The organism is Rhizobium leucaenae USDA 9039, assembly GCF_000426285.1.
Taxonomy (GTDB): domain Bacteria; phylum Pseudomonadota; class Alphaproteobacteria; order Rhizobiales; family Rhizobiaceae; genus Rhizobium; species Rhizobium leucaenae.
Genome location: NZ_AUFB01000030.1, coordinates 1 through 45,737, shown reverse-complemented (window position 1 = coordinate 45,737; position 45,737 = coordinate 1). Strand labels below are relative to the sequence as shown.

General features: G+C 56.7%; 40 protein-coding genes and 4 pseudogenes. 25 read left to right on the top strand and 19 right to left on the bottom strand.

Features of this window, described 5'->3' with window-relative positions:
• The 6 genes and pseudogenes from K290_RS35230 to K290_RS0128250 all read left to right on the top strand — a co-directional run.
• Positions 1 to 2,850, top strand: a 2,850-nt coding sequence (locus tag K290_RS35230; RefSeq protein ID WP_154668690.1) for a beta strand repeat-containing protein, incomplete at its 5' end; no start/stop codon positions are given.
• Between the two features lie 292 nt (positions 2,851 to 3,142).
• A pseudogene (locus K290_RS35225) lies at positions 3,143 to 3,670 on the top strand (amino acid ABC transporter permease); the annotation flags it as partial.
• 1,128 nt (positions 3,671 to 4,798) lie between these two features.
• Positions 4,799 to 5,812, top strand: a complete 1,014-nt coding sequence (locus tag K290_RS0128265) for a substrate-binding domain-containing protein (RefSeq protein WP_028754924.1) — start codon at positions 4,799 to 4,801, stop codon at positions 5,810 to 5,812.
• A gap of 53 nt (positions 5,813 to 5,865) precedes the next feature.
• On the top strand, positions 5,866 to 7,338 hold the full coding sequence (locus tag K290_RS0128260; protein WP_037136484.1) for an ATP-binding cassette domain-containing protein: 1,473 nt from the start codon (positions 5,866 to 5,868) through the stop codon (positions 7,336 to 7,338).
• A gap of 1 nt (position 7,339) precedes the next feature.
• On the top strand, positions 7,340 to 8,317 hold the full coding sequence (locus K290_RS0128255; protein WP_028754922.1) for an ABC transporter permease: 978 nt from the start codon (positions 7,340 to 7,342) through the stop codon (positions 8,315 to 8,317).
• 5 nt (positions 8,318 to 8,322) lie between these two features.
• A complete protein-coding gene (locus K290_RS0128250; protein WP_028754921.1) occupies positions 8,323 to 9,270 on the top strand; it encodes an ABC transporter permease in 948 nt (315 codons plus the stop codon).
• 141 nt (positions 9,271 to 9,411) lie between these two features.
• Here K290_RS0128250 and K290_RS0128245 read toward each other — a convergent pair whose 3' ends face one another.
• The 3 genes from K290_RS0128245 to K290_RS0128235 all read right to left on the bottom strand — a co-directional run bounded on the left by K290_RS0128245 (position 9,412) and on the right by K290_RS0128235 (position 12,624).
• On the bottom strand, positions 9,412 to 10,617 hold the full coding sequence (locus K290_RS0128245; RefSeq protein ID WP_028754920.1) for an MFS transporter: 1,206 nt from the start codon (positions 10,615 to 10,617) through the stop codon (positions 9,412 to 9,414).
• A gap of 192 nt (positions 10,618 to 10,809) precedes the next feature.
• Positions 10,810 to 11,808, bottom strand: coding sequence for an ABC transporter permease (locus K290_RS0128240; RefSeq protein ID WP_028754919.1), 999 nt, complete (start codon positions 11,806 to 11,808; stop codon positions 10,810 to 10,812).
• A 36-nt stretch (positions 11,809 to 11,844) separates the two neighbouring features.
• Positions 11,845 to 12,624: an ATP-binding cassette domain-containing protein gene (locus K290_RS0128235; RefSeq protein WP_425337613.1), complete on the bottom strand. Its 780-nt coding sequence runs from the start codon at positions 12,622 to 12,624 to the stop codon at positions 11,845 to 11,847.
• Between the two features lie 197 nt (positions 12,625 to 12,821).
• Between K290_RS0128235 and K290_RS0128230 the strand changes: the two genes are divergently transcribed.
• Both K290_RS0128230 and K290_RS0128225 read left to right on the top strand, forming a co-directional pair.
• Entirely contained in the window at positions 12,822 to 13,802 is a 981-nt protein-coding gene (locus tag K290_RS0128230) for an NAD-dependent epimerase/dehydratase family protein (protein ID WP_028754917.1), read from the top strand.
• Positions 13,803 to 13,850: 48 nt separating this feature from the next.
• Positions 13,851 to 14,837, top strand: a complete 987-nt coding sequence (locus K290_RS0128225; RefSeq protein ID WP_028754916.1) for a substrate-binding domain-containing protein — start codon at positions 13,851 to 13,853, stop codon at positions 14,835 to 14,837.
• 182 nt (positions 14,838 to 15,019) lie between these two features.
• Here K290_RS0128225 and K290_RS38800 read toward each other — a convergent pair whose 3' ends face one another.
• Together K290_RS38800 and dinB are read right to left on the bottom strand one after the other, a co-directional pair.
• Positions 15,020 to 15,187, bottom strand: a complete 168-nt coding sequence (locus tag K290_RS38800) for a DinB family protein (RefSeq protein WP_280750679.1) — start codon at positions 15,185 to 15,187, stop codon at positions 15,020 to 15,022.
• A gap of 1,015 nt (positions 15,188 to 16,202) precedes the next feature.
• Complete coding sequence (gene dinB / locus K290_RS0128215) at positions 16,203 to 17,294, bottom strand: DNA polymerase IV (RefSeq protein WP_028754915.1); 1,092 nt, start codon at positions 17,292 to 17,294, stop codon at positions 16,203 to 16,205.
• Between the two features lie 164 nt (positions 17,295 to 17,458).
• Here dinB and K290_RS39010 point away from each other — a divergent pair.
• Positions 17,459 to 17,536: pseudogene (locus K290_RS39010) on the top strand (DNA polymerase ligase N-terminal domain-containing protein); the annotation flags it as partial.
• A gap of 53 nt (positions 17,537 to 17,589) precedes the next feature.
• On the opposite strand, the pseudogene K290_RS35215 reads toward K290_RS39010, so the two are convergent.
• The 4 genes and pseudogenes from K290_RS35215 to K290_RS0128190 all read right to left on the bottom strand — a co-directional run bounded on the left by K290_RS35215 (position 17,590) and on the right by K290_RS0128190 (position 20,568).
• Positions 17,590 to 18,395, bottom strand: a pseudogene (locus tag K290_RS35215) (ABC transporter ATP-binding protein).
• An 11-nt stretch (positions 18,396 to 18,406) separates the two neighbouring features.
• Positions 18,407 to 19,111 carry an ABC transporter permease gene (locus tag K290_RS0128200; protein ID WP_028754913.1) on the bottom strand — a complete coding sequence of 235 codons (705 nt, stop codon included), beginning with the start codon at positions 19,109 to 19,111 and terminating at the stop codon, positions 18,407 to 18,409.
• A complete protein-coding gene (locus K290_RS0128195; protein ID WP_028754912.1) occupies positions 19,111 to 19,836 on the bottom strand; it encodes an ABC transporter permease in 726 nt (241 codons plus the stop codon). Before K290_RS0128195 ends, K290_RS0128200 begins: the two co-directional genes overlap by 1 nt.
• 33 nt (positions 19,837 to 19,869) lie before the next feature.
• Positions 19,870 to 20,568: an FCD domain-containing protein gene (locus K290_RS0128190; RefSeq protein WP_028754911.1), complete on the bottom strand. Its 699-nt coding sequence runs from the start codon at positions 20,566 to 20,568 to the stop codon at positions 19,870 to 19,872.
• Between the two features lie 183 nt (positions 20,569 to 20,751).
• On the opposite strand from K290_RS0128190, the gene speB reads away from it, so the two are divergent.
• From speB to K290_RS38875, 7 genes and pseudogenes are all read left to right on the top strand, one after another.
• Entirely contained in the window at positions 20,752 to 21,798 is a 1,047-nt protein-coding gene (speB, locus tag K290_RS0128185; RefSeq protein WP_028754910.1) for an agmatinase, read from the top strand.
• 78 nt (positions 21,799 to 21,876) lie between these two features.
• A complete protein-coding gene (locus K290_RS0128180) occupies positions 21,877 to 22,719 on the top strand; it encodes a lysine/arginine/ornithine ABC transporter substrate-binding protein (protein WP_028754909.1) in 843 nt (280 codons plus the stop codon).
• A 122-nt stretch (positions 22,720 to 22,841) separates the two neighbouring features.
• Complete coding sequence (locus tag K290_RS0128175; RefSeq protein WP_028754908.1) at positions 22,842 to 24,224, top strand: aspartate aminotransferase family protein; 1,383 nt, start codon at positions 22,842 to 22,844, stop codon at positions 24,222 to 24,224.
• Between the two features lie 13 nt (positions 24,225 to 24,237).
• Positions 24,238 to 25,830, top strand: coding sequence for a gamma-glutamyltransferase family protein (locus tag K290_RS0128170; RefSeq protein WP_028754907.1), 1,593 nt, complete (start codon positions 24,238 to 24,240; stop codon positions 25,828 to 25,830).
• Positions 25,831 to 25,850: 20 nt separating this feature from the next.
• Positions 25,851 to 27,284 (top strand): NAD-dependent succinate-semialdehyde dehydrogenase, encoded by a 1,434-nt coding sequence (locus K290_RS0128165; RefSeq protein ID WP_028754906.1) that lies wholly within the window; start codon positions 25,851 to 25,853, stop codon positions 27,282 to 27,284.
• A 93-nt stretch (positions 27,285 to 27,377) separates the two neighbouring features.
• Positions 27,378 to 27,721: pseudogene (locus K290_RS36595) on the top strand (DUF1612 domain-containing protein); the annotation flags it as partial.
• Positions 27,712 to 27,990, top strand: coding sequence for an AMP-binding protein (locus tag K290_RS38875; protein WP_028754904.1), 279 nt, complete (start codon positions 27,712 to 27,714; stop codon positions 27,988 to 27,990). The pseudogene K290_RS36595 and the gene K290_RS38875, both read left to right, overlap by 10 nt.
• Positions 27,991 to 28,143: 153 nt before the next feature.
• Here K290_RS38875 and rctB read toward each other — a convergent pair whose 3' ends face one another.
• The 3 genes from rctB to K290_RS35205 all read right to left on the bottom strand — a co-directional run bounded on the left by rctB (position 28,144) and on the right by K290_RS35205 (position 30,773).
• Positions 28,144 to 28,440, bottom strand: coding sequence for an SMa0974 family conjugal transfer regulator (gene rctB, locus K290_RS39005; protein WP_028754903.1), 297 nt, complete (start codon positions 28,438 to 28,440; stop codon positions 28,144 to 28,146).
• A gap of 113 nt (positions 28,441 to 28,553) precedes the next feature.
• Positions 28,554 to 29,810, bottom strand: coding sequence for an 8-amino-7-oxononanoate synthase family protein (locus tag K290_RS0128145; protein WP_028754902.1), 1,257 nt, complete (start codon positions 29,808 to 29,810; stop codon positions 28,554 to 28,556).
• Between the two features lie 249 nt (positions 29,811 to 30,059).
• Positions 30,060 to 30,773, bottom strand: coding sequence for a winged helix-turn-helix transcriptional regulator (locus tag K290_RS35205; protein WP_037136472.1), 714 nt, complete (start codon positions 30,771 to 30,773; stop codon positions 30,060 to 30,062).
• 409 nt (positions 30,774 to 31,182) lie between these two features.
• Here K290_RS35205 and K290_RS37510 point away from each other — a divergent pair, with 409 nt between their 5' ends.
• Positions 31,183 to 31,476: a hypothetical protein gene (locus tag K290_RS37510; RefSeq protein WP_154668689.1), complete on the top strand. Its 294-nt coding sequence runs from the start codon at positions 31,183 to 31,185 to the stop codon at positions 31,474 to 31,476.
• 418 nt (positions 31,477 to 31,894) lie between these two features.
• Here the strand turns inward: K290_RS37510 and K290_RS0128135 are convergent, their stop codons facing one another.
• From K290_RS0128135 to K290_RS0128115, 5 genes are all read right to left on the bottom strand, one after another.
• Complete coding sequence (locus K290_RS0128135) at positions 31,895 to 33,373, bottom strand: NAD-dependent succinate-semialdehyde dehydrogenase (protein ID WP_028754901.1); 1,479 nt, start codon at positions 33,371 to 33,373, stop codon at positions 31,895 to 31,897.
• Positions 33,374 to 33,631: 258 nt separating this feature from the next.
• Complete coding sequence (locus tag K290_RS0128130) at positions 33,632 to 34,666, bottom strand: extracellular solute-binding protein (RefSeq protein WP_051264245.1); 1,035 nt, start codon at positions 34,664 to 34,666, stop codon at positions 33,632 to 33,634.
• Between the two features lie 86 nt (positions 34,667 to 34,752).
• Positions 34,753 to 35,529 (bottom strand): ABC transporter permease, encoded by a 777-nt coding sequence (locus tag K290_RS0128125; protein ID WP_028754899.1) that lies wholly within the window; start codon positions 35,527 to 35,529, stop codon positions 34,753 to 34,755.
• A gap of 73 nt (positions 35,530 to 35,602) precedes the next feature.
• Positions 35,603 to 36,502 (bottom strand): ABC transporter permease, encoded by a 900-nt coding sequence (locus tag K290_RS0128120; RefSeq protein WP_028754898.1) that lies wholly within the window; start codon positions 36,500 to 36,502, stop codon positions 35,603 to 35,605.
• Positions 36,503 to 36,505: 3 nt separating this feature from the next.
• Positions 36,506 to 37,612 carry an ABC transporter ATP-binding protein gene (locus tag K290_RS0128115; protein ID WP_028754897.1) on the bottom strand — a complete coding sequence of 369 codons (1,107 nt, stop codon included), beginning with the start codon at positions 37,610 to 37,612 and terminating at the stop codon, positions 36,506 to 36,508.
• 235 nt (positions 37,613 to 37,847) lie between these two features.
• On the opposite strand from K290_RS0128115, the gene K290_RS0128110 reads away from it, so the two are divergent.
• From K290_RS0128110 to K290_RS0128090, 5 genes are all read left to right on the top strand, one after another.
• Positions 37,848 to 38,531, top strand: coding sequence for a GntR family transcriptional regulator (locus tag K290_RS0128110; RefSeq protein WP_037136469.1), 684 nt, complete (start codon positions 37,848 to 37,850; stop codon positions 38,529 to 38,531).
• Positions 38,532 to 38,646: 115 nt separating this feature from the next.
• Entirely contained in the window at positions 38,647 to 40,008 is a 1,362-nt protein-coding gene (locus K290_RS0128105; protein WP_028754895.1) for an aspartate aminotransferase family protein, read from the top strand.
• Complete coding sequence (locus tag K290_RS0128100; protein WP_028754894.1) at positions 40,005 to 41,717, top strand: acetolactate synthase catalytic subunit; 1,713 nt, start codon at positions 40,005 to 40,007, stop codon at positions 41,715 to 41,717. The genes K290_RS0128105 and K290_RS0128100 overlap by 4 nt, the downstream gene beginning before the upstream one ends.
• Complete coding sequence (locus K290_RS0128095) at positions 41,717 to 42,487, top strand: SDR family oxidoreductase (protein ID WP_028754893.1); 771 nt, start codon at positions 41,717 to 41,719, stop codon at positions 42,485 to 42,487. Before K290_RS0128100 ends, K290_RS0128095 begins: the two co-directional genes overlap by 1 nt.
• A 51-nt stretch (positions 42,488 to 42,538) precedes the next feature.
• On the top strand, positions 42,539 to 43,264 hold the full coding sequence (locus K290_RS0128090) for a response regulator transcription factor (RefSeq protein ID WP_028754892.1): 726 nt from the start codon (positions 42,539 to 42,541) through the stop codon (positions 43,262 to 43,264).
• Positions 43,265 to 43,462: 198 nt separating this feature from the next.
• Here K290_RS0128090 and K290_RS0128085 read toward each other — a convergent pair whose 3' ends face one another.
• Entirely contained in the window at positions 43,463 to 43,816 is a 354-nt protein-coding gene (locus K290_RS0128085) for a MarR family transcriptional regulator (protein WP_028754891.1), read from the bottom strand.
• A 99-nt stretch (positions 43,817 to 43,915) separates the two neighbouring features.
• Here K290_RS0128085 and K290_RS0128080 point away from each other — a divergent pair, with 99 nt between their 5' ends.
• Genes K290_RS0128080 through K290_RS0128070 form a run of 3 tightly spaced genes read left to right on the top strand, consistent with a single transcriptional unit; the run spans position 43,916 to position 45,426 of the window.
• Positions 43,916 to 44,455 (top strand): hypothetical protein, encoded by a 540-nt coding sequence (locus tag K290_RS0128080; protein WP_028754890.1) that lies wholly within the window; start codon positions 43,916 to 43,918, stop codon positions 44,453 to 44,455.
• A 3-nt stretch (positions 44,456 to 44,458) separates the two neighbouring features.
• Positions 44,459 to 45,127 carry a lysozyme family protein gene (locus K290_RS0128075; protein WP_028754889.1) on the top strand — a complete coding sequence of 223 codons (669 nt, stop codon included), beginning with the start codon at positions 44,459 to 44,461 and terminating at the stop codon, positions 45,125 to 45,127.
• Positions 45,124 to 45,426: a TrbC/VirB2 family protein gene (locus K290_RS0128070; protein ID WP_028754888.1), complete on the top strand. Its 303-nt coding sequence runs from the start codon at positions 45,124 to 45,126 to the stop codon at positions 45,424 to 45,426. Before K290_RS0128075 ends, K290_RS0128070 begins: the two co-directional genes overlap by 4 nt.
• A 164-nt stretch (positions 45,427 to 45,590) precedes the next feature.
• Here the strand turns inward: K290_RS0128070 and K290_RS36590 are convergent.
• Positions 45,591 to 45,737, bottom strand: a 147-nt coding sequence (locus tag K290_RS36590; protein ID WP_161631257.1) for an ATP-binding protein, incomplete at its 5' end; no start/stop codon positions are given.

Genomic DNA, 45,737 nt, shown 5'->3' with positions numbered 1-45,737 from the left:
GAAAGCTTCACGGTTCAGGTGAGCGACGGCCAGGGCGGTATCACCACCCAGACGGTCGTGGTGACAGTCAACGGCACGAACGATGCCGCCTCGATCTCGGGCTCGGCGACCGGCTCGGTCACCGAGGATGGCCAGTTGACGGCCAATGGTGTGCTGACGGTTGCAGACGTGGACAATGGCCAGAGCCATTTCCAGATACCAGCATCGCTGACTGGCACCTACGGCACGTTCACGTTTAACGCCACGACCGGTGTTTGGGGCTACACGCTCAACAACTCTGCCTCGAATGTGCAGGCATTGAACGGGGGGGCGACGGTTACGGATAAGCTGACCGTAGCGTCCGCAGACGGAACAGCTTCACAGGATATTGTTGTAACCATCCACGGCACCAACGAGGCGGTATTGGCACCGAGCATCAGCCGTGTCACCGACAATGTTGGGCCGATCCAAGGCAACCTGGCTGACGGTGCGGTTACGGATGACACCAATCTTGGTATTCGCGTAAGCCTGACTGGAACCGGTGCTGTCAGCGGTGATACGGTGCAGCTCTATAACGGCACGAGCGCACTCGGCACGGCCGTCATGCTAACGTCGACCAATATCAGCAATGGGTATGTCGATATTACCACCCCGACGCTGACGAACGGATCGACTTATAACTTCCGGGCCTCGCTCACGGATGCGGGCACCACCAGCCCGCTATCGCCGAGCGGCGCCTATGATATCAAGATCGATACGACGGCGCCGACACTTGTCATTACGCAGAACAGCGGCGTGATGACCTTCACCTTCAGCGAGGCAGTGTCTGGGTTCAACATCAATGACGTTACGCAGGATAGCAATTACTTACTCTACAACTTCAAGCATGTTGGCGTGAATGCCTCCGGCCAGGACATCTACACGGCGAATATTCTCAACTGGAACAACGGCTGGAAGTCTGCCTCAGTCTCGGGGAGTAGCTATACCGATCTTGCCGGCAACGCCGGGACAAACAGCAACCTGTTGACATTCAAGCCGGCCGGTGTCTCCGGCGAGGCCATCAACCTCGCCCTTGCCGATCCGTCAAATCACGTCGGTGCGGTGACCATGAGCATTGCGGGAGTGCCGGTAGGCTGGGTGCTCAGCGAAGGCACGCATAATGCCGATGGTACCTGGTCTGTGTGGACGAACGATCCGTCGTCGCTGACGGTCACCTCGCCCGATGGCGCCACCGGTGCGCTTGTTCTGCAGGTCACCGAGACCTGGACCAATGCGGACGGCTCGACTGGCATCGCGACTGTGGCCGACAACGTCGAAGCCTATACCAAGGGTTCGCCGATCTTCGCCTGGTCGGGCGACGATACGCTGACCGCATCAAGCGGCAACGACACGCTAGTCTTTGCAAACACTATCGGCGCCGATGTCGTGCATAACTTCGATACGGCGCATGACAAGATCGATCTGATAGGCTTCGCGGGCTTCAATAGCTTCGCGGACGTTCAGGCCCATTTGTCGACCGACGCGTCGGGCAATGCCGTCATCACGCTCGGCGATGGCGAGACCATCACCTTGGCGGGCGTCAGCGCCGCGGCTCTTACCGCGGACGACTTCCTGTTCAGCGAGGCCGTGGTGACGCATAATACCGGCGACATGGTGCTCAACGACGGCGCGTTGATGCCGTTCAGCGGCACGCTCGACAACACCGGCAGCATCCATCTCGGCTCCACCGGCAGCGAGACGGCCTTCGAAATCGTGCAGCACAGCCTCACCCTGACCGGCGGCGGCACGGTGACGCTGTCCGACGATGCGGCCAACGTCATCTTCGGAAGCGGTGACAATGTCACGCTGACCAACGTTGACAACACCATCTCCGGTGCAGGCCAGCTCGGCGACGGTCACCTGACGCTGGTCAACGAAGGCACAATCATTGCCGACGGCAGCCACGCGCTCGTCATCGACACCGGTGTCAACGCGGTGAACAACACCGGCACGCTGGAGGCGACCGGGACCGGCGGCCTCGACATACACAGCAGCGTCGTCAATGACGGCCTACTGTGGGCGAACGGCGGCAACATCAATCTCGAGGGCAGTGTCAGCGGCAGCGGCACAGCGCTGTTGTCGGGTCATGCCAGCCTCGAAATCGGCGGCTCGTTCAGCGAGGGGATCACGCTGAGCACGGACGCCCAGGCCACCATCACCATCGACCACGCGGCGGCCTTCACGGGTACGATCGCCGGCCTTGACGCCAATGATGCGCTGCGGTTCGGCGATATCTCTGCCGCGACCGCCAGCTTCTCCTTTGCGGAAAATGCGGCCAAGACTGGTGGCGTGCTGACCGTCACCGACGGTACCCACACCGCTACCATCGGTCTCACCGGCGACTACTCGGCCAGCGACTTCTCGCTCGGTCATGATGGTGACTATGCCGAGATCAACTTCAGCGGTGTCGGCCACCTCTACGGCACCGACGGCAACGACACGCTGACGAGCGGTGGCGGCTACACCATGACCGGCGGCGCGGGCGCGGATACCTTCGTGCTCGATGCCCAGGCTCTGCACAACCTCAACATGGCTGACGTCATCACCGACTTCAGCCCGAAGGGAGAGGGCGACAAGCTGGATGTTTCGAACCTGCTGAACGCGCTGGTCGGCGAACATCCGGGCATGACCGAGGCAAGTGCTGTCGCGTCGATGACGGCAGCGGTCGATACCGCAACCAATTCGACGAAGATCAGCATCAACACCGGCTCGGAAACCCATGTGGTCGCCACGCTGCAGAACTACGCGCCGACAGGCCACGATACCGTCCACGTGCTGTTCAACAACCACGAAGAGCAACTTGCAACGCATACGCAAACCGCTGGCGCCTGATGCCATTCCGTCGGCTCCCAATCTCGAAGCGGCGCGTCTCGGGCGCGCCGCGACGCCATAGCGATGTTTCAATCGGGAAAGTGTCGAGACTTTCCCGCTGAGATCATTGTGGCACGCCGCGTAGCGTCGTTCCGCCTCCTCGAAGCAGCACCATTACTGGCCTGCCGGAGCGACGGTCGCGATCCTCAGCGCGATTCTTAGCTTCAGTGCCTTTATCCGCGCGTTCTCACGCCGTTCCATGTGCTGCTCTAGCGAAACTTGACCTAGCGGCCTCCCAGCGCCCCGATCGCTACGGACGATCTGCACAATCTACATTGAGACGATACGCGGCGTGCCTCTCATTACGGTCCTGTTCATGTCGTCAATCATGCTTCCGTTGTTTTTGCCAGCCGGCATGGTAATCGGCGGCCTCGAAAGGGCAATGATCGCGATCGTTTTGTTTACCGCCGCTTATATTGCCGAGGTCTTTCGAGGCGGACTCCAGCTCGTTCCAAGAGGCCAGTTTGAGGCAGCATCTTCCCTGGGTCTGGGATACTGGAAGACGACGTTTCTCATCGTGCTTCCTCAGGCCTTTCGGATTGTCATCCCGCCCTTGGTCAATACCTTTATCGAGGTCTTCAAAGATACTACGCTTGTTATCATCGTCGGGCTCTTCGATCTTCTGAATACGACGCGAACTGCGGTCCTCGATATCACTTGGCGCCCCTACTACGCCGAAGCATACTTATTTGCTGGGCTGATTTACTTCTTCTTCTGTTTCTACATGTCCCACATCAGCTTGCTGATAGAGCGCCGGCTTGCGAAGTCTACGCGGCATTAAATTGGCCTTAGCCGACTTTGGTGGTACCAGGTAGCCATATTTTAAAGGAATTGCCTACCTCCAGTAATGTCGGGGTGCCGGTTCGGATCCGTTCAACTGCACCCGTCACCACCTGTCCATACCGAAGACATAAAAAACGTAGCGCGGGTGACGATGAGCTTCCAGCGACTGGCAAGGTTGATTTCGCCCGCTTGTTCTCACCTCATCCTGCTATGTTTCACTGATACTCTGCCAAACACGGTTGTGACTGCGTATGGGGCGGACTTCGGCTTTTCGGATCGGCCTGATAATTGGACATCTTCATCGCAAATTTCCGGCTGTTGTCGGATGATCCGCCGCCTTAGTGAACTTTTCCGAGTGACTGGGTAGTGAAAAGTTTATTCCCCATTATAGTAGCGCTTGGGTACTGGAGGTAGCCGGAGGAGAATCCCCATGAGTGATAGAGCTATTGGCTTTTTGTTGGCCGCCGAAATGTCTGCTCTTTTCTGGGCCGCCATATTCGCGGTCGTGTTCTCAACCTCATAAACAGTGCTAGTTCCCTGGCGATAGCCATTCAAAAGGCAGGTGGTCACGAAGCCGATAATGCGCAGGACTGTGATCGTCGCGAGCGGTGCGCCCAAAACGTAACTCGGAGCATTCGCATCCATGGCGACGAGGCGAGATGAGGGAGCCGATGAGTACTGTCGCGAAGGCGATGACGCGGGAGATTAAAATTGGGACCTTCTGCCGGTGATCACATGCGTAGTGCGGTGTTCTGATTGAGGCGGGGTCGCGCTGCATGGCGAGCTGTCAGAGCCGGAGAGTAGAACTATTGCTGCGGTCCTGACGGCATTCACGTCTCAAGTCCTATGAGCAACGTCCTCGACGTGTTCCACGCGCCGCAACTTTACGTGATTTCGCATTCGGTGACGACGACCTGAAGAGCCTGTATATTACCGTTGAGTTCTCAATCTCGGCTGAGATGCGCGTATCGGGTTTGAGACGGTTCTGAGCAGGAAAACCGGCGAATGGGTGTACCAATTGATCCGGGACGAGGGTGCCTTTAGCATCGCTGATCGCGAAAAATCGGAAGAGGAGCCGATGGCTGAAGGAAATTGAGAGAAGTCAATTACTCAAGGGAGGATCGAAATGGGTAAATTATTCATTCTTGGTGTGCTTGCCGCTACGCTTGCTTCCGGCACGGCTCTTGCCGATACCAGCGGCAAGAAGATCGCCTTTTCCAATAACTATGCTGGCAACTCCTGGCGGCAGGCGATGCTGAAGAGCTACGACATCGTCACCAAGAAGGCCGTTGCCGACAAGGTCGTCGCTGCCGCCGATGTCTTCACTACTGCGGACCAGGAAGTGCCGACGCAAGCAGCCCAGATCCAGAACCTCATCCTGCAAGGCTATGACGCCATCGTCATAGACGCGGCCTCGCCCGATGCCTTGAATGGCGCAATCAAGCAGGCCTGTGACGCTGGCATCGTGGTGGTATCGTTCGACGGCATCGTGACCGAACCCTGCGCCTATAGGGTGGTCGTCGACTTCGAGGACATGGGCAAACAAGAAATCGTGCAGATGAAGGCGATTCATCCGGATGGCGGCAATCTGCTTGAGATCCGCGGCCTTGCCGGCACCTCGATCGACGCCGCCATCCACAAGGGCTTGGAAGAGGGCGTCAAGGCCAATCCGCAATTCAAGATCGTCAACTCGGTGACAGGCAACTGGGATCAGACCACGGCGCAGAAGGCGGTCGCAACTGTACTGCCGTCATTGCCAGATATTGTCGGCGTCGTCACTCAGGGCGGCGACGGCTATGGCGCTGCGCAGGCCTTTGCTGCCGCCGGCAAGCCGCGCCCGACGATCATCATGGGTAATCGCCAGGACGAGCTGGAATACTGGAAGGAGCAGAAAGCGAAGGACGGCTATAGGACATGGTCCGCGTCGATTGCCCCTGGCGTATCGACATTGGCTTTCTGGGTGGCCCAACAGGTCCTCGATGGCCGCAAGGATATACCGCACGACCTACTCGTTCCCTATCTCGCCTTTACCCAGGATGACTTTGAAAAGTATCTTCCAGACATCCCGGTCGGCGGCGTCGCTAGCAAGGAATATTCACAGGAAGATGCCATCAAAGCGATCAAGGCGAACATCAAGTGATGGAGCAGTTTTGATCTTTGCCATCTATTATGAGGCCTTCGGATATCCCGGTGCTGGCTGACAATCGCAACACCTTCATCAAGCTGCACGACGCCGAAAAGCATTTCGGCGCCGTTCGCGCTTTGGATGGAGTAGACTTTGCCGTTGGACGAGGCGAATGCGTCGGGCTTGTCGGCCATAATGGTGCCGGAAAGTCGACCTTGGTGCACATGGTCGTCGGAACGATGCAACTGGATCGAGGTGGAATAGTAATCTCCGATATCGCGGAGGATAACTATACCGTCGGCCGCGGCAAGAACCTTGGAATACGCTGTGTGTTTCAGGAGTTGTCGCTGTGCCCTAATCTTTCCGTGGCGGAAAATACCCGCATCAATCACCCGTCGCTGCGGGGATTTGGCTGGCATCGTCGCGCCGCCGCACTGATCGGTGCCAAACTGGACGAGATTTTTCCCGATCACGGCATCGACGCATCGGATATCGTCTCGGATCTTTCCCTCGGCCGGCGACAGATGGTGGAAGTCGCGCGCGCTTTTACCGTTTCCGAGAATCCGCTTAACCTCGTCATTCTGGATGAACCGACGTCCTCGCTCGATGCGCACACTGCCGGACAACTGCTTGCCTTCGTCCGCCGTTTCGTAGCCGGCGGCGGTAGCTGCATCTTAATTTCCCACGTGCTCGGCGAAGTGTTGCAGAATGCCGATCGCATCGTGGTTATGCGCGACGGCAAGGTCGTTGCTGCGGATAGTGCGAAAGCCTTTGACCGCGACAGGCTGGTCGCGACTATGGGCGGCGCGGAGCGCCGCGAGAAGGTTACAGCCGAAGTTCAAGCCGACGAAATGGCGGTTGGCGCGCTTCGGGTGAGAGCTCGGGCGGCGCGGCAACGTGATGGCACAGAGCTCATAGCGCATGCGGGGGAAATCATCGGTCTTGCAGGCCTTGCAGGACACGGTCAGACCGATCTCCTGCTTGACATCTATAGGGCGGCGAGCCGGCGTCGGAAGACGAGAGTCGAAGTGACGGCGCCAGTCGCCCTTGTAGCAGGCGACAGGCAGTCGGATGGCATTTTTCCACAATGGTCGATTGCTAAAAATATTGGCATTCGCTCGCTTTCGCGGCTGCGCAAGGGATTGCTGATTTCAGCCAAGAAGGAAGCGGAACTCGCGCAAGTGTGGCAAAAGAGGATCAACATCCGCACACCCGATCTCAACAACAATATTCTCTCCCTTTCCGGCGGCAACCAGCAAAAGGCGCTCTTTGCACGCGCGCTCGGTTCGGACGCAGACATCATCCTGATGGATGATCCCATGCGCGGCGTCGACATTGGTACGAAACTCGAGGTCTATGAGTTGATTCGGCAAGAAGCGCGCAAGGGCAGGACCTTCGTCTGGTACACGACAGAAACGGAGGAGCTCGACAATTGCGATCACATCTATGTTTTCAAGGGGGGACATATCGTCGCCAATCTGCGGCGCGAGGAGTTAACTGAAGAGAAGATCATCCAGTCCTCCTTCGAGGAGGCTCGATGACATGACGACTGTAAATCCGGAGACCGCGTTCAGAACCGCAGCTAGAGGGTCTGCCAGCCGAGCGCGCATGTTGCGAGCGCTTCTGCCGGCGCTTTCGCTGGCGCTGGTGCTGATCGCTATAGCCTGGCTTAATCCGCGCGCCATTTCCTATTTTGGTTTCAGCCTGATGCTGAACCTTGCAATTCCCATTGCACTTGCGACAATTGCGCAAATGTTCGTCATTGCCGGCAATGAGCTGGACCTGTCCATCGGGACCTTCGTCGGCTTTGTCGGTTGTGTCACGGCAACATGGTTGCGAGATGCCCCGCTTCTCGGCGCGGCCGTTCTGTTGGGATCCATTGCGATATACGCGTTGCTTGGTGCGTTGATCCATCTGCGTAATCTGCCTTCGATCGTCGTCACGCTGGGAATGAGTTTCATCTGGCAAGGGCTTGCGATTCTGGTTCTGCCAAAGCCGGGCGGCAAAGCGCCGGAATGGCTGCAGGCGATCACCTCCTTCAAGCCACCCTTCATACCTTTCCCGATCGTCGCAGCCGTTGTTATCGCGGTTGTGGTGCATTTCGGATTGATGCGCACGTCCTATGGGGTCATTCTGCGGGGCTCTGGCGGTAACCCCGCTGCGCTCAGTCGCGCCGGTTGGTCGCTGCTGCGGACCAAGGTCACTCTGTTTGCCTTGGCCGGGCTCTTCGGAGTTCTTTCCGGCATGACGTTGATCGGCATCACCTCTTCGGGAGATGCAAACATCGGCAACGGCTACACACTGCTGGCGATTGCAGGCGTCATCCTTGGCGGAGGCGAATTTATGGGCGGGCGGGTTTCGCCGATCGGTGCGGTCATAGGCGCACTGACGCTCGCGCTTGCAGCCTCTTCGCTGCTGACCTTTATGCATATCCCACCTGATTGGCAGGTCGCGGCGAATGGCGCGATCCTGATCATCGTCCTTGCTGCGCGCGTGCTCATCAGCCGGAAGGAGGCATAAACGCCATGCAGCAGATCAAGGCATTAACAGCACAGCCGTGGATATGGTCCTTTATCGGCGCATTGCTAGTATGGCTTGTCACGATCATTTTCACCGGCGGCTACGGCGCTGGAGGTATGATAACAGCAGCATTGTCGCTCGCAGTCTTCATGGTGATTGCAGGCATCGGTCAAATGTTCGTCATCACCCTGGGACCCGGTAATGTCGATTTGTCACTGCCGGCCAATATCGGTCTTGCCAGCGCGATCGCGATGAAAGTCATGGATGGGCAGGACAATATGATTGCGATCGGGCTTCTGGCAGCGCTCGCCAGCGGTGCGGCAATCGGGGTTGCCAACTATCTATTGATCTGGGCATTGCGCATTCCGCCGATCATCGCCACTCTGTCGGCGAGCTTCATCATCCAGTCGATCGATATCAGCTTTGGTCGCGGATTGCAGATCAAGCCACCACCGGGCTTTGCTGCCTTTACCAATGTGCAAATCCTTGGCATTCCGCTGCTCGCGATTCTGACCGCGGCCTTTACGCTCGGCGCAGCCGTCGCTCTGCGACAAATGATCTATGGTCGCTCCGTCCTCGCGATCGGCCAAAACATTCGGGCTGCCTGGTTGGCGGGGGTTCATGTCGGGTGGGTTCGGTTCCTGACCTACACGCTATCGGGCACATTGGCAGGTTTGAACGGCGCCTTGCTTGCGGGCTATTTTCGCGGCGCCAATGTCGATATCGGCGACGAGTATTTGCTGGCATCGATCGCGGTGGTGGTGATTGGGGGAACCTCCGTTGCGGGCGGGAAGGCGAACGTTCCGGGTGTCTGGGGTGCGGCGCTCTTCATTGTACTGCTTTTGACCATGCTCAACACGTTCGGGGTCAGTGCCGGCATCCGCCTGCTGCTAACCGGCCTAATCATCGTCGGAGTGATCACCGTCGCCGGAGGCCAGAAATCTCCGACGTGAAGCCTGCGATATGGGGAGGTTTGGCGGACAAATATTGCGAGTTAAAGCCGGCTAGCTGCCAGCAGCTATTTGCTGCGACAGAATAATTCTAAGCTTATCGCGTGGAAACCGATGAACTATCCACTGAGGCGAGGGTTACGCTCAGGATTCCTCAGGTGGCTTGAGGTGCCGGAATTGGACTAACAGTAGCAGGTCGTATGTGATCTTCAATATGGCGCAGATGAGAAGCGGCCAAGCGCGAAAGGATGCAGCGAAGAGGACGCCGGCGAGCGCGGGACTCGCCGCTGCGGCAAGGCTTCGCGGTACCGATGTGAAGCTCGCCGCCGCTGCACGCTCCGCCTCCGACACGACCGCCATCACATAGGAAGAGCGGGTCGGCACATCCATCTGCGACAGCGCGGCTCGAATGAGCAGCAAAGCGAGCGCCAACGGCAAAGTGGGCGCGAATGCAGCGAGAGCTAAGGCGATACTGGACGGAATATGGGTAAACACCATGGTTTTGATGAGCCCAATCCGACTCGATAGCCATGCAGCGACTGGAAATGAGAACGCCGAGAGCACACCGGTCCAGAAGAAAAACACGCCAGCCTCGGAAACCGAAAGATTGAATCGCCCAAACAGCCACAGGGCGAGCAGCGACTGGACCACGAAACCTCCAGCGAAGGCATCAAGACTGAAGAGAGCTGCTAGCTTTAAGACGATGGCGCGCGAAGGTCCAAGTGCCGCCGGTTTGGTTGGTGCGGGCCCCGCCGGACCAGGGGGGATGCGAGTATAAAGAACGCCGCCCAGGACGCCAACGACGGCATAGAGAAGGAACATCAGCTTGATGGCGGTCAGCTGCGCCAGCCCAAATCCGGCCATAAGTTCCGGTACTGCAGCGGCCAGCGCCCCAACGGCGCTTGCTAGCGCCCCGACGAGGCTGTAGCGCGCGAACATTCGTGTTCGATCGAGACTGGCCACTTCGCCAGCGAGCACGGCATGCTCAAGTGGCACGAAGATGCTCACGCTGCCCGCCGACGGATTGATCGTTCCGGCAAGCGCGATCACCAGGAGCAGTGCATAATTATTGACCATCGACATGAGGAGACCAGTCACGACCATCAGGCTGGCGGCGGCCAGCAGCAAGCCACGACGATCTTGATGTGCACCAAGAAATCCAATGACGATCGTCAGGAGTGCAGAGCCAAAGAGAGACGCCGCGGCGATGACGCCGACTTGCTGAGGTGAGAAGCCCAGAGCAAGGAGATAGACCGGCAACAGGATAGCAACGAAGGCGTCGCCGAAGTCGCGCAAAGAGCGCGCAGCGAGAAGCCATGTAGCCGGGTGAATGCCTTGCATCTCTCTCATTGCTCGCGATTGCGTTCTCTACACCGACCCCATGCATAGGCCAGCCCAAGGATTGAGCAGGCGGCGAGGACTGTCAGAATACCGGCCTTGCAGCGGAACACCGCGACAATCGCGCCTGGGGTCAGGATCAGGGACGGCACGTAATCAATTCCGAAGATCAATCTTCCGGTGATGGGCTCCGTCAATCTCCGGCTATTCGCTCTGTCGGAAATTGCGGATCCGATCGAAGAGGACGGCAAGCACGATCGCTCCGCCGATGAAGGTCCCTTGCCAGAAGGCATTGATGCCGAGCAGGCCGAGGCTGTTGCGGATCACCTCGATCAAGGCAGCCCCGATCAGCGCGCCGAAGGCGGTGCCGACGCCTCCGGCGAGATTGGCGCCTCCGATGACGGCGGCGGCAATGACCTGGAGTTCCATGCCGGCACCGATATTGGTGGTGACGGCGCCAAGCCAGCCCGTTTGAATGATGCCGGCGAGCCCTGCTGAAAGGGCGGATATCATGTAGACGGCAACTTTGATCTTCCTGACCGGCACGCCCGTGAGCGTTGCCGCGTGCTCATTGCCGCCGATCGCGAAGATATAGCGACCGAACCTGGTCCAGCGCAGCAGGAAGCCGGTGATTAGCGCCAGTACGATCATGTAGATCACGGGATTGGCAATGCCCAAAAGCCAGGCACCGCCGCCGAGCGCCAGCAGCTTGTCGTGATCCGGTCCAAACTGGAAAACCACGGTGTTGTTGGAGGCGACCATGGCAATGCTGCGCGCGATCGACAGCATGCCCAGCGTGACGACAAAGGGCGGAAAGCCGAGATAGGCGATCAGTAGGCCGTTAAAGACGCCGATCAGAAGCGCCGTGCCGATCGAAGCCGCGATGCCGACCTCGATGCTGTAGCCGGCATGCATGACCACCGCGAGCACCATGCTGCACAGGCAGAGCACGGATCCGACCGACAGGTCGATACCGCCGGTGATGATGACCATCGTCATTCCGAGAGCGATGATGGCAACGAAGGTAACATTTCGGGTGATATTATAGAGGTTCTTGGCCGTCGCGAAGGAATCCGTCGCAAAGGACAGGAAAAGACAGGCGAGAATGACGGCGATCAGCACCCAAAAGGTCTGGCTCGCCAAAATGGCAGCCAGCCAGCTATGCTGCTTCTGCTCGATTGTCCGGTCCAAGGTGATTGCCATTGTCGACCTTCTTTTCTTCGCAAAACGCTTACCGTCTCAGACCTGTTCGATAGCCCCTGTGATGAGCCCGGTAACTTCTTCGGGGGAACTTGTTGCAATTGGCTTGTCGGCGACTTTTCGGCCCCGTCGCATGACGATGACCCTATCGGCCACGTCGAAGACGTCCGGCATGCGATGGCTGATCAGGATAACAGCGATGCCGCGGTCGCGCAGATGGCGGATCAGGTTCAGAACTTCGGCCACCTGCCGGACCGAAATTGCCGCCGTGGGCTCGTCCATCAACACGATCTTCGCCTCAGATAGCATGGTGCGGGCGATCGCCACCGCCTGCCGTTGGCCGCCGGACATCTGCTTGACGAGATCGCGTGGCCGGGTCTCCGACTTGAGCTCCTTGAAGATTTGCCCGGCCCGCTTATACATCGCCTTATAATCGAGCACTCGCAGAGGACCGACGCCATACCGCAGCTCGCGCCCGAGAAAGACGTTCGCCGCCGCCGACAGATTGTTGCAGAGCGCGAGGTCCTGATAGACGATCTCGATGCCATGCTGCCGTGCTTCCACCGGACGATGGAGAACAAGTTCGGCACCCTCTAGCCGCATCATTCCGTGGCTTGGGCGGAAGTTGCCGGCGATCATCTTGACCAATGTCGACTTGCCGGCGCCGTTGTCGCCCATTAGGCCGACGACCTGTCCTGCCTCCAGCGAAAACGAAACGTCGTTGACCGCCTGGATTGCACCAAAATGCTTGGAAATGTTTGTAAGCTCGAGAACCGTCACCAGCCTTTTAGCCTCCCGAATCCTGCCGGCCTGGAACAACTGCCTTGTCGGACCACGGTTTCGCTTCTCCGATCTCCTCCTGGAAAAGCGATAGCTTATATTTACGCAAAACCTGGCGAGAGCGTCAATCAATCGCCCGATGAATTGGATCAGCTAGCTCAAAAATTGTTTAGCAAAGACAAATACTCGTTGACGAGTGAACCGGCAGAATATTAGCTGTTTGTGGAGGAAGGGGTATGCTGATCCTTGTCACCGGAGCGACGGGCAAGGTCGGGCAGCATTTCATCGCCGGGCTGCTTGACGACCCGCGGTTTTCAAAAGCGCGCATTCGCGCGCTTTGCCATAATCGCCTGTGCCCTGAAAGCGACCGCGTTGAGGTGACACGCGGATCCATCGCGGATCGGAACGTGGTGGTTGCGGCTCTTTCCGAAGTGACCCATGTCCTGCATCTTGCCACCTGCAAGGAAACTCCCGACGACGTCATGGACGTGACGGTCAAGGGTCTGTTCTGGCTGCTTGAGGAATTCCGCACAAGCGCGACCGCGCGCCAGCTCATCCTCATCGGCGGCGACGCCGGTATCGGCCATTTCTATTATCGCCATGACGGTCCGGTGACCGAACATGCGCCGCATCGAGCCTATCCAGGGTGCTACGCGCTGTCAAAGGTGCTGGAAGAGGTGACGCTGGAGCAGTTTACAATCCAATATGGCATCAATGGCTGCTGCCTTCGTGCGCCCTGGATCATGGAAAAGGACGACTTCAAATACAGCTTGTCCTTCGGCGACGATGTATTCGGCGGTCCAGACTGGAAAACGCTGGTTCCTATGGCCGACGCCGAGCGCTATGCAAGAATGGGGACCGTGCCTCTGCTGCGCGATTCCGACGGGCGCCCGCTGAAACGCAATTTCGTGCATGTCGATGATCTCGTCTCGGCGATTCTTTCGGCGATCGACAACCCGCGTGCCAAGGGAGAGCTTTTCAACATCTGCATGGATCGACCCGTCGACTATGCGGAGGTCGCCGCTTACCTTGCCCGCACGCAAGGCCTCGACGCCGTCGACATACCAAGCCGGTATCATTCGAACTGGATGGACAACAGCAAGGCCAAGTACCTGCTGAACTGGCAGCCCAAATACGATCTGGAAATGCTCATTGACTCGGCTTGGCGTTACGAACGGCCACGCAATGATCCGCGCGTCGTCTGGTATCCGGGTTGATCGCATGACGGACGCGCAGTGTCCGTCTGTTTCAAGTGGGAGGAACCAATGAGGAAAGCATTATTGATTACCGCCGCAGTGCTGGCGCTTGCTTCGGGGGATGCACTTGCCAAAAAGCAGCTCGTCATCGTGGTGAAAGGCCTAGACAACCCGTTCTTCGAGGCAATCAACCAGGGTTGCCAGAAGTGGAACAAGGAAAATGCCAGCTCGGAATATGAGTGCTTTTACACCGGTCCGGCATCGACCTCCGACGAGGCCGGAGAGGCGCAGATCGTCCAAGACATGCTCGGGAAGGCCGACACGGCTGCAATCGCGATTTCGCCGTCAAACGCAAAGCTTATCGCCCAGACCATTAAGACGTCCAATCCGTCGGTCCCGGTAATGACCATCGACGCTGACCTTGCCGCCGAAGATTCGGCTCTCCGCAAGACCTATCTCGGAACGGACAACTACCTGATGGGTGTTCGTATCGGCGAATACATCAAGAAGGCCAAGCCCAATGGCGGGAAAATATGCCTGATCGAAGGTAATCCCGGCGCCGACAACATTCTGCGTCGGGCTCAGGGTACGCGCGACACTCTGACCGGCAAGAAGGGGCTAACGGAGTTGAAGGGCGAAGGCGGCTGGACCGAAGTCGCGGGCTGCCCGGTCTTCACCAATGATGACGGTGCCAAGGGCGTTCAGGCGATGACCGACATTCTCGCCGCCAATCGGGATCTCGATGCCTTCGCGATCGAAGGCGGCTGGCCACTGTTCGGTGCGCCGCAGCCTTACCGGGATTTGTTCAAGCCCATGGCCAAGCGCCTCGCCAGCAACGATTTCGTCATCGGCGCCGCCGACACCATCGGCGACGAAGTGGCAATCGCACGCGAAGGTTTGGTTACTGCGCTCGTCGGCCAGCGGCCATTCGAGATGGGCTACAAGGCACCTTCCGTGATGATGGATCTGATTGCCGGCAAGAAGGTCGATGATCCGGTCTTCACCGGCCTTGACGAATGCACCAAGGATACGGTGGATACCTGTATTCAGAAGTAGTTTTCGCGTTTTGGGGTGTCCGCCTTGCGGGCACTCCCAGGCGGGCAAGGCCATTACTCAAGCGCTGCCGGTCTACGAACGCCAACCGCTTAGATATGACTGACGTTCAATAGTCTCGCCGCTGCGCGCGCAGCCGCATTGTTTTTGGTTTGGAACGTGCCCAGATCAGGAAAGCAGGCAATCTACTCCAACATTTGAAGATCAGTCGGTTGTGGTTCTGCGCCCGCTGCCGTGAGCATGCCGTGGACCTGGCCCCGATGGTGTGTCTGATGGTTGAAAAGCTGCATGACACAGAGCGCCTGTGGCTTCTCGATTTGAGTGCAGCCATCCCCCGGATACCAGACAAGCATCCCGTCCAGATCCGCGTCCAGCAATCCCGCGGGCCACTCTTCGATTTCTCGGTTCCTTTGCAAACGCGGCAGCTTGAACTCGTCCCGATCCGATGGAGTTGTAAGGGAGTGCTTAATCGTTTCCTCAGGGCGCCCGTTTGCGTTTCAATGATCCAGTGAAGCAGGTGAAATTACAGAAAACTACTTCTAAATCCGGTTGTCCTCACGGGCGTTGAAATAGGCAGCGCGGCTGTCGTTAGGGAGTGGGAGGAGTTTTGATGATCCCTCGCATAAGAGAAAGAATGGCTGCCGAAGTTCAGGCAACCCTTACCGGAAATCCACCTCCCATTTACAAGACGGCATGAGGTTCGACCGTATCGAGGCATGGCTTTGTTGATCACACTTTTGCTGTGACAAATGGGGACATGATTTCAGTCTTTGAAAGCGTCGTATCGACGCTGCTTTGATCGCAAAATCTTAGACCACTCTATCAACGACGGAGGTTGCAGACGGCGCGGTGTCGTCATCAAGTCAAGCCCTTATAAATTCGGTCCGGAAATTAAGGCCCGCATTGGCGGAATGGGCGGCAAAATATCGGATTCAGTAAACTGGTGTCTTGGACCGGTGATTTTCAGATTATTGGCCGTTTTGGCAAAAACTCGATGTGAGGCAAGCAAATAACGACACGATCGGTCCGCCGGAGCGACCGAATAACGCCGCTCGAAGCGACCGGTATTCGCCCCTTGCAGAGGAGCCGCGCGAATCTATTCATTTATTAGGCACTGCTGATCGCCTAAATATATCTCGTTCAATACTAAAGGAACAAGATGTCTGAACATTCGCACTCGCTGGAGTCGACAAGGCATTGCCTGTCGGACCGAAAGCCCAAAGGCACCATTATTTACATCGTGGTTGCAGCAGTTGTGGTTCTCACTGGACTTACTTCAGGGCGGCACGAGAGCTCAGCGACACCGCAGCAGCACATCGAGAAGATGCTTCAGTAGACGGATTGATTGGCCGGACGATCATCTGAAATCTAATAAAGCGCCAATCGCAACTGCGGCTCCGCGGCCGGGACGCGACGCTCCAGCGAAGACAAGGTGACGCCGAGCAGGCGAATGCCCTTGCGCGGCGGGAAGACTGGCGCCAGCAGCAGTCCGACGATGTCCTCCAGATCGCTGATCGCCGGCAGGGCTGCTGCAAACGTCTTGCTGCGGGTGATCTGGTGGAAGTCAGCATATTTGACCTTGAGCGTCACGGTCTTCGCGCCGATCCCATTGGCCTCGCAATAACCCCAGACCTTTTCGATCAGCGGCTGCAGCCATTCGCGGGCCGGCTCATAGGCATGCAGGTCCTGCGAAAACGTATCCTCGGCCCCGACGGATTTGCGCACCCGGTTCGGCTTGACCTGCCGCTCGTCGATGCCGCGGGCAATGCCGTAGAAATACGGTCCCGACTTCGCGAAATGCTCCACCAGGAACTCGAGCGTCTTATCCTTGAGGTCCGCGCCGGTGTCGATCCCCAGCCGATGCATCTTTTCGGCCGTTGCCGGGCCGACCCCGTGAAACTTTTTAACGGGGAGAGCCTCGACGAAGGCTGGTCCGTTCTTCGGCGTGATGACGGCCTGGCCGTTCGGCTTGTTGAGGTCGCTCGCCATCTTGGCGAGGAATTTGTTGTAGGAAATCCCGGCCGATGCGTTGAGGCCGGTGATCTCTTTGATTTTGGCGCGGATCTCCGACGCAATCTCGGTGGCAATCTCCATGCCCTTCAGGTTTTCGGTGACATCGAGATAGGCCTCGTCGAGTGATAGCGGTTCGATGAGAGGCGTGTACTCCGCAAAGATCTCGCGGATCTGCTGTGACACCGCCTTATAAACGTCGAAGCGAGGCGGCACGAAGATCAGTTCCGGGCATTTGCGCTTGGCTGTGACCGACGGCATGGCCGAATGAACGCCAAAGGCGCGCGCCTCGTAGCTCGCCGCCGCCACGACGCCGCGGGCCGCCGATCCGCCGACGGCAATCGGCTTGCCGCGCAGTTCCGGGTTATCGCGCTGCTCGACTGACGCGTAATAAGCATCCATGTCGATGTGAACTATTTTTCGGATGGGTGTCGAGCTCATATCGTTCATGTCGGCTTCAGCGATAGCGATGGGGTCGGCATCTTGAAATTCGCGTCGAAACAAAAAGGGAACATAGCAGGCTGCGCGGCGATATCAATCATTTCAATGCGGAACGTCGGATCTGCTGTCGAAACCACCAGCCGCCGGCGGTGTTCTGTATCCTCCATAGGACCATGGCCGACAATCTTTCGAAATATCGTGCCAAGCGCGATTTCAAAAAGACCAGCGAACCGAGAGGCGAGCCGCACGTCATTTTGAGAAACTGCTCCGAGCGATCGCCGAGTCTGTATCCGCAGTGGACCTCTCAGTGTCGCTCGTGTGCGAGGAACTGGCGAAAACGCTCGGACTTGGGATGCTTGAAAAGTTCCGCGGGCTTTCCCGTCTCTTCGATAACGCCCTTGTGGAGAAACACGATTTTATTGGAAACGTCCCGCGCGAACGCCATCTCATGCGTTACGACCAGCATGGTTCGACCCTCTTCGGCAAGCGAGCGCATGACTTTAAGCACTTCGCCAACAAGTTCGGGATCAAGCGCAGAGGTCGGCTCGTCAAACAGCATGACCTTCGGCCGCTGCGCAAGAGCACGAGCAATCGCCGCGCGTTGCTGCTGACCTCCAGATAGATGGGCTGGATAGAAATTTCGCTTGTCGGCGATTCCAACTCGTTCGGCAGCGCTTCTGCTTCCGCGACGCATTCAGCACGGTTGCGCTTCTGCACATGCACCGGCGCTTCGATTACATTCTCCAAAATGGTCATGTGCGACCAAAGATTGAAGCTCTGAAACACCATGCCAATGTGTTCCCGCAGCCGATCGACCTGCCTGCGGTCGGCAGGCTCGGTCCTGTGGCGCCCCTTTTTCAGGGAGAACATCTCGCCGCCGATGCGTATCTCGCCACTGTCTGGCACTTCAAGCATATTGATGCATCGGAGCATCGTCGATTTTCCGGAGCCGGAAGAGCCCAGGATCGATATCACGTCGCCTTCGTGAGCTTCTAGCGAAACGCCTTTGAGAACCTCCAGCGGGCCGAAGCACTTTCTGAGATCCTTGACCGAAACGGCAGCGCTCTTTTGTATGTTATCGCTGACCAAGACTGTTCCCCTGACTAACATGCGTCCTCCCGTTAAGTGGTAGGATTGGGTGGCATGCGCAAATGTGGTGAAAGCCAAAATTCGACCACCATGAGCATACGCGTGACAACGAAATTGATCGCAAGGTAAATCGCCCCTGCAACGATGAAGATTTCGAAAGCCCGAAAGCTGTCCGCAATCAATTTTCCTGCAAGACCGGTGACTTCCATGATGGTGATCACAGAAGCAAGCGCCGTTGCCTTGACCATCAGGATGATCTCATTCCCGTAGGCAGGCAATGCGTGCCTTATGGCAACCGGAAGAATGATGCGCCTGAACAACAGGATGCCGGACATGCCGCAAGCGCGCGCCGCCTCAACCTGTTGCATGGAGACGGCCTGCAGGCCACCTCGAAAGATTTCGCTGCAGTAGGCGGCTGTGTTCAGCGTCAACGCCAACACGGCGCACCAACAAGGTTCACGGAAGAACCACCAGACGCCAAGATCCTGCAGTCCATACCGGAATTGACCGAGGCCATAGTAGATCAGGAACATTTGGACAAGGAGAGGTGAACCTCTGAACACGAAGACATAGGCGCCGGTTAAGGTTCGACCTATGGTGCCGCCCATCACCGCAATGAGCGCGATGACAAGTGCCAGGACGCTCCCCGCCAGAATGGATGTGACTGCAAGTTCGATGGTTAGCGGCAAACCGGTCAGAAGTGTGAGGAGCGTTTCCCTCATGAAGCCTATATCCATCACAAGGCCCTCCTTATCCCTTGAGTTGTTCGGGCTTCCATTTTCCTGAACAGGATCGAGGAGACCCAGGTTATAACGAGATAAAGGACGACCGCCGTCAGGTAGAATTCAAACGGGCGGCGTGTGGACCCGGCGGCGATTTGCGATTGCCTGAGGAGTTCGACAAGCCCGGTCACGGAGATCAATGCCGATTCCTTCAGTACAAGTTGCCAGGTGTTTCCAAGTCCCGGAATGGCGTAGCGAAGCACGAGAGGTGCGATGATGCGCCTGAACTTGGGCCACGGCCGCATGCCAACGGCGCTGGCCGCTTCAATTTCGCCGCGCGCAACCGATTTGAAGGCCCCACGAAAGACTTCGGCCTGATAGGCGGCCGAGACGACGCCAAGTGCCAGGGTTCCGGTCAGGAAGGCGGGCATTCCGATGAAACCATGATAGCCGAGCAGGCCGCCGACAGATCCGAGCAGCGAGCTTCCGCCGAAATAGAAAAGATAGATGATCAGAAGGTCCGGCACGCCGCGAAGAATTGTGGTGTAGCAGTCGGCAAGCCAGCGAACGGCCATGTGCGGCGACAACTGCATAATGGTAATAACGGAGCCGATGACCGTTCCAGCCAGAAAGCCACACACGGAAACGCCAATTGTCATGGCGGCGGCCGTCAGAAGGAGCGGACCCCAGCCTGTCTGCCCGACGCCGACGAGTGCCAGATAACTATCGATAAGCTCCATGCGTGAACCTCTTTGTGAAAGCTTGGCTTTGGCTCAGTCGACAGTCCGCCGATGCGCCCAAATGCGCTGGAGCTTCGACATGTTCTTGAGCGAGCTTTGCACATGCGCGCGCGCTGCATTTGCAGCCGCCTCGCGGTCGCGTGCGCAGATAGCATCCGCAATTGCCCGATGCTCATCAAGATCCGTGTGCTCGAGATCGACCCAGAGAACCTCGAGCCACAGGGCCAAACGAAGCTGCTGGTAGACTTGGTCGGTTACCCTTACGAGAGCCTCGTTCCGAGTCGATTCCACAATGACTCGGTGGATGTACAGTCCAAGGTCTAGGTTGCGGGCGGCGTCGGACGGCGCCTCATTGGTCGTCTCCTTGAGCTCGATCATCTGAGCGATTACGCCTCGAAGCCGGTCAAGGTCTTCTTCGGTCGCCATCTCGCAGGCAAGCTGCGCTGCGCAGACATCGAGCGCCTCGCGAACAACCAGCAAATTGCAGAATTTGGTGACGTCCAGGTCGGTGACCGTGTATCCGAGGTTTCGTTGTCCGACGATCAATCCTTCCTCTTCAAGCTTCATCAACGCTTCGCGCAACGGCGTCCGGCTGACGCCAAAGCGCTTGGCAAGCGTGTTTTCCGACAGTCGCTCCGAGGGGCGTAGTTGGCCGCTGAGGATGAGATCCTTCAGCTGCGAGTACGTGCTCTCACGCAAAGAGCCTCGCTGTTCCGTTTTGGTCGATGCCAATCAATTCCCTTTCCATATTTCCGCCCGTTCAGCGAGTCCTGTCGGTGGCACCATAGCTTTTTCCCTCTTGCTTGATCAAGGAGAATACGATTATGTATACAATGTTGACCACAACAAGCAATGGCCTTTCATCTGCATTTTGGAAGTGGCTTGAAATGTGGGTACAGGACAAATGGAGGCCCGATGCCGGAGATTCTAAGCCTGGAAGAATTGCGGGAGCGCTTTTCGAATGCTTCAGGCGGCGACATGTTCGATCCGGAGTTTCGAAAGGTTGCCGAGCTGGTCTTTGGGGATGGCGACAGCCGTCAGGCTCCTTATTGCGGCATACCAACGCTTTTGAAGGCTCCTTATCGTCCTGATGCGTCGCCGGATTTTACCGGCATCGACATCGCGCTTTTCGGGATACCAATGGATCTTGGCGTGACGAACCGATCAGGTGCGCGGTTCGGGCCGCGTGCCGTTCGCAATGTCGATCGGGTCGGTCCTTATGAGCATGTGTTGCGCGCCATTCCAACCGCCCATGCACGGGTCGCCGATGTCGGCGATGTTCCGTTCAGGAGCCGCTTTGATCTCACCGCATCCCATGAGGATATCGAGCGATTTGTCCTCGGGGTGGTCAAGGCGGGCGTTGTGCCTTTGGTGGTCGGTGGCGACCACTCGATCGGTCTTCCCATTCTCCGGGCTGTCGGCGAGGATCGATCGGTGGGGATGATCCATATCGATGCGCATTGCGATACCGGCGGCTCCTTTGAGGGGTGCAAATTCCATCATGGCGGCCCCTTCCGGCAGGCGGTTCTCGATGGCGTGCTGGATCCGCGGCGGACAGTTCAGATCGGCATTCGAGGAAATTCGGAATATCTATGGGAGTTCTCGTATGCATCCGGCATGACTGTCATACATGCGGAAGAGGTCGGCGATATCGGCACAGGGGCGGTCATCGCAAGGGCGAGGGAAATCGTCGGCTCGGGTCCGACCTATATCAGCTTCGATGTCGATTCTCTCGATCCGGCGTTTGCGCCGGGTACGGGGACGCCTGAAGTCGGTGGGCTGACTTCAGCCCAGGCGCTGGGCATTCTGCGAGGTCTTGCGGGATTGAATATCGTTGGCGGCGACGTCGTGGAGGTCGCTCCGCAGTATGATCCAACAACGAACACGGCGCAAATCGCGGCGCAGGTTCTATTCGAGCTCCTCTGCCTAGCGGCGGAGGCAATCAAGATTCGCGCGTCCTAGCGACTGGGGCTGGGCGTCGTGAATGCTGCACCGCCCTGTCCGCAAAAGGACAGGGGGTAACAAAAAGGGGAATGCAACATGCAATTATCAAAACTCTTGCTGACGTCCGTCTTACTGGGTGTTGCCTTTGCTGGCGCTGCCACCGCCGAGACAAAGCCAACCGAAATTACTATTGCGACCGAAGGCGCGTACGAACCCTGGAACTTCACTGGACCTGATGGCAAGCTTGCCGGGTTCGAGATCGATCTCGCCAACGACCTCTGCGCGCGCATGAAGATCAAATGCACGATCGTCGCGCAGGATTGGGACGGCCTCATTCCATCGCTCAATGCAAAAAAGTTCGATGCCATCATGGCCTCGATGATCGTTACCGAAAAGCGTCTTGCCGTCATTTCGTTTAGCGAGCCCTATGCCCCGACTGCGGCGGCCTTCATGGTCGACAAGACCGGTCCGCTTGCAAATCTGCCAGGTACCGGAACTACGGTCGATCTTGCCGGAGACAAAGCGAAGGTCGAGCAGGAATTGCAGCCGCTTCGAGACGCCCTCAAGGGCAAGACGGTCGGCGCCCAGGTATCGACGGCGAACGCAGTATTCCTCGATACCTACTTCAAGGGCGTTGTCGATCCTAGAGAATACAAAACTGTCGAGCAGCATGATCTGGATCTTCAGGCCGGCCGCATCGACGCGGTCGTTGCGCAGAAAACATCGCTGACCGCCACGCTTCGAAAGGACGACTTCAAAGACTACACGATAGCCGGTCCGACCTTCAAAGGCGGGGTCTTCGGGCAGGGTATTGCCGCAGGACTTCGCAAGGACGATACGGTCCTGAAGTCCATGTTCGATGCCGCGATCAAAGCAGCCAAGGCGGACGGCACGATCGACAAACTTGCGCAGAAATGGATCAAGACAAATCTTGATTGATTGAGCGCTGAAATTCTTACCCCGACAAAAATGGCAGCCGGTGCACCAAAAGGTCTCATCGGCTGACCGGCGGAGCTTTGCCAAGCGTCGCTATCGAAACATACCTCATTTGGAGAGCCATTGTGACCATCCTTCTTAATTCCCTTGAAGCTCGGGACGCTGCTTTCGTTCTGCATCCCTACACCAATGCCTCGCAACATTTGAAGGACGGTCCGCTGGTGATTGCAAGGGGCGAGGGCATCCATATCGTCGATAGCGAGGGCAATAAGTATATCGAAGGTCTTGGGGGGCTGTTTTGCGCATCGCTTGGCTTCAGCGAACAGCGGCTGGTCGATGCCGCGACCCGGCAAATGAAGGAATTGCCGTTCTATCACAGTTTTGGTGGTAAATCGCATGAGACGGCCATCGAGCTGGCCGACAGGCTCATCGAGCTTTCACCTGTCCCGATGTCGAAGGTGTTCTTCGCTAATTCGGGTTCCGAGGCCAATGATACGGCTATGAAACTTGTCTGGTATTATCACAATGCGATCGGCAGGCCGGAAAAGAAAAAGATCATCTCGCGTATGCGTGCCTACCACGGCGTGACAATCGCCTCGGCAAGCCTGACGGGGCTCCCCAATAATCACCGTGATTTCGATCTGCCGATCGCCCGCGTGCTGCATACGGATTGCCCGGAATTCTATCGCTACGGCCAGCCGGGTGAGACGGAAGAGGAATTTGCCACACGTTGCGCGGAATCGCTTGAGAGACTGATCCTTTCGGAAGGGCCGGAAACAATCGGTGCGTTCTTTGCCGAACCGCTTATGGCATCAGGCGGCTGCATCGTCCCGCCGCCAACATACTACGAGAAAATTCAGGCAATTCTGAAGAAATACGACGTGCTGCTAATCGCAGACGAGGTGATCTGCGGCTTCGGCAGGCTTGGGACGATGTTCGGTTCTGAAAGCTTCGGGCTGCAACCGGATATGATCGTGATGGCAAAGCAGCTTTCGGCAGCTTACCAGCCAATCTCAGCACTGATGATCAATGAAAAGATCCATTCTGCGATCGTTTCAGAAAGCGAGAAGATCGGAACCTTCGGCCATGGCTTCACCTATAGCGGCCATCCAGTCGCCACCGCCGTCGCGCTGGAAACCCTCAAGATATACCAGGAGCGAGACATAGTCGGCCATGTCCAGGACGTAGCGCCGTTATTTCAGCGCCGACTGAATGATCTCAGCGAGCATCCGCTCGTTGGCAACGCCCGTGGTCGGGGTCTGATCGGAACGCTTGAACTCGTTCGCAACAAGGAGACGAAAGAGGCGTTCAATCCGGCCCATGGCATTGCTATCCACGCCGGACGAAGAGCGCAGGCCCACGGCGTCATCACCCGAGCATTGGGCGACAATTACTCGCTGTGCCCGCCGCTGATCATCACCGAGGGGCAGATCAACGAATTGTTTGACCGCTCCACCCGCGCGCTGGATGACAGCTATGCCTGGGCCAGGGCGAGTGGATTGTACTGAGGAACGATTGAAGATGCGCAATTTCGAAACTCCGGGAAGATCGATCGCCGTCGGGCGCAATGGGATGGCGGCGACATCCCATTCGATGGCGACCATGACCGCGATCGAGATACTGAAGAGCGGTGGCAAGGCCATTGATGCCGCCGTCGGCGCCTGCGCCGTCCAGTGTGTGGTAGAGGCGGGGTCCACCGGCGTGGGTGGTGACTGCTTTGCATTGCTGACGGCAAACGGCAGCGACCAGGTCGTGGCCTATAACGGCTCGGGACGTACGCCCGCTGCGGCGAAATACGACTGGTACAAGAATAACGGCATTACCACCATCGACCGGTCATCGCCCCATGCCGTGGCGATTCCGGGCGCGGTGGATGCCTGGACACGCCTTGTCGCCGACCACGGCAGAATGCCGATCGCGGAGATACTTGCTCCGGCAATCGCGCTGGCACGGGACGGCTATGGGATCACGCCGAGGGTGGCAGCCGACATTTCAAACCAGCGAGACTTGCTTTTACGTGATCCGTCGACCCGTCGCATCTTTTTGACTGACGATCAGGTTCCCGCTGTCGGATCGGTCCAACGTCAGCGTGAACTCGCGCAGACGCTGGAAGCTATCGGGATCTTGGGCCGTGACGGATTCTATCGCGGCCCGATTGCCGAGGATATGCTGGCCAAGCTGAAGTCGCTGGGCGGTTTGCACACGGCGGAGGACTTTGCCTCCGCCTCCGGTGAATATGTAAAACCGATCAGCGCGATCTACCGAGGATGGACCGTCCACGAATGCCCGCCCAACGGTCAAGGCATCATCGCGCTCATGATCCTCAGGATTTTGGAGAGGTTCGAGCGCAAGGGCGATCCGCTAAGCGTCGATAATCTGCACATCGAGGTGGAGGCAACGAGGCTTGCCTATGCGGCGCGCGATCGATGGGTGGCCGAGTCGGAAACGTCGCTTGTCCCGGTCGAACACCTTTTGTCCGATCAGTTTATAGACGGTCTTGCCGCAAAAATAGATCTGCGGAAAGCAGTCGATGTCGGAGCGATTATCGACAGTGTCGAGCATTCGGATACCGTTTACATTTCGGTGGTCGATAAGGACCGAAATGTCGCGAGCTTCATCAATTCGATCTTCCATCCTTACGGAAGCGGCCTGATGGCTCCGAAGTCGGGTGTCTTGTTTCATAATCGCGGCCAGAGTTTCGTCATGAAAGATGGTCATCCGAACGCGATAGGTCCGCGCAAAAGGCCGATGCACACAATCATTCCGGGGCTGGTGACGCGCGCTGGAAAAGCCGTACTTTCATTCGGCGTCATGGGAGGACATTACCAGGCGATGGGTCACGCCCACTTCCTTTCCAAGCTTTTTGACTACGATCTCGATATCCAAAGTGCAGTCGATCTTCCGCGTCTGTTCCCGCTTCCGGGCACGGCCACGGTCGAGACTGAGGCGCAGCTTCGCGCGGCGATCGGTAACGATCTCGAAGCTCTCGGTTTTAAGGTTGTCGCACCCAAATGGGCGATCGGCGGGGCGCAGGCGATCTGGATCGATGATCAGAATGGCACCTTGTTGGGCGCTTCCGATCATAGAAAAGACGGTTGTGCCCTCGGTTACTGACAAAAAAGGATGGAACTGAAATGTCGGAGTATCCGAACACAGGGCTCTATATAAACGGGGTCTGGCGCGACGGCTCGAATGAGCGACTGCCCGTCGTAAATCCGGCGTCGAGCGAGGTTATCGGCAACGTCTCAAATGCCAGCAACAATGATCTCGACGAGGCACTTGCCGCAGTATCGGCCGGGTTCCAACAATGGCGTCAGGTCAGTGCGTTTGAGCGGGCGAAACTCCTTCGCAAGGCGGCTGAAATTCTGCGTGGGCGCTCGACGGTGATCGCCAGGACGATGACGCTGGAACAGGGTAAGCCATTGGCCGAGTCCCTGGCGGAAACCTCGACTGCGGCCGATATTATCGACTGGTTTGCCGAGGAAGCGCGTCGCGCCTACGGCCGTTTGATTCCTCCAAGAGCGATGAATGTCAGACAGATGGTCGTAAAGGAGCCCGTTGGCCCGGTGGCGGCCTTCAGTCCTTGGAATTTCCCATTGAACCAGGCGGTTCGAAAAGTGTCCGCAGCTCTTGCTGCTGGCTGTTCGATTATCTTGAAAGGACCGGAAGAGACGCCGGCGAGTTGTGCTGAACTTGTTCGGGCATTCGCTGACGCGGGCTTGCCGGCCGGCGTCCTCAATCTTGTCTTCGGCATACCGGCCGACATATCGAGCTACCTCATTCCGCATCCGGTGATCCGCAAAATCTCCTTCACAGGATCGACGGCGGTCGGAAAACAGCTTGCCTCACTTGCAGGCGCCCATATGAAGCGCGTGACGATGGAGCTGGGCGGGCACGCGCCGGCGATCGTGTTCGATGATGCGGATGTCGATCTGGCCGTTCGGATATTGAGTGGCGCAAAGTTTCGAAATGCCGGGCAGGTCTGCGTGGCGCCCACGCGCTTTCTCGTTCAGCAGGGCGTGTATGAGAGATTTCTGGAAGGCTTTGTGAAGGCAGCCGAAGCGATAAAAGTGGGCGACGGTTTGATGGATGGCGTGAACATGGGGCCGCTTGCCAACGCCCGTCGCGTCGAGGCTATGGAAGCGTTGACAGCGGACGCCGTATCTCATGGAGCAAGCATTGCGACCGGCGGCAAGAGGCTAGGAAATCGAGGAAATTTCGTCCAGCCCACTATTCTCACCGGTGTTCCCCAGGACGCGCGTATTGCGAATGAGGAGCCTTTCGGCCCCATCGCATTGGTCAGCGCATTTGCGGATTACGACGCGGCCATCTTGGAGACGAACCGACTGCCCTACGGACTTGCCGCCTATGCCTATACGAAATCCGCAAAGACAAGCGCCGCGCTCGCCCGCGATATAGAAAGTGGGATGCTTTCTATTAATCAACATGGGCTGGCGCTGCCAGAGTTGCCTTTCGGAGGCGTGAAAGACTCCGGTTACGGCTCAGAAGGCGGCACAGAGGCGATGGAAAGCTACTTCAATACAAAGCTCGTGACTGAAGCGACATAGTTCGATTTTTGACCGCAGAAGGCCCGAAAAATTTCAAAAGACCTACCTGACAGGGTGGAACGGTAGAATGTCGGCGTTACAAAAAAAATCCAAGATGCCTGGAACGAGTTGGCGGTGTCGCAGGACGCGCCGTGGCTCGGCGGGCTACTGGCCGCCGTAAATCTCGGCTTGAAATCCATCCCCTTCGATCGGCGCCGGCATCGTGACTGGGAGATCCGACTGCTGGCGATCACGCCCGGAGTCCTGGCGTCCGCAGAGATCGGGCTAAAGGAGCACGATCGGCTGGCGCTTGCGAAAAAATGATGGAGCTGAAATTGGTAGGACGGCGGGCGTCGTCCAAATTGCTGGATCTGGTCGAGCGGGTGATGGCGCGGCCGTTCGTCTCCGCCGGCATGGTGGCGGAGATGCTGGACGTCACGCCGGCCAGATGCGCACGGTCTATGGCGATCATGAACGTTTCATCCAGACCTATTTCTCGACCTACAAGGTCAAATACTTTACGGGTGACGGCTGCCGGCGCGATGAGGACGGCTATTACTGGATCACCGGCCGCGTCGATGATGTGCTGAACGTCTCCGGCCACCGCCTGCAGTGCCATACAGACCCCGCGCGGATGCAGCGGAAAACGATTGCCAAGCGAATTTTCTGCTCTGGCTCCAACATTATAAGCGGGCAGCACCGCTTTGCGGCGCATCGGAGAGGCTAAATCGAGTTAACCGGTGCTCGCCGCTTATTTGAGCGCACCATGGCCGGGCAAAATTGCCAGAGTTTTTGGCTCCTCACGGGGGCGTGACAATCGGCGAATCCAGAAGATCTTCGGATGAAGGAGGCTCGCGCCTTTCAGTGATTTTCGGTGAACTCACCCTCGGTCGCCCCCGTGGATCCACTGAGGCTTGGAATTTGATAATTTGAAGAGCCGCGTCTCAAGTACCGTTCTGATGCCAAGAAGGGTGAGGATGTTTTCTGCGGCAACCAAGCAGATCAATCCGGAACCTGCCACCTGGACAACGGCATGGCCGCCATCAAACTTTAGGATTCGCGCCCGGTCTTTCGCTGGCACTGAATGACACAGACCCGCGATCGGTCGGCAAATTTGCTCGAGCAATGTATTGGCATCGGACAATGGAATGCGAATTTCCGCTACATACTCGTACATCTTGAAGCCGCCTTGATTTGCGGGAGTGGCTCGGCCCTGCGCTGATGTATGCGGGCTTATTGGACCTCTCGCGGTATAATTCGCGAAGGCCTTCTAATCCGATGCATTGATCATCAGTTCGATCCCTGTTCCTCGCGCGCTTCCCTGATGGCTCGGGACAATCCCTCTATATCCTCCATGGTGTGGCTCGCTGTGACACAGATGCGCAAGCCAGCCTTGTCCTTTGCAATGGTCGGGAAAAAGATGACGGAGGTGAAAAAGCCTTTATTAAGAATACGGCGTGCGGCCCGGATGGCTGAATTTTCGTCTCCGAATTCTATAGTGCGAATTGGCAGCGTTGAGCCAGCCTGTTCGCTTGCCACCTTTCGATCGAATGCAATAATCCTCCGTGCGAGTGCGTCTTGACGGAACTTGAGTTCTTCGGTGCGATGAAGCGATTGTGACGCCATGGCTGCGCCAATCGCTGCGAGATTCAGCGATGCGGAAAAGGCATAGGCAACGGAAAAACGGCGAAACAATTGTTCCTGTCGTGATGTACCAAGCATCAGCAAGCCGCCCGAAGCACCAAATCCCTTGCCGAGCGATGCAGCAATGATCGTGCGTTCGCCAAGGTTCGGACCTAACTGCGATCGCGCGAAACCTTCGCCTGATGTGCCGAAAAGGGAAATACCGTGAGCGTCATCAATATAGAGAAACAATCCATAGCGGTCTTGTAGGGTCAGGAGATCTGCTATCGGCGCGCTGCCACCCATGGAATAGGCACCATCGCAGACGTAAGCGACGCGATCGTTGCGTCGGCAGATGTCCTCAAGTGTGTTGAGATCGTTGTGGGCAATTGTTTCCACTTGCGTTTCGCAGGCTGCGACGGGCTTGTGGAAGGCAAGTGTTGCGTGCGCCAGGCGATCAAAGACGATCGTTGGTCGCTTATTTTCCGTCAGATGCCCCGATGCTAAGAGTGGCAAGGCTCCCATATTGGCAGCCAATACCGTGGTGTAGGTTATGACCCGTGCCGCGAATAAGTCGGATAGAGCTTCTTCCAATTCGCCCAGAAAGCCGAAATTCAATCGCGTCCTCGCACAGGACCAATGCAGCGCATTATGTTGTCTCACTGCCTGTACGGCGCCTTCGAGGATACGCGGATGATTGTCGAGGCCGAGGTAGGAGCAGCGAACGAAGTCTATAACCTTGCGGTCGTGGGAGACCGTGGGCAAGAAAACGGATCGATCCTTTGACGGCTTGGCATAGAGGGCCATAAGCCCCTCTTGTTCAGCGGCTGCCAAATTTCGTTCGGCGAAATCGATAACGCTAAGAGTATTGCGGTAAGACCGCTGCACGGCTGCAGCCGTGGGCGATTGATGATCATCGCTCATTGAAAAGATCCGAATTGTTTGCGTGGGACCAACGACGCGATCAGCGAATGGATACTGTCGCGCCGTTCGCATCTCAACTGAGACGCGACGTGGTTTTTTGCCGTGAAATGGTCCGGGGAACAACGATGATTGCGATAATATTGTCGGAAGATACTGAGAAGCCAATGACTCGAAAGTCGAAACCTTTGTGAATGCCACTGCACCCGGCTTTATTCATGACCGGGTGATTGCGACGCGATCTTTCTGCCTTCAAGTTATCTTATCAGAGTCTTCAAGTGCGTAGCCAGCACCACGCACCGTGCGGATAATGTCCCGACCTATGATGCTCTTGAGTGCTCGACGTAGACGTCCCACGTGAACATCGACGGTTCGCGGCTCGACGAACAACCCTGCTGGCCAAGCCGCTTGGATTAGATCGTCCCGGCTGAACACATATTCTGGTCTTTGCATAAACTGTTGAAGAAGACGAAACTCGATCGGACTGAGCCGCACCTCATGACCTTTGTAATCAACTCTTCGAGCATCAAGCTCCATAGTGATTCCCGCGTAGATCAAGACGTTATGTGAATATTTTTCAAAGCCTGGTCGAAAAATCTTTTCCGGCAATAAGCTTCCCAGGTACGATAAAAAACGCTCTGGATTGAATGGGCGCATGAAAATCTCATTCACGCCCGCTTTAAGGGCCTCAAGGTAGAGTTCCTGCTTGCCGGCTCCTACGAAGACAGCGATGGGCAAAGCTTGGTGATTTGAAGCTGCCCTGACTCCCGTCACAAAATCTCGGATGGGAAAAGCATCGATGTCACAGTCGATTATTACGGCAACCAAGCCATCTAAGCTCATCCTGGCTAGCGTTTCTTCCGTCCCCTCGGCCAAGATGGAATCGAAACCTTCAGCATTCAGGATATATGCAAGGAGAAGATAAAGCTCGTAATCTAGTGAGCAAATGAGGACGAGCGGTTTCATCGATAGCAGCCTTTCAAAAGATGAGGCGATCCGCCAAGCAAAGCCGGTAACGCTCAGCACCCATTTGGTGCAACAAAAATTCTTTCCACCATTCGCGAAAACGTCAGATTTTCGCGTTAGCGTAGCGTAATTTTTCTGTCACAATTCGATATTGCGTGTAAATAGGGAAAATGCTAACGTGTCGATCAAGATAATGTTGCAACAAAATAGGAGATCAATGCTGCCAGGGTGAAAGCCTGGGCAATTAACAGGAGAGATGTAGTTCGACGATCCAGCTGGATCGGCCAAACAAATAGGAAACGGCCAGGGATCACACGACGCACGCGATATCCGCAGTCGTGACTCACTTGTGAGAACAACGTCCGGCCAACTGATCAACCCGTGTCGGACACTCGCGGGAGAATTTCCTATGGCTGTTTCCGGTTCTTCTAAAGATTGCCAATCGTCTTTTGCAGGCGCCAATATCTCTACTTTGTTCGATTCCGAGCCTGGAGCCGCCGCATCAGCGGCGCGGGCAGTTTATGGTACTGATGCTACGCTTGCGGTAGCTTGGTGCGCGCTGTGTGCCAAGATGGACGGGCGTGTCTTGGATGGCCACTTCTGGTTCGAGGTTTTTAGCTTATTACGGGGCGGCGGAGGTTTGTCGGTGGCCGAACCGAAAAAAATGCGTCCAGGGCGGCCGACTAGAAGGCGCTTGCTTTGACGACGCTGCAAAAGGTCCGGCGAAAGCGTGATATAGGGATCTTTATCCTCTGAGCCGTAATCGCCTCCGGTACCTATCGGGCCAAATCTGAGATTTGGCTCTTTGGCCGGGATATCAACGTACTCAAGCTATGCGCTCAGTAGCTACGTTGACGAGATAGTCGATGTTAAGCGACGACGATTTGCCGATAGGACAATATCGCGTTCTCGCATTCTTGATTGCTCAAATGGGAACGGCCGCAGTGACGAGATTGTCCTACGGCCGTTCCAGCTTTGAGACCGGGCGCCGCCGATTAATGCGAATAGCCGGCGGCAGTCTCACTGAGGCTCTTTCCTTTTGTCTCAGGAGCCCATAGCTGCGACACCAAGGCGCCGCTGAACACGACGGCTGCCGCGACCAGCATCACGATCGGGATGCATCAAATACCGAGGCAGAGATATTTGATTTCAACGTAGTCATTGATGCCATACTTCGAGCCCTCACGACCTTGACCCGATTGTTTAATGCCACCGAATGGTGCCACCTCAGTCGAGATTAGGCCGGTGTTGATGCCAACCATCCCATACTCGAGAGCTTCTGCGACCCGGAAGATCCTGGAGACGTCCTTGGAATAGAAATAAGAGGCAAGGCCGTATTCCGTATTGTTTGCCATCTCCACGACTTCTTCTTCGGTGTCGAACTTGAAGATCGGTGCGACCGGTCCAAAGGTTTCCTCTCGGGCAACTTTCATTTCGGATGTGACGCCGGTTAGGACTGTCGGTTGGAAGAACAGGCCTCCCTTGGCGTCTGGCTTTCCACCGATGTGGATCTTCGCTCCTTTGTCGAGAGCGTCAGCGATATGTTCCTCCACCTTTGCAACGGCCTTCTCCGTGATGAGCGGCCCGGCGTCGACCCCCGGTTCGAAGCCATCACCAACCTTGATGGCGCTGACTTTTTCCGCAAGCTTCTGAGCGAAAATGTCATAAATTCCAGACTGAACGTAAAGGCGGTTTGCGCAAACACACGTCTGCCCATTGTTGCGGTATTTGGAGATCATTGCGCCTTCGAGTGCCGCATTGACGTCAGCATCATCAAACACGATAAAGGGCGCGTTTCCGCCAAGTTCAAGGCCGAGCTTCATGATCTGCTCGGCTCCCTGCCGCATAAGAATTTTGCCGACACCTGTTGAGCCGGTAAAGGTCAGCTTCCGCACCTTTTCATTTTCGGTGAATTCTTTACCGATAGAGGCCGAGTCTCGTGACGTGATTACGTTGAAGACGCCAGCTGGAATGCCGGCACGCTCGGCAAGAAGAGCAAGTGAGAGTGCGGAAAGCGGCGTTTCGGCCGCGGGTTTCGAAACCATTGCGCAACCTGCCGCGACCGCAGGAGCAAACTTGCGGGCGAGCATGGCGTTCGGGAAGTTCCACGGAGTAATTGCAGCGACGACACCTATTGGCTGTTTCAGTACGACAATGCGCTTATCGGCCTGGTGACCGGGGATCGTATCGCCGTAAACACGTTTTGCTTCTTCGCCAAACCATTCGACATAGGATGCGCCGTAGAGAATCTCGCCCTTCGCTTCGGCGAGCGGTTTTCCCATTTCCATTGTCAGGATGACCGCTAGATCGCCTGCGTTTGCGATCATTAGGTCGTAAAGCCTCCGTAGGGCAGCGGCGCGGTCCTTCCCAGTTTTCTTCGCCCAGACTTTTTGGGCGTGGTAGGCTGCATCGATTGCGCGGGCTGCATCGGCGCGAGAGAGATCTGGCAATGTCGCCACAAGATCGCCGGTTGAGGGATTGAGTACATCAAACCTCCCGCCACCTTCACTGTTCGACACCCATTCTCCAGCCACCAGGGCTTTGTCGATCACCAGCGATGGATCACGAAGCTTTGATAAAAGTGAATCTGCGATGGTCATGTTTAAATCTCCTTCGCATTCGCGCAGCTTCCTTTTGAGAACGGCCAAGTCCTCTACGAAGACGTCGTCCTGGGCAGTGATTGCCGCAGGAGGCGAATGACGTTGCTATAGATGCCGCGTTTCAGGAGGATCAATCACTTGGCGCGCGCTAAACGTCCCTGTTATTGCGCGCACCTTCTACGGATCAACCTTCCGCGGATCGGGGTGCATCGGCCTGAGTGTTCGGCGGGTCAATGCTGAATCTCTTGATGCCCTGTGTCACTGTATCCAGTTATTCCACCGTTCCAGCAATTCGGCGGCATGATCGTTGATCCATTTGGAATCAGGCACGACAATGTTATCGCGCACGTCCTGAGCGCTGGGCATCTGATCTCGAACAGCTTGAGGCATCAGCGCGATCGCAGCGCTACTCGGCGGTGTACACAATAACGCCTCACAGACCTTGGCCTGGATATCCGGTGAGTCCAACCAGAAGGCGATGAGCTTTAGCGCGTTGTCGCGATTAGGCGCACCTTTGATGATCGTGAGGCGATCGCCTACGAGAAAGGCTGCCTTGTTCGACCAGGCGATCGTTCGCCCTTCAGACCTAAGCGCGCTTGCTCTCGTTAGCCAAATTTGCCCGACGCTGTAGTCTTTCTCGCGAAAGCCTTGAACGCTTTGATCTCCAGTCTTCCACCAGAGCGAAATTGATGGCCGTAATTCGTCAAGTTTTTTCAGCGCGCGGTCCACGTCAAGCGGGAATAGATTTTCGCGTTTGACGCCATCCGCCAGAAGCGCGGAGGCCATGACACGCCATGGATCATCGAAGTTCGGGAATGAACGTCCGCCCGGAAATTTGGTTGTATCCCACATGTCAGCCCAGGTCGCCGGTTGACTGCCCTTGAACGCCTTCGGATCGTAAGCCATCAAGGTGGCCGTCGAAAAAAGCCGGACGCCCGCTGGAATACAAGCGTCGGGAACTAGATCCTGCCGATCTTTGAACTGCGCACAAAAATTATCGAGCTGTTCGGATATGGCGAGATGGTCCTGTGAGCTGACCTGGATTTCTCCATCGGGATAGAGGTCCCAGGTCACATTGCCTGTCTTGACCATCGCTGTCGCTTTGGCACGCATCTCGGCGTTGGTCGCCGCGACAGATACGACGTGGATACCGGTTTTGACCGTGAACGGATCGAACCACCATTTCCGCAGTGCCGCATCGTACGCACCGCCAGTAGTCGCGATCACGACTTTATCACTGGCAAACGAAGGTCGGGGCATGGCGCTCCCAATGAAAGCGGCCGCGCAAAGCATAGCAACGCCGCTCAGCCGGATGACTGAATTTGTCAACATCGATTTCCCCTCTATTGGATAATCCGCTCGCGGCGGACGTTCGGCCGCTATTTTTGCTCCCGGCGGCCGTTCAGGAGGTGAATTGCCCCCATCAGAAGCAGCGAAACGGCGACAACAATGGCCGAGACTGCGGCGATGACGGGTGTCAGGTTGAAGTCTATATCTTCGAACATTTTCCGGCTGATCGTCTTTCCGTCCGTGTCGGAGATAAAGAAAGCGACGGTTGCTTCGTCGAAGGACGTCAGGAAGGCGAAGACCGACGCGGTTGCGACTGCCGGGGCGAGATTGGGCAGCGTTACCGCGAAAAAAGCCCGGAACCGACTTGCCCCGCAGCTTAGAGCCGCCAATTCGAGAAGAGGATCCATTCTCTCAAGTGCTGCGGAGATGATAATTACGACGAATGGGACCGCCAACACAGAGTGCGCAAGGACGAAGCCAGGTAACTTGCCGGTGAGATGCAGCGGAGAAAAGACGAGAAAAAGCGCAATCCCAAATACGATCTGTGGCACAATCATTGGCCCGAGGCAGAGCGCCTGCAGCAACGCTCTGCCCGGCAGCTTACCGCGTACGAGGGCGACTGCAGCCATGGTGCCTACGATTGTTGCGACTACGGCTGTCGCTGCGGCGATCTCAAGGCTGAAGATAGTCGCATTTTGCCAATCGGGATCGGATAGATAAGCCACAAACCATCGTAGCGTCAGTCCCTGTGGCGGGAAGGCGATGTAGGAGGCATTGTTAAGCGCCAGAGGCAAAATCAATAGCGTTGGCAACACAAGAAACAACAACACTATTGCGATCACGAAGTCGGCGGAGCGTTTCACCATCCGAGGAAGGAAGGTGCTGCGACGCCTGTCGCTTGACGAATGCGAAACGAATTCTTGCGTCAAGTTTGAGGACTTAATGGACACTGTTTAAACCTTTGCTGAAAGAGAGCGCACGTCGGAAAACGGTGACCAGCAGCAATGTTGCCGCCAAAAGGATCGCCGATAAAGCGGCGGCGAACGGCCAATCCAGCAAGACGATTGTCTGTTGGCCGATCAAGGTCGCCATCATGAGCGCGCCCGGTCCCCCGACCAATGCTGGCGTGATGTAGAAGCCGATAGCAAGAATGAAGCAGATGACGCACCCGGCAAACACGCCCGGTAGACTGAGCGGAAAGGTCACCCGCCAAAAGGCGACAATCCGGCCCGCACCCAGGTTGCGCGCCGCCTGCTCATAAGCGCTGGGAATGGAACGCAGCGCCGAATGGATCGGCAACACCATGAACGGCATCAGTACATGTGTCATAGCAACGATGACGGCGCCCTCGGTGTAGAGCATCTTCACTGGCGCGGATATGAGACCCATGTCAAAGAGAAGGTTGTTGACGATGCCGTTGCGCCCTAGCAATACGATCCATGCATAGGAGCGGACCAGCACTGAGGTCCAAAGTGGGATAAAGAGGCATGCCATGCCGACTTTCGCAAGCCGGCCGCGCATGTGCGCGATGGCATACGCAGTCGGGTATCCAATTGCAAAACAAGCAATGGTTACTATCGTTGCGATACCGAATGTTCTGAGAAGCACCTGCACGTAAAGAGGGTTCTCGAAGGCGCGCTGATAGGGTTCAAACGCGGTTGCTGCGGAAAGGCTAATTTCGATCAGTCGCCCCATGGGATAGATGAAAACCGCCGCCAAAAGGACGAGCAGCGGCAGGATCAAAAGGATCGCCAGCAGCGGAGAATAGTGGCGGGATGTCCCCGTGAGGAGCCAACGGAAAGAAGACGCTACTGATTGGTTTGGAATGGATGAGGTCATCGACTAGGCCTCGGTTTTTGCAAACAGGCGCAACGCGTTCGACTCGGCGATGACATCGATTAGGTCGCCCCGGCGCAAAGTTGCAGCTGCGTGCCCAACGGGCATCTGGATCTGGAGCAGGCGGTTATTGCCGGTCTGCGTTCGCACAAAAAAGAGAAAAAACGAGCCGGCGAACACGGCTGCGTCTACGGTGCCCGTCAATATCGCGCCGCGGTCACGGCCATGCGGCGCAAGTGACAGTCGTTCCGGCCGCACGGCCACGCTGATTGCCCGCCCGAGCGAAAAGGCGCTGACGTCGTCATCGGCAGGTGCGGTAGAAACAACGTTGCCACCTCGCAACCGCACCATATGATTTCCATTCTCTAGTCCCAGGTATTCGGCTTCCAGAAAATTCATGCGGCCGATGAAATCTCCGACAAAGGCGGAGACGGGAGAGCGATAAAGTTCGAGCGGTGAACCGACCTGGGCTAACCGCCCATTCGCTACCACCGCCACACGGTCGGACATCGTCATCGCCTCCTCCTGGTCATGCGTCACATAAACGACCGTCGCTCCGAGGCGCTGCTGAAGGCCTTTGATTTCCAGTTGCAGCGTCTCGCGTAGTTTTTTGTCGAGCGCTCCGAGCGGTTCGTCCATTAACAGGACCGGTGGCTCGAAGATGATGGCGCGGGCAACCGCAACGCGTTGTTGCTGGCCGCCGGATAGCTGGTGCGGATATCGGTTGCCGTAGTCGCCGAGATGCACCTGTGCCAACGCCGCTTCCACCTTGGGGCGGATCAGACTTTCGCTCATATGTCGCATGCGTAGCGGGAAGGCGATGTTCGCTGCCACCGTGAGATGGGGAAAGAGCGCGTAGCGCTGGAAGACCATTCCGATATTGCGCTTATTCGGCGCCACGAACGTCACATCTTGAGGGCCAATCATGATCTGGCCGCTGCTGGGGTTTTCGAAGCCCGCGATCATGGTCAGGAGTGTCGTCTTGCCGGATCCGGACGGGCCGAGGACCGACAGGAATTCGCCGGCCCGGATCACAAGTGAAACACCGTCGACCGCGACCGCGTTTTCGTATCGTTTTTCCAGTCCTTTCAGCGCAAGCGTTTGACCGATCAAAGTTCCTCTCCCATTGCTTTAGTTTTCAGATATGCCGAGTTGCCGGACGAAGGCTGCCGTGCACGCGCAATTGCCAATCTGCTGCGGTCCATCTTCTCCAACTGAACTTTGAGAAAGACGGGGATTTGCAAAGATGCTATGACGTTTGATGCGACATAACGTTTGCAATCTCGTCGCATTTTATTTTTGTTGCAACAAAAATTTGCTTTGTCAAAACATTTTTGGAGGAGATCGCTTGAAAAAGTCTACCCAGGACGACGAAATCTATCAGCATCAGCCGACGAGATTGGGTGATATGGCCTACGACAACATGAAAGAGCGGCTTATAAGGGGTGCTTTTTCCCCTGGGGAGAAGCTGACGGTGCGGGCCGTGTCGCAAATGTTGAACGTAAGTTCGACGCCAGCCCGCGACGCCATCAATCGTCTGGTGATCGATGGAGCTCTCATATACTCCGGCCCCAAAACTGTCATCGTACCACATCTAAGACTGGTTGACCTTGAGGAGATCACGCAGATGCGCTTAGCGCTTGAGGGGTTAGCTGCGGAGCTCTCCGTCAAGGCCGTCACCAATGTCACGATCGCTGAGCTGGAGGCAATCCAAGCGAAAATCGATGCAGCATTGGATCAGCGGCGCTATTTCGATGCTCTTTGGCATAACAAAGAGTTTCACTTCGGGATCTATCGCCTGGCCGGGATGCCCTATCTTTTGCAGGTGATCGAGGCTCTTTGGTTGCGGGTAGGGGCTTCGTTTAATGGTCTTTATCCAGAGTTTTCGGAGAAGCGTTACGGCGCCCGCAACCATCGGGTCGCCATCGAAGCACTTGTCGAAAGAGACGCGCAGGCCGCGCGCGCTGCCATTGAGACGGATATTCGCGACGGCTTTCGGCAGATGAAGAAAGCCAACAAGGAGCAGGGCTAAGAGAATTTCTGTCGATCCTGAATTTTATGTTGCACTTTCCAGCCGTTCATGTTTTTTTGTTGCAACAAAAATATGAACGGGATGCGAATGCATCCTCGAGCGGAGAAGACAACACATGCTTCATCAGGATTTTCTCTCATTTCGACGAGCAGCGCGGCGGTCTCGCTCGCAATACTTCTTCGAGCGCGGACGACTTATATTTCCTGATGGGACTACGCGGGTTACCGTCGAACGCGATCCCATACCGACCTACATTGCGCGGGGCGAAGGCGCGTATCTGATAGACGTCGACGGCAATCGTCTGCTCGACCTCAACAATAACTTTACGACGCTGATCCATGGTCATGGTTATCTGCCCGTCGCCGACGCTGTTGCAGATATTCTGCAAAAAGGGACGTGCTTTTCCAATCCTACCGAGCACGAGCTAGGTCTGGCAGAGTTGCTTGTCCAGCGCATTCCGGCAATCGAACATATTCGCTTCGTCAATAGTGGCACGGAAGCCGTCATGTTTGCGATCAAGGCGGCGCGCGCCTTCACCGGACGGTCGCGCATTGCACGCGCGGAAGGAGCCTATCATGGGGCCTACGATTGGGCCGAGGTGAGCCAAAGCGCGGCGCCGGCATCGTGGGGGCCTGAGGAGGCGCCGACTGCAACCACCGTCTACAGAGGGGCACCAGAGAGTGTTGCCGAGGAAGTTGATGTGATCCGCTTCAACGACATTGAAGGCTTGGAGCGGCGAGTGGCAATTTCCGGGAGTGAACTTGCCTGCATTCTGATTGATCCGATGCCGAGCCGGGCGGGGCTGACGGCACCAGATCCAGCCTTTGTCGAGGCAATTTCTACCCTTTCAAGGCAATATGGCTTTCTCGTCGTTGCGGACGAGGTTCTCAACCTGCGGCAAGGATACCGCGGCGCATCGGCGCGATTTGGGCTCGTGCCCGATCTGGTCGCTGCTGGAAAGATTATCGGCGGCGGTTTTCCTGTCGGCGCTGTGGGCGGCCGCAAGGAGGTAATGGAGGTCTTTGCAGGAGTTGGAACAAGACCGGTACTACCTCAAGGCGGCACATTTTCGGCCAATCCAGTGTCGATGGTAGCGGGGAGAGTTGCCATGGAAGCTCTGACACCGGCAAGTTTTGAGCGGCTCGAGGAAATGGGAACACACGTGCGCAATGGTCTTTGTGCCGCGATAGCGCGCTATGAGGCGCCTTTTTCAGTAACTGGGTCAGCTTCGCTTTTCCGCATCCACCCGAAGCGCCACACGCCCCGCGAATATCGGCAGGCTTTCCCAACGCCTGAACAGAACAGTTGGATGACCAATATGACGAGCCATTTTCGCTCGCTCGACATCCTTCTTCCTTTTGGTGCTGCGTCCTGCCTCTCCACGGCAATGACGAATTCCGATCTCGATCTGATCGTTGAAGCCTTCGGCGACTTTCTTGAGACCTATCAATCTGCGTTTGAGGAGTTGAAGGCATGACCGTGAAGACCCTAGAAACCGTCGCTCAATCGCTAGCTCGTTCGCTACTGCGCCACGACGTCACACATATCTTCGCCCAAAGCTTGCCTTCAGCGCTCATCCTGGCTGCCGAGGCGGTTGGCATTCGCCAGATCGCCTATCGCCAGGAAAACATGGGTGGCGCGATGGCGGACGGTTATGCGCGGCGTTCCGGTAAAATCGGCGTCGTGGCAGCTCAGAATGGCCCAGCGGCAACTCTGCTCGTGCCGCCAATGGCTGAGGCGTTGAAGGCGAGTGTTCCGATCGTCGCGCTCGTGCAGGAAGTCGAGCGTGACCAGATGGATCGAAACGCTTTTCAGGAGCTCGATCACATCGCTCTCTTCCAGTCGTGTACGAAATGGGTGCGCAGGGTCATAGTGCCCGAACGGATCGAAGATTATATCGATGCCGCCTTCACTGCCGCGGGCTCGGGTCGGCCGGGACCTGTGGCATTGCTGTTGCCCGCTGATTTACTCCGCATGCAGCTTAGTGTCCCGTTGTCGTCGCGATCTATCAATCTCGGGCATTGGCCACTTGATCGCTCGTGCCCCGATCGTGCGACATTACGAGAGGCGGCAGAGATGATTTCCCATGCCAGAAATCCCGTGGTCATCGCAGGCGGTGGCGTCTTCGGTAGCAATGCTTGCGAGGAACTGGCTGATTTGCAGGAGACGGCGGTGCTCCCCGTTTTCACCACCAATATGGGCAAGGGTGCCGTTGATGAACACCATGCCCTGTCGGCGGGAGTATTGGGATCGCTGGTCGGCCCGCGCTCGCTTGGACGTCATACCGCCGCTTTGGTCAATGCCGCCGATCTTGTCGTACTCATCGGAACCCGTACAAACCAAAACGGGACGGATAGTTGGCGACAGATTCCTCCAGACGCACAGGTTATCCATATCGATGTTGATCCGCAGGAAATCGGCCGCAACTATCAGGCCTTGCGTCTGGTCGGCGATGCCAGAGAGACGCTCCGCGAGCTTGTTCACGCGTTGAAGGATTGTGATCTCTCACATCGCCGGGATCGGCGGGCCGCTGTCGTTGGCCGAATTGCAGAATGCTGGCGGCGGTTCGAAGAGGAGAGGCATCCTCTTGTGCACGCGACGTCTTCACCGATCCGACCCGAGCGTATCATGGCCGAACTGCAGGGATTATTGACTGCGCAAACCACCATTGTTGCGGACGCGAGCTATTCATCGATGTGGGTGGCCGGTCAGTTGCGCGCCCTTGCTCCGGGAATGCGATTTCTTACGCCTCGTGGACTTGCCGGACTGGGATGGGGGCTGCCTCTGGCGTTGGGGGCAAAGGCTGCTCTGCCGAGCCAGCCCGTTGTTGCTCTCGTCGGCGATGGTGGGTTCGCGCATAGCTGGGCGGAAATCGAAACGATGGTGCGGTCCGAATTGCCTGTCATCGTCATCCTTCTCAATAACGGCATTCTGGGCTTTCAACGGGATGCCGAGACTGCGAAGTTCGGTCGCTTCACGTCGGCTTGCCATTTCGCGCCCGTCGATCACGTCCAGATCGCACAAGCCTGCGGATGCCCTGCAGTTCGTGTCGAGGATCCGAGCAAGTTGAAAGGTTATTTGCAAGATGGATTGTCGCGGAAGGGGCCATTGCTCATCGAGGTCATGACAGACCCTGAGGCCCATCCCGCTCTATCCTTGTTTGCCAGCATGGACGAGGCGGCATAATGTCGGATCGGTCTCGCGTGGCGGTTGTGACAGGAGGGACGAGCGGCATAGGATTGGCGACCGCGCGAAGACTTCTGGCGGCGGGACATCGTGTCGCTGTTTTCAGCCACAACAGTGATACTGTTGCGGAGGCATGCACGTCCCTTTCCGAAGAATTCGATCCCGATCAGGTTCTCGGTCGGGTTGTGGATCTAGCGAACCCTGCGGCGCTCACACGATTCTTCGATGAACTCCAATCCATCTGGGGCTTTGCTGAGATCCTTGTTTGCAACGCTGGAATATCGCCGAAAGGCCCGAACGGTCCTACACAGTTTGAGGAAATCGGGTTGGACCAATGGAACCGAGTGCTGGCGGTGAACTTGACGGGTGCGATGCTGTGCTGTCAGGCCGTCATCGGCGGTATGCGACAAACCGGTTTCGGACGTGTCGTTCTCGTGGGGTCGCTTGCGGGCCGAACGCGTCCTCGAGTGGCCGGGCCGGCCTACGTTACCAGCAAGGCGGGCATGGCTGGCCTGGTGCGCACGCTGGTGGGCCAGTTTAGTCCCTTCGGCATCACTATTAATCTAGTGGCGCCCGGCAGAATCCTAACGCCTTTGATAGGCGAGCCAGACACGCCGACAAATCGTGAAGCTATCGGCCGCATCCCGGCTGGTCGGCTCGGCACGCCAGAGGACGTCGCAGCAGTCATTGTATTTTTGACGTCAATGGATGCTGGATTCGTTAATGGAGCAATCATCGACGTTAATGGCGGTGAATTTGCCCCTCCATAGCTTCCAGTCATTGGCGTGTTCAGCCACGCGGACCCCGAAAGGGCGAGTGACATGAATCCGGCAGACCGTAAGAGGGTCGTCATTTGGACTGCGGATGCAGAGCTGTTTCTGCCTTTCAGCTATATCCTGAAGACGGAGGGATTTGCGCCATTTCTCGCGTGTAGCGCCAGCGACGTTTTGAACTCATGTGCTGATGATGGGATCCACGCCATTCTCCTCGATTGCACTCCTGAAACTCAAGATGCGGTTTCCCTTTGCATCGAAGTCAGGCATTCCGCGTTCGCAGATGTGCGTTTGATTGCGCTGCTTCGAGACGGAGCGCAGCCGATCCACCTTGCTTTGTTACGAGCCGGTGTTGATGATTGCCTCGCGCGGCCACTTTCACCAGAAAAATTGCTGATGTCGCTCAAACAGACCGACTCAAGAACTCCAAGAACTTCATTGGAAATGCTGGAAGCAAAAGCGCGCAGGGGATTCGAGATCGATGCGGAGGGGCGCCGCGCCTGCTGCAATGGCCAGAATGTCGTTCTGTCACAGGTCGAAATGAAGATCCTATCTTGCCTGGTCGACCGAGCTGGGCAACTTTGCAGCCGCTCAGAATTGATCGCATCGACCTGGTCGGCTTCCTTACCTGTTACGCCGCGCACAGTAGACGTTTATATCGCTCGCTTACGCAAGGCGCTGAAGCGGCTGCCCGGATGCGAGGCTGGCATTAGAACGGTACACAAGTCGGGCTACGTGTTCGATCCGCCGCCTTTGGCACGGACACCATCGTGAGCGACGCTTCCGATCAGAACCGATGCAAAAATCTGCAGTTAAATGGCGGTATCGTCGAGACATTCGGCCCCAGAACCTTCCGGACAGAGGCGCTCGACCGCAAACTGGCAGCTCACCTTCTGCCCGTAGGGGCCGGGAAGCCAAACTGACCTATTTAATGCGATTTGGTTCGCCCTGGCGAAATTCTTTCGGACGACTTCATCTCATCTGAAAGCTCTGCAACTTTTCAAAAATCTCCTCGGAAATTGCGAACTGACGCGCCTTGCCCCGTCCCATCGAATTCTTCACGAATGTCTCGGTGAGCATGCCACGCGCAATCAGTGGTTCGATGACCTCGGAGACGCCCATGCGTGTCAGCTTTGTAATTTCGACGAGATTTGAGATAGTTAGCGGCTGATGCCCCTGATGCATGATGTAGAGGACACTCATCATGCCGACCTGCTTCAGTCGTGATTGCGGCGTCTCGTCTTCCCTTGGGTTGCCCATGATCTCCTGCAGGATGAAGGCTGCGAACGAAATGCTGTGCAATTGTGTGTTGAGCGTACTTGCCATAGGTTTAACTACATTATATACGTTAGTATAAATGACGCAGGAATTGTGGTCCTTAGCCCCAAAGATCGTGTGATGCGTTCACGTTGAAGGGTCGTGCTCATGAAAAACCTTATGGTTGGAATGATCTTTGCCGTTGCCGGCACCAGCTTTATATACAGCATTTCAGAGAGTTATGCGCGCGCTGAGGACTGGGGATGCAAGGTTATCCTCTGCCTTTCAAACCCAGGTGGGCCGACGCAATATGCCGAGTGCCGTCCACCGATCAGCAGGCTTTGGCAGGAGCTGGCGAAAGGACGTTCCTTTCCGACCTGCAGCGGTATCGGCTTCCAGGCCACCCAGCCTGGCTACGAGCCTTACTATTGTAATGACGGCTATAAGCTTACGACGGGATTTGGTGGCCGTGGTGAGGAGGCAACCTGTGTCTCCGCGATCCTTCAAAAGGTCGACGAACGCTTCTGCAGCTCCGATAAGAACAGTGCATCCGACAATCACGGGTTGGTCATTTCGGCTCGATGGAAGCGCGACGGCAGGCATGCGGAATGTGTGGGCTATCCGACATTGAAACCACTCCGGCGCACGCAACCGCATTATGTCGACGTAATCATCGATGGTGTCAGTAGCCAACGCGTGTGGTACTGACCCATGGTCGTATCCTTCACCGATCTTGCTGAAACCTGCGCGCCAGCGGTGGCCGTCGAAACGCTCGCAGCCGTCGTCAGCCTAGAAAGCAATTTCCAGCCGTTTGCCATTCGCATCGATAGAGATCTGCCCGTGGACAAGCAGCCGCATAGCAAGGCGGAGGCGATCCAGGACGCGACAACACTGATAGCCGAGCACCAGAATATCCAGCTGGGGCTTGGTGGCATTGGAATTGAGGAATTGCGGAAGCGTGATCTTACAATTTCCGACGCGTTTGATCCCTGTCTCAATCTCAAGGCGACCGCCACACTGCTCGACGGTTATTATCGTTTGGCTATTCACGCAGGTGCTGCTCCTAAGCAAGCGCAGCGGGTCATGCTGCAATCTTACTACGGGCGCTCCGATCCGTCGGTCGGAACGATGGTTCAATATGACGAGCAGGTGCAGCGCGAGGCAAAACGGCTATTGCCCAAATTGGCTTTGCTGACGATCGGAGTGCGATCCGAGAGGCAGGAAGGAGCCGAGGCAAATGCGTTCGCAAGATCTTCCGACGACCAAGCCGACGAATTGCAGCAGCCGACGATAAGGATTCCTTCCTGGGATGTGTTTAATGCGGCGCGTCACTCGTCCGCTCTTGTCTTCCAAAATGAACAACCGGAGCAGCCAGAATGACATCGAAGTCCTACATGCGTGCATTCGCAACCACTGCCTTGATGGCTATCGTCTTTTCGGCAGCTACGATTGAGCCAGCTTTTGCCCAGAACGCCGGCGGCATCGAGACGGTCCTGCAGAATATCGTGAATATGCTTACGGGCAATGTGATGAAGCTAGTGGCGACGATTGCGATCATCGTGGTCGGGATTGCCTGGATGTTCGGCTACCTAGATTTGCGCAAGGCAGCTTATTGCGTACTCGGCATCGGTATCGCTTATGGCGCTCCGCAAATTGTCAGCACTCTTGCGGGAGGCTGACGATAGTGGGCCAGGTTGCGTATTCCGATGAAGCCGGCCATCGATTCCGATTTGAAGCCGGCCAGTCATTCCGATTTCATTCCGGCCGCCGTTCCGATTTGAAGCCGGCCATTTTTCGGACTGATCCTGGGTCCCGTTGATGTTGGGTTGGGTTTCGTTTCAGGTCAAGCTTGGAGTGTTTCGGACGCTATTGGCGAACGCTGTTTTCGCATGCTTTCGCCGGTGAGATCGATGCGATAGGCGTTGTGAACGAGGCGGTCCAATATGGCATCGGCGAGTGTGGGGTTTGCAATAATTTCCCACCAGCGATC

What these genes read in the sequence shown, in the direction of transcription:
- K290_RS0128265 (WP_028754924.1), top strand. Translation starts at nt 4,799, where the DNA reads ATGGGTAAATTATTCATTCTTGGTGTGCTTGCCGCTACGCTTGCTTCC.
- K290_RS0128255 (WP_028754922.1), top strand. Translation starts at nt 7,340, where the DNA reads ATGACGACTGTAAATCCGGAGACCGCGTTCAGAACCGCAGCTAGAGGG.
- K290_RS0128250 (WP_028754921.1), top strand. Translation starts at nt 8,323, where the DNA reads ATGCAGCAGATCAAGGCATTAACAGCACAGCCGTGGATATGGTCCTTT.
- K290_RS0128245 (WP_028754920.1), bottom strand. Translation starts at nt 10,617, where the DNA reads ATGAGAGAGATGCAAGGCATTCACCCGGCTACATGGCTTCTCGCTGCG.
- K290_RS0128240 (WP_028754919.1), bottom strand. Translation starts at nt 11,808, where the DNA reads ATGGCAATCACCTTGGACCGGACAATCGAGCAGAAGCAGCATAGCTGG.
- K290_RS0128230 (WP_028754917.1), top strand. Translation starts at nt 12,822, where the DNA reads ATGCTGATCCTTGTCACCGGAGCGACGGGCAAGGTCGGGCAGCATTTC.
- K290_RS0128225 (WP_028754916.1), top strand. Translation starts at nt 13,851, where the DNA reads ATGAGGAAAGCATTATTGATTACCGCCGCAGTGCTGGCGCTTGCTTCG.
- K290_RS38800 (WP_280750679.1), bottom strand. Translation starts at nt 15,187, where the DNA reads ATGCTTGTCTGGTATCCGGGGGATGGCTGCACTCAAATCGAGAAGCCA.
- dinB (WP_028754915.1), bottom strand. Translation starts at nt 17,294, where the DNA reads ATGAACGATATGAGCTCGACACCCATCCGAAAAATAGTTCACATCGAC.
- K290_RS0128200 (WP_028754913.1), bottom strand. Translation starts at nt 19,111, where the DNA reads ATGGATATAGGCTTCATGAGGGAAACGCTCCTCACACTTCTGACCGGT.
- K290_RS0128195 (WP_028754912.1), bottom strand. Translation starts at nt 19,836, where the DNA reads ATGGAGCTTATCGATAGTTATCTGGCACTCGTCGGCGTCGGGCAGACA.
- speB (WP_028754910.1), top strand. Translation starts at nt 20,752, where the DNA reads ATGCCGGAGATTCTAAGCCTGGAAGAATTGCGGGAGCGCTTTTCGAAT.
- K290_RS0128180 (WP_028754909.1), top strand. Translation starts at nt 21,877, where the DNA reads ATGCAATTATCAAAACTCTTGCTGACGTCCGTCTTACTGGGTGTTGCC.
- K290_RS0128170 (WP_028754907.1), top strand. Translation starts at nt 24,238, where the DNA reads ATGCGCAATTTCGAAACTCCGGGAAGATCGATCGCCGTCGGGCGCAAT.
- K290_RS0128165 (WP_028754906.1), top strand. Translation starts at nt 25,851, where the DNA reads ATGTCGGAGTATCCGAACACAGGGCTCTATATAAACGGGGTCTGGCGC.
- K290_RS38875 (WP_028754904.1), top strand. Translation starts at nt 27,712, where the DNA reads ATGCGCACGGTCTATGGCGATCATGAACGTTTCATCCAGACCTATTTC.
- rctB (WP_028754903.1), bottom strand. Translation starts at nt 28,440, where the DNA reads ATGTACGAGTATGTAGCGGAAATTCGCATTCCATTGTCCGATGCCAAT.
- K290_RS0128145 (WP_028754902.1), bottom strand. Translation starts at nt 29,810, where the DNA reads ATGAGCGATGATCATCAATCGCCCACGGCTGCAGCCGTGCAGCGGTCT.
- K290_RS35205 (WP_037136472.1), bottom strand. Translation starts at nt 30,773, where the DNA reads ATGAAACCGCTCGTCCTCATTTGCTCACTAGATTACGAGCTTTATCTT.
- K290_RS37510 (WP_154668689.1), top strand. Translation starts at nt 31,183, where the DNA reads ATGGCTGTTTCCGGTTCTTCTAAAGATTGCCAATCGTCTTTTGCAGGC.
- K290_RS0128135 (WP_028754901.1), bottom strand. Translation starts at nt 33,373, where the DNA reads ATGACCATCGCAGATTCACTTTTATCAAAGCTTCGTGATCCATCGCTG.
- K290_RS0128130 (WP_051264245.1), bottom strand. Translation starts at nt 34,666, where the DNA reads ATGCTTTGCGCGGCCGCTTTCATTGGGAGCGCCATGCCCCGACCTTCG.
- K290_RS0128125 (WP_028754899.1), bottom strand. Translation starts at nt 35,529, where the DNA reads ATGGTGAAACGCTCCGCCGACTTCGTGATCGCAATAGTGTTGTTGTTT.
- K290_RS0128120 (WP_028754898.1), bottom strand. Translation starts at nt 36,502, where the DNA reads ATGACCTCATCCATTCCAAACCAATCAGTAGCGTCTTCTTTCCGTTGG.
- K290_RS0128105 (WP_028754895.1), top strand. Translation starts at nt 38,647, where the DNA reads ATGCTTCATCAGGATTTTCTCTCATTTCGACGAGCAGCGCGGCGGTCT.
- K290_RS0128100 (WP_028754894.1), top strand. Translation starts at nt 40,005, where the DNA reads ATGACCGTGAAGACCCTAGAAACCGTCGCTCAATCGCTAGCTCGTTCG.
- K290_RS0128095 (WP_028754893.1), top strand. Translation starts at nt 41,717, where the DNA reads ATGTCGGATCGGTCTCGCGTGGCGGTTGTGACAGGAGGGACGAGCGGC.
- K290_RS0128090 (WP_028754892.1), top strand. Translation starts at nt 42,539, where the DNA reads ATGAATCCGGCAGACCGTAAGAGGGTCGTCATTTGGACTGCGGATGCA.
- K290_RS0128085 (WP_028754891.1), bottom strand. Translation starts at nt 43,816, where the DNA reads ATGGCAAGTACGCTCAACACACAATTGCACAGCATTTCGTTCGCAGCC.
- K290_RS0128080 (WP_028754890.1), top strand. Translation starts at nt 43,916, where the DNA reads ATGAAAAACCTTATGGTTGGAATGATCTTTGCCGTTGCCGGCACCAGC.
- K290_RS0128075 (WP_028754889.1), top strand. Translation starts at nt 44,459, where the DNA reads ATGGTCGTATCCTTCACCGATCTTGCTGAAACCTGCGCGCCAGCGGTG.
- K290_RS0128070 (WP_028754888.1), top strand. Translation starts at nt 45,124, where the DNA reads ATGACATCGAAGTCCTACATGCGTGCATTCGCAACCACTGCCTTGATG.